The 55,225-nt window shown below is 66.7% G+C and carries 52 protein-coding genes and 1 tRNA gene (1 of these 53 running past the window's edge); 22 read left to right on the top strand and 31 right to left on the bottom strand.

From position 1 onward, the window contains the following. The 3 genes from HWN72_RS14350 to HWN72_RS14340 form a co-directional block, all read right to left on the bottom strand. Positions 1-474 carry the 5' portion of an aminotransferase class I/II-fold pyridoxal phosphate-dependent enzyme gene (locus tag HWN72_RS14350; protein WP_008827770.1) on the bottom strand. The gene continues 744 nt to the left of window position 1, outside the view, so the window shows 474 of its 1,218 coding nt (coding positions 1-474); the start codon lies at positions 472-474; its stop codon lies beyond the left edge, outside the window. 5 nt (positions 475-479) lie between these two features. After that, positions 480-719: an acyl carrier protein gene (locus HWN72_RS14345; protein ID WP_008827771.1), complete on the bottom strand. Its 240-nt coding sequence runs from the start codon at positions 717-719 to the stop codon at positions 480-482. A gap of 88 nt (positions 720-807) precedes the next feature. Further along, positions 808-1,170, bottom strand: coding sequence for a response regulator (locus tag HWN72_RS14340; RefSeq protein WP_008827772.1), 363 nt, complete (start codon positions 1,168-1,170; stop codon positions 808-810). A 51-nt stretch (positions 1,171-1,221) separates the two neighbouring features. On the opposite strand from HWN72_RS14340, the gene HWN72_RS14335 reads away from it, so the two are divergent. Genes HWN72_RS14335 through HWN72_RS14315 form a run of 5 tightly spaced genes read left to right on the top strand, consistent with a single transcriptional unit; the run spans position 1,222 to position 4,497 of the window. After that, positions 1,222-1,506, top strand: coding sequence for a DUF3572 domain-containing protein (locus HWN72_RS14335; protein ID WP_289357446.1), 285 nt, complete (start codon positions 1,222-1,224; stop codon positions 1,504-1,506). Continuing rightward, complete coding sequence (locus HWN72_RS14330) at positions 1,503-2,165, top strand: hypothetical protein (protein WP_008827774.1); 663 nt, start codon at positions 1,503-1,505, stop codon at positions 2,163-2,165. The genes HWN72_RS14335 and HWN72_RS14330 overlap by 4 nt, the downstream gene beginning before the upstream one ends. Beyond that, complete coding sequence (locus HWN72_RS14325; protein WP_008827775.1) at positions 2,152-2,616, top strand: RidA family protein; 465 nt, start codon at positions 2,152-2,154, stop codon at positions 2,614-2,616. The genes HWN72_RS14330 and HWN72_RS14325 overlap by 14 nt, the downstream gene beginning before the upstream one ends. Further along, positions 2,597-3,364 (top strand): glycerophosphodiester phosphodiesterase family protein, encoded by a 768-nt coding sequence (locus HWN72_RS14320; protein ID WP_008827776.1) that lies wholly within the window; start codon positions 2,597-2,599, stop codon positions 3,362-3,364. Before HWN72_RS14325 ends, HWN72_RS14320 begins: the two co-directional genes overlap by 20 nt. Further along, positions 3,361-4,497 (top strand): GNAT family N-acetyltransferase, encoded by a 1,137-nt coding sequence (locus tag HWN72_RS14315; protein ID WP_008827777.1) that lies wholly within the window; start codon positions 3,361-3,363, stop codon positions 4,495-4,497. Before HWN72_RS14320 ends, HWN72_RS14315 begins: the two co-directional genes overlap by 4 nt. A 1-nt stretch (position 4,498) precedes the next feature. Here HWN72_RS14315 and HWN72_RS14310 read toward each other — a convergent pair whose 3' ends face one another. Then, entirely contained in the window at positions 4,499-4,834 is a 336-nt protein-coding gene (locus HWN72_RS14310) for a hypothetical protein (protein WP_008827778.1), read from the bottom strand. Positions 4,835-5,159: 325 nt separating this feature from the next. Here HWN72_RS14310 and dksA point away from each other — a divergent pair, with 325 nt between their 5' ends. From dksA to HWN72_RS14285, 5 genes are all read left to right on the top strand, one after another. After that, complete coding sequence (dksA, locus tag HWN72_RS14305) at positions 5,160-5,618, top strand: RNA polymerase-binding protein DksA (protein ID WP_036526871.1); 459 nt, start codon at positions 5,160-5,162, stop codon at positions 5,616-5,618. 196 nt (positions 5,619-5,814) lie between these two features. Continuing rightward, the gene (locus HWN72_RS14300; protein WP_008827780.1) at positions 5,815-6,189 is read left to right on the top strand and encodes a PilZ domain-containing protein; all 375 of its coding nucleotides are present in this window, start codon (positions 5,815-5,817) and stop codon (positions 6,187-6,189) included. Positions 6,190-6,254: 65 nt separating this feature from the next. Then, complete coding sequence (locus HWN72_RS14295) at positions 6,255-7,787, top strand: ABC transporter substrate-binding protein (RefSeq protein WP_008827781.1); 1,533 nt, start codon at positions 6,255-6,257, stop codon at positions 7,785-7,787. 72 nt (positions 7,788-7,859) lie between these two features. Beyond that, positions 7,860-8,249, top strand: coding sequence for a DUF4112 domain-containing protein (locus tag HWN72_RS14290; RefSeq protein WP_008827782.1), 390 nt, complete (start codon positions 7,860-7,862; stop codon positions 8,247-8,249). Between the two features lie 24 nt (positions 8,250-8,273). Continuing rightward, positions 8,274-8,471 carry a hypothetical protein gene (locus HWN72_RS14285; RefSeq protein WP_008827783.1) on the top strand — a complete coding sequence of 66 codons (198 nt, stop codon included), beginning with the start codon at positions 8,274-8,276 and terminating at the stop codon, positions 8,469-8,471. Here the strand turns inward: HWN72_RS14285 and arfB are convergent, their stop codons facing one another. From arfB to pabB, 4 genes are all read right to left on the bottom strand, one after another. Continuing rightward, positions 8,472-8,888 (bottom strand): alternative ribosome rescue aminoacyl-tRNA hydrolase ArfB, encoded by a 417-nt coding sequence (gene arfB / locus HWN72_RS14280; protein WP_008827784.1) that lies wholly within the window; start codon positions 8,886-8,888, stop codon positions 8,472-8,474. Continuing rightward, the gene (locus tag HWN72_RS14275; RefSeq protein WP_202196461.1) at positions 8,885-9,586 is read right to left on the bottom strand and encodes an RluA family pseudouridine synthase; all 702 of its coding nucleotides are present in this window, start codon (positions 9,584-9,586) and stop codon (positions 8,885-8,887) included. Before HWN72_RS14275 ends, arfB begins: the two co-directional genes overlap by 4 nt. Before the next feature lie 145 nt (positions 9,587-9,731). Next, positions 9,732-10,898, bottom strand: coding sequence for a pyridoxal phosphate-dependent aminotransferase (locus HWN72_RS14270; RefSeq protein ID WP_008827786.1), 1,167 nt, complete (start codon positions 10,896-10,898; stop codon positions 9,732-9,734). A gap of 152 nt (positions 10,899-11,050) precedes the next feature. Continuing rightward, positions 11,051-12,847 (bottom strand): aminodeoxychorismate synthase component I, encoded by a 1,797-nt coding sequence (gene pabB, locus HWN72_RS14265; RefSeq protein ID WP_008827787.1) that lies wholly within the window; start codon positions 12,845-12,847, stop codon positions 11,051-11,053. Positions 12,848-13,027: 180 nt separating this feature from the next. On the opposite strand from pabB, the gene HWN72_RS14260 reads away from it, so the two are divergent. Both HWN72_RS14260 and HWN72_RS14255 read left to right on the top strand, forming a co-directional pair. Next, positions 13,028-14,626, top strand: coding sequence for a helicase HerA-like domain-containing protein (locus HWN72_RS14260; protein ID WP_211150504.1), 1,599 nt, complete (start codon positions 13,028-13,030; stop codon positions 14,624-14,626). A gap of 131 nt (positions 14,627-14,757) precedes the next feature. Continuing rightward, positions 14,758-17,358: a M1 family metallopeptidase gene (locus tag HWN72_RS14255; RefSeq protein ID WP_008827789.1), complete on the top strand. Its 2,601-nt coding sequence runs from the start codon at positions 14,758-14,760 to the stop codon at positions 17,356-17,358. Positions 17,359-17,384: 26 nt separating this feature from the next. Here HWN72_RS14255 and HWN72_RS14250 read toward each other — a convergent pair whose 3' ends face one another. From HWN72_RS14250 to HWN72_RS14230, 5 genes are all read right to left on the bottom strand, one after another. Further along, positions 17,385-18,836, bottom strand: coding sequence for a HAMP domain-containing sensor histidine kinase (locus HWN72_RS14250; RefSeq protein WP_008827790.1), 1,452 nt, complete (start codon positions 18,834-18,836; stop codon positions 17,385-17,387). After that, positions 18,836-19,579: a response regulator gene (locus tag HWN72_RS14245; RefSeq protein WP_008827791.1), complete on the bottom strand. Its 744-nt coding sequence runs from the start codon at positions 19,577-19,579 to the stop codon at positions 18,836-18,838. The genes HWN72_RS14250 and HWN72_RS14245 overlap by 1 nt, the downstream gene beginning before the upstream one ends. A 32-nt stretch (positions 19,580-19,611) precedes the next feature. Beyond that, complete coding sequence (locus HWN72_RS14240; protein WP_008827792.1) at positions 19,612-20,349, bottom strand: EF-hand domain-containing protein; 738 nt, start codon at positions 20,347-20,349, stop codon at positions 19,612-19,614. A gap of 209 nt (positions 20,350-20,558) precedes the next feature. Next, the gene (locus HWN72_RS14235) at positions 20,559-20,954 is read right to left on the bottom strand and encodes a cupin domain-containing protein (protein WP_008827793.1); all 396 of its coding nucleotides are present in this window, start codon (positions 20,952-20,954) and stop codon (positions 20,559-20,561) included. A 1-nt stretch (position 20,955) separates the two neighbouring features. Continuing rightward, on the bottom strand, positions 20,956-22,776 hold the full coding sequence (locus HWN72_RS14230) for an aminopeptidase P family protein (protein ID WP_211150503.1): 1,821 nt from the start codon (positions 22,774-22,776) through the stop codon (positions 20,956-20,958). Between the two features lie 50 nt (positions 22,777-22,826). Between HWN72_RS14230 and HWN72_RS14225 the strand changes: the two genes are divergently transcribed. Continuing rightward, positions 22,827-24,896 carry a S9 family peptidase gene (locus HWN72_RS14225; RefSeq protein WP_375154522.1) on the top strand — a complete coding sequence of 690 codons (2,070 nt, stop codon included), beginning with the start codon at positions 22,827-22,829 and terminating at the stop codon, positions 24,894-24,896. After that, a complete protein-coding gene (locus tag HWN72_RS14220; RefSeq protein ID WP_008832754.1) occupies positions 24,896-25,282 on the top strand; it encodes a thioesterase family protein in 387 nt (128 codons plus the stop codon). The genes HWN72_RS14225 and HWN72_RS14220 overlap by 1 nt, the downstream gene beginning before the upstream one ends. 94 nt (positions 25,283-25,376) lie before the next feature. On the opposite strand, the gene HWN72_RS14215 is transcribed toward HWN72_RS14220, so the two are convergent. From HWN72_RS14215 to HWN72_RS14195, 5 genes are all read right to left on the bottom strand, one after another. Next, positions 25,377-27,134 carry a cation:proton antiporter gene (locus HWN72_RS14215; RefSeq protein WP_008832753.1) on the bottom strand — a complete coding sequence of 586 codons (1,758 nt, stop codon included), beginning with the start codon at positions 27,132-27,134 and terminating at the stop codon, positions 25,377-25,379. A 310-nt stretch (positions 27,135-27,444) separates the two neighbouring features. Further along, the gene (locus tag HWN72_RS14210) at positions 27,445-27,870 is read right to left on the bottom strand and encodes a hypothetical protein (protein ID WP_008832752.1); all 426 of its coding nucleotides are present in this window, start codon (positions 27,868-27,870) and stop codon (positions 27,445-27,447) included. Then, positions 27,867-30,266 carry a DNA translocase FtsK gene (locus HWN72_RS14205; protein ID WP_008832751.1) on the bottom strand — a complete coding sequence of 800 codons (2,400 nt, stop codon included), beginning with the start codon at positions 30,264-30,266 and terminating at the stop codon, positions 27,867-27,869. The genes HWN72_RS14210 and HWN72_RS14205 overlap by 4 nt, the downstream gene beginning before the upstream one ends. Positions 30,267-30,506: 240 nt before the next feature. Beyond that, a complete protein-coding gene (locus HWN72_RS14200) occupies positions 30,507-32,351 on the bottom strand; it encodes an NAD(P)/FAD-dependent oxidoreductase (RefSeq protein WP_211150501.1) in 1,845 nt (614 codons plus the stop codon). A gap of 81 nt (positions 32,352-32,432) precedes the next feature. Beyond that, a complete protein-coding gene (locus HWN72_RS14195) occupies positions 32,433-33,359 on the bottom strand; it encodes an SDR family NAD(P)-dependent oxidoreductase (protein WP_008831454.1) in 927 nt (308 codons plus the stop codon). A gap of 272 nt (positions 33,360-33,631) precedes the next feature. Between HWN72_RS14195 and HWN72_RS14190 the strand changes: the two genes are divergently transcribed. The 6 genes from HWN72_RS14190 to HWN72_RS14165 all read left to right on the top strand — a co-directional run bounded on the left by HWN72_RS14190 (position 33,632) and on the right by HWN72_RS14165 (position 39,939). Further along, positions 33,632-35,224 carry an SMP-30/gluconolactonase/LRE family protein gene (locus HWN72_RS14190; protein ID WP_211150500.1) on the top strand — a complete coding sequence of 531 codons (1,593 nt, stop codon included), beginning with the start codon at positions 33,632-33,634 and terminating at the stop codon, positions 35,222-35,224. A gap of 12 nt (positions 35,225-35,236) precedes the next feature. Further along, on the top strand, positions 35,237-35,650 hold the full coding sequence (locus HWN72_RS14185; protein WP_008830810.1) for an EthD domain-containing protein: 414 nt from the start codon (positions 35,237-35,239) through the stop codon (positions 35,648-35,650). A 135-nt stretch (positions 35,651-35,785) separates the two neighbouring features. Beyond that, positions 35,786-37,033: an MFS transporter gene (locus HWN72_RS14180; RefSeq protein ID WP_008830809.1), complete on the top strand. Its 1,248-nt coding sequence runs from the start codon at positions 35,786-35,788 to the stop codon at positions 37,031-37,033. Positions 37,034-37,115: 82 nt separating this feature from the next. Beyond that, entirely contained in the window at positions 37,116-38,474 is a 1,359-nt protein-coding gene (locus tag HWN72_RS14175) for an SRPBCC family protein (RefSeq protein WP_008830808.1), read from the top strand. A 125-nt stretch (positions 38,475-38,599) separates the two neighbouring features. After that, on the top strand, positions 38,600-39,544 hold the full coding sequence (locus HWN72_RS14170) for a glyoxalase (RefSeq protein ID WP_211150499.1): 945 nt from the start codon (positions 38,600-38,602) through the stop codon (positions 39,542-39,544). A 17-nt stretch (positions 39,545-39,561) separates the two neighbouring features. Further along, positions 39,562-39,939: a Rap1a/Tai family immunity protein gene (locus HWN72_RS14165; RefSeq protein ID WP_008830806.1), complete on the top strand. Its 378-nt coding sequence runs from the start codon at positions 39,562-39,564 to the stop codon at positions 39,937-39,939. A gap of 32 nt (positions 39,940-39,971) precedes the next feature. Here the strand turns inward: HWN72_RS14165 and HWN72_RS14160 are convergent, their stop codons facing one another. The 6 genes from HWN72_RS14160 to HWN72_RS14135 form a co-directional block, all read right to left on the bottom strand. Next, positions 39,972-40,682 (bottom strand): hypothetical protein, encoded by a 711-nt coding sequence (locus HWN72_RS14160; protein WP_036526907.1) that lies wholly within the window; start codon positions 40,680-40,682, stop codon positions 39,972-39,974. A 61-nt stretch (positions 40,683-40,743) separates the two neighbouring features. After that, positions 40,744-41,046, bottom strand: coding sequence for a hypothetical protein (locus tag HWN72_RS14155; protein WP_008830804.1), 303 nt, complete (start codon positions 41,044-41,046; stop codon positions 40,744-40,746). A 112-nt stretch (positions 41,047-41,158) separates the two neighbouring features. After that, positions 41,159-43,531 carry a PQQ-binding-like beta-propeller repeat protein gene (locus HWN72_RS14150; RefSeq protein ID WP_036526908.1) on the bottom strand — a complete coding sequence of 791 codons (2,373 nt, stop codon included), beginning with the start codon at positions 43,529-43,531 and terminating at the stop codon, positions 41,159-41,161. Between the two features lie 274 nt (positions 43,532-43,805). Next, positions 43,806-44,033 carry a DUF2171 domain-containing protein gene (locus HWN72_RS14145; protein WP_008830802.1) on the bottom strand — a complete coding sequence of 76 codons (228 nt, stop codon included), beginning with the start codon at positions 44,031-44,033 and terminating at the stop codon, positions 43,806-43,808. A gap of 106 nt (positions 44,034-44,139) precedes the next feature. Further along, positions 44,140-44,379, bottom strand: a complete 240-nt coding sequence (locus HWN72_RS14140; RefSeq protein WP_008830801.1) for a DUF2171 domain-containing protein — start codon at positions 44,377-44,379, stop codon at positions 44,140-44,142. Between the two features lie 118 nt (positions 44,380-44,497). Then, positions 44,498-45,451 carry a complex I NDUFA9 subunit family protein gene (locus tag HWN72_RS14135; RefSeq protein WP_211150498.1) on the bottom strand — a complete coding sequence of 318 codons (954 nt, stop codon included), beginning with the start codon at positions 45,449-45,451 and terminating at the stop codon, positions 44,498-44,500. Positions 45,452-45,702: 251 nt separating this feature from the next. Here HWN72_RS14135 and HWN72_RS14130 point away from each other — a divergent pair. Next, positions 45,703-45,789, top strand: a tRNA-Leu gene (locus HWN72_RS14130). Positions 45,790-46,026: 237 nt separating this feature from the next. On the opposite strand, the gene recQ is transcribed toward HWN72_RS14130, so the two are convergent. Further along, entirely contained in the window at positions 46,027-47,910 is a 1,884-nt protein-coding gene (gene recQ / locus HWN72_RS14125) for a DNA helicase RecQ (RefSeq protein WP_211150497.1), read from the bottom strand. Between the two features lie 63 nt (positions 47,911-47,973). Further along, positions 47,974-48,564: an ADP-ribose pyrophosphatase gene (locus tag HWN72_RS14120; protein ID WP_211150496.1), complete on the bottom strand. Its 591-nt coding sequence runs from the start codon at positions 48,562-48,564 to the stop codon at positions 47,974-47,976. Positions 48,565-48,684: 120 nt separating this feature from the next. On the opposite strand from HWN72_RS14120, the gene HWN72_RS14115 reads away from it, so the two are divergent. Further along, positions 48,685-49,020: a hypothetical protein gene (locus HWN72_RS14115; RefSeq protein ID WP_309141572.1), complete on the top strand. Its 336-nt coding sequence runs from the start codon at positions 48,685-48,687 to the stop codon at positions 49,018-49,020. 42 nt (positions 49,021-49,062) lie between these two features. On the opposite strand, the gene metH is transcribed toward HWN72_RS14115, so the two are convergent. Genes metH through HWN72_RS14090 form a run of 5 tightly spaced genes read right to left on the bottom strand, consistent with a single transcriptional unit; the run spans position 49,063 to position 55,208 of the window. Beyond that, positions 49,063-51,699: a methionine synthase gene (gene metH / locus HWN72_RS14110; RefSeq protein WP_211150495.1), complete on the bottom strand. Its 2,637-nt coding sequence runs from the start codon at positions 51,697-51,699 to the stop codon at positions 49,063-49,065. A gap of 56 nt (positions 51,700-51,755) precedes the next feature. Further along, positions 51,756-52,274: a GNAT family N-acetyltransferase gene (locus HWN72_RS14105; protein WP_008833157.1), complete on the bottom strand. Its 519-nt coding sequence runs from the start codon at positions 52,272-52,274 to the stop codon at positions 51,756-51,758. Further along, positions 52,274-53,320, bottom strand: a complete 1,047-nt coding sequence (locus tag HWN72_RS14100; protein ID WP_211150494.1) for a homocysteine S-methyltransferase family protein — start codon at positions 53,318-53,320, stop codon at positions 52,274-52,276. The genes HWN72_RS14105 and HWN72_RS14100 overlap by 1 nt, the downstream gene beginning before the upstream one ends. Further along, positions 53,317-54,225, bottom strand: a complete 909-nt coding sequence (gene metF / locus HWN72_RS14095; protein WP_036526968.1) for a methylenetetrahydrofolate reductase [NAD(P)H] — start codon at positions 54,223-54,225, stop codon at positions 53,317-53,319. The genes HWN72_RS14100 and metF overlap by 4 nt, the downstream gene beginning before the upstream one ends. Continuing rightward, positions 54,225-55,208, bottom strand: coding sequence for a metalloregulator ArsR/SmtB family transcription factor (locus HWN72_RS14090; RefSeq protein ID WP_008833154.1), 984 nt, complete (start codon positions 55,206-55,208; stop codon positions 54,225-54,227). Before HWN72_RS14090 ends, metF begins: the two co-directional genes overlap by 1 nt. Positions 55,209-55,225: the final 17 nt, after the last annotated feature.

Here is a 55,225-nt window from a genome sequence, read left to right as displayed (position 1 = left end):
TTCGGCGTCGCCCATCTTGCAGCCGTCCCAGATCGAGGCGTGGCTGTCGATGTCGAGGACGATGTAATCGCCTTTGCCGGCGATGGTCGAGATGATCCCGAGGTTGGCCTGGTAGCCGGTCGAGAACACCATGGCGTGGTCCATGGCGTAGAAGTCGCAAAGCGCCTCTTCTACCGCCTTATGGCCTGCGTAGGTGCCGTTGAGTACCCGGCTGCCGGTCGTGCCGGAACCGAAGTCGTCGAGCGCCTGCTTGCCCGCCGCGATCACGTCGGGGTCGAAGGTCATGCCCATGTAGTTGTACGTGCCCAGCAGAATCGTCTCGCGCCCGTTGCACATGGCGACGGTGGGGGAGATGACACGCTCCATGACCAGCCCGAACGGATCGGTCACGCCGGTGGCGAGCAAGTCGCTGCGCATCTTGATGAGCGGGTCGAACTTGCTGAAAAGATCGGTGCTTTCAACGGTCTCGGTCATCGCGTTCAGCCCTTGAGCTTGACCACGGCATCGACGAGCTGGCCGTAGTTCTCGATCTCGGCCTGGGCATTCATCGAGATGATGATGTCGAACTCGTCCTCGATGGCGGCGACGAAGTCCATCACCGTCAGGCTGTCGAATTCCAGGTCGTCGGTGAAACGGGTGGCATCGGTCACTTCGACGCCCTTCTTGTTGAAGGGCTCGATCAGCGCGGCGATGCGGGCCGAAGTCTCTGCGCGGTCCATGGGTATCTAACTCCGAAAGCGTCGGGCGGCTCTCTGGCCGGGAATTGCGGCGCAAAAGCGGCGCGGGTGTAACATGTCAAGGGCGCGCTTACAGCAGCGCCCGTACCGCCTGCATGAACGGGCCGATCGAAACCGGCTTCGCCAGATAGCCTTCGGCGCCTGCCTCGCGGATGCGTTCCTCGTCGCCCTTGCCGGCGTAAGCGGTCACCGCGAGTACGGGAATCGTGCGCAGGACGGGGTCCTTCTTCGCCGCCTCGATCAGGTCCAGCCCCGAGACATTAGGGAGCTGGATGTCCATGATGACGAGATTCGGCACGAATTGCCGCGCCTTGTCGAGCGCATCGAGGCCATCGGCGCACGGCTCCACCGCGTAGCCCTGACTGCGGAGCACATCGCAAAACAGCTTCCGGTTGAGATCGTTGTCCTCGACAACGAGGATTCGCTTTGCCATTCGACGCCCTGATGACCATCTGGGGTAATATACCCCGTCTATTCCGTCCGAGTGAGACTGACAATTCTTCGAGAGCCCTCATCCCCATCCGATCCGCAGGCGCTGGCCCTGAACGCCCTCGGCTGGGTGCTGAGCGATCAGGACCGTGCCGAGCGTTTCCTGTCGCTCACCGGCCTGACGCCGGAGGAACTGCGCGCCTCGCTGGGTGAGCCCTCCACGCTGGGTGCGGTGATGGATTTCCTGTGCGCGCACGAGCCGGACCTGCTGGGCGCGGCCGACGCGCTGGGCGTTCAGCCCGAGACGCTGGTTGCCGCACAAAGGAAGCTGGGCGCATGACAAAACCGCTGCTCATCACCGACTGCGACGAAGTGCTGCTCCACATGATAAAGCACTTCCGCGACTGGCTGGCCGAGGAAGAAGGCGTCCATTTCGATATCGAGAACGGCGAGTTCTACAAGTCGATGCGCCGGATCGGCAGCGACACGCCGCTGGAACAGGCGGAGATGTGGACGCTGCTCAACGGCTTCTTCGATTCGCAGATGCACCGCCAGACGCCGATCGAAGGCGCCGTCGATGCGATCGCCGCGATCCGCGAGCACGCCGACGTGGTGGTCCTCACCAACCTCATGGATTTCCGCCGCGAGGCGCGCGAGGCGCAGCTGATCGAACACGGCATGCCGCTGCGCGTCTTCACCAATCAGGGACCGAAAGGCCCGGCGCTCCAGGCGATCCTCGACGAGTACCAGCCCAGCCGTGCGGTCTTCATCGACGACCTGTCGCAGCATCATGGCTCGGTCTTCGAGGTTTCCCCCCATGTTCGCCGACTGCACTTGTGCGGTGAACCGAAGATCGCCCCCAACATCAAGTGCGCTCTCCAGCTCGGCCACGCCCACGCGCGGATCGATGACTGGAAGACCGCGCTCCCCTGGCTGCTGACCAATCTTACGGCCCCCAGCCTGACCCGCGAAGAAGAGGAATTCCATGAGCAAGATTGATGACCGTCTCGCCGAACTCGGCCTGACCCTGCCTGCGGCGGCGGCCCCGGTTGCCGCGTACGTTGCCGTGGTCGAGGCGGGTGGCCTGGCCCACGTTTCCGGCCAGTTGCCTTTCGTCGATGGCAAGCTCGTCACCGGCCGTCTGGGCGAGGATGTCTCCATCGAGGCGGGCACCGAAGCAGCACAGGCCTGCGGCGTGATGATCCTGGCGCAGCTGAAAGCCGCGCTCGGCTCGCTCGACCGGGTGGAGCGGATCGTCAAGCTGGGCGGTTTCGTCAATTCCACCGGCGATTTCACCGACCAGCCCAAGGTCATCAACGGCGCCTCCGAGCTGATGGTCGCGGTGTTCGGCGATGCCGGCAAGCATGCGCGCAGCGCGGTCGGCGTGCCGGTGCTGCCGCTGGGCGCCGCCGTCGAAGTGGACGCCATCGTTGCCGTTCGCCCTGCTTGATCGCTGGCGTGCGCCTGCACCCGATCCGCGCAAGGTCGCGTGGATCGGGGCGCAGGACTATGCCCATCGGGGGCTACACGGCAGCGGCGTGCCGGAAAACTCGCGCGCGGCCTTCGCCAGGGCCATCGCGGCAGGCAACGGCATCGAACTGGACGTGCAGCGTTCCGGCGATGGGCAACCGGTCGTCTTCCATGACGATACGCTCGATCGCCTGACCGGCGAGAGCGGCCCCACCGAGCGCCGCAGCGCGGCGCAGCTGGGCACCATAACTTTGACGGGCACGGCAGAGACCATCCCGACCCTGCGGCAGGTTCTGGCGCAAGTCGGCGGCAAGGTCCCGGTGCTCATCGAGATCAAGTCCGACCGCAAGGTTCGCATGGCCGCGCTGTGCCTGGCGGTGCGCCGGGTGCTGGAGGGTTATACCGGCAACCACGCGGTCATGAGCTTCGACCCGCGCGTATCGCGCTGGTACTGGCGCCATTCGCCGCACACGGTGCGCGGCCTCATCGTTTCCGAGGGCGAGGACCGGGCGCTGCCCGGCAAGATCCGCCGCCGCCTGTCGCTGTGGCATGCCCGGCCCGATTTCCTCGCCTACGACGTGCGCGATCTGCCGAGCCGCTTCGCTGCCGCGCAGCGAGGCCGGGGCCTCCCCGTCGCGACCTGGACCGTGCGCGAGCCCGAGCACGACGAGCGCGCCGCCGCTTACGCCGACGCGGCCATTTTTGAGATTCGCGAAGGGGACGCGTGAGCGAGGGCGCCTTCACCGCCCGTCTGCTCGGCGCCGTGGGTGATCTGCCCGCCGATCAGTGGGATGCGCTGACCGATGGGGCGAATCCCTTCGTCGCTCACGCCTTCCTCACTGCGATGGAGGAATCGGGCAGCGTCGGCGGCCGCAGCGGCTGGACGCCATTACCGCTGGTGATCGACGGTCCTGACGGCAGCCTCGCCGCCGCGCTTCCGGCCTACCTGAAGGAGCACTCGCAGGGCGAGTACGTCTTCGACCATGCCTGGGCCGATGCCTGGCACCGGGCCGGCGGCTCGTACTATCCCAAGCTGCAGATTGCGGTGCCTTTCACCCCGGCCACCGGCCCGCGCCTGCTGACACCGCATCCCGAACTCATGCTGCCGCTACTGCGCGCGGCGGAGACGCTGTGCCGTGACAATGGCCTCTCCTCCGCCCACGCGACCTTCATCGAACCGGCGCAGGTCCCCGTGTTCCAGAAGGCCGGATGGCTGCTGCGCGAGGACATTCAGTTTCATTGGGAGAATCGCGGCTACGCGACTTTCGACGATTTCCTCGGGCAACTGTCGTCCCGCAAGCGCAAGGACCTGCGCAAGGAGCGCGAGAAAGCGCAGGAGGGCGTCGAGATTCGCGCTCTGTCAGGCGATGAGATCACCGAGACGCACTGGGAAGCGTTCTGGGATTTCTACCAGGACACCGGCGCGCGCAAATGGGGCCGTCCCTATCTCACGCGTGAGGCGTTCAGCCTGCTGGGCGAGACGATGGCCGATCGCATCCTGATGGTGCTGGCCTTCATCGACGGGCAGCCCGTCGCCGGCGCGCTGAACTTCATCGGCGATGAGGCGCTGTACGGACGCTACTGGGGCGCCGTCGTCGACAAGCCGTTCCTGCACTTCGAACTGTGCTACTATCAGGCGATCGATGCCGCGATCCGGCTGGGCCTGGGCCGTGTCGAAGCGGGCGCGCAGGGCGGGCACAAGCTGGCGCGAGGATACGAGCCGGTGCGCACGATCTCGGCGCACTACATCGTCCATGATGGTCTGCGGGCCGCGATTGCCGACTATCTCGAGCAGGAGCGGGCAGGGATCGCCATCGACCAGCTCCGGCTAGGCGGGCATTCGCCCTTCCGCAAGGCCTAGCTCAGGCAGCCTTGCGGACCGTCGCGCCCAGCCACTGGCGCGCGCGGCGCTGGGCTTCGGCGATTTCACGGGCTGTCATGTCGTCGGCGACTTCAGCGCGGCAGACGGTGGCTTCCTCGTGCCCGCCCACGGCGGCGAGGTTGAACCACTTGTGCGCTTCGATGAGGTCGCAAGGGGCGCCGTGGCTGCCGGTCGAGAATGCGACACCGAGATCGAAATAAGCCGAAGCATCGCCCTGCGCGGCGGCGGACAGCGCCTCGGCGATGACCATGTCGCCTGCGAAGTCGTTCGCGGCGGCCGGCGTGGCGAGATCCTGGTTAATCCAGACAGTTTCCATCGTAATCCCCGTGCCTTCAAAAAGGGTTGTGACCGCGTGGACCTCAATCGTTTGCAAATGGCCCCTGCGTTCGATTTGGCCAATCTGTCCGACGGCGATCAAGAAATGGTTAACGGCGACTGCGAGCAGGTCCCGCCTGCGGATTAACTTTGTGTCACCCGGAGACGGCGTTAAGAATTTTGTGGATCGCCACGGATATACGCTTGTGCGGTCAAGAGTGCGGAATTATAGGCCGCCTCAACTGCGGATCGTTGTACGGTTACCGGAAAAAATTCGGGGCTGCAGGGCGTTGGCGATCTGTGGAAGCACTGCGGAGTTTCTCTGGATGGCAACGGCCCTAGCTGACGAAATTGATGTACTCGCCAAGGCAAAGCGTGCAATTGGCGGCGCCTACATTTCCGAACCTGACGAAGAATACATGAATGAGGCACAGCAGGATTATTTCCGGCGGCTGCTTCTGGCATGGAAAAAGTCGATCCTCGATGCGGCAGCAGGCACGCTGCAGCAGTTGCAGGACGGCCCGATTCGCGAACCCGACCTCAACGATCGTGCCTCGAGCGAGACCGACTGGGGTATCGAACTGCGCACCCGCGACCGCCAGCGCAAGCTGATCGCCAAGATCGATTCGGCCATGCGCCGCATCGAGGAAGGCGAATACGGCTACTGCGAGGTCACCGGCGAGCCGATCGGCCTCGGTCGTCTCGAAGCGCGTCCGATCGCGACCATGACCGTCGAGGCGCAGGAAGCGCACGAGCGCCGCGAAAAAGTCTCGCGCGACGACTGATTGGATCGCGGCACCGGCCCGGTGCCGCGATTCCGACAAACAAGGTCAAGACCCGGCTCCGACTCTGTCCGGAGCCGGGACATTAAGCCTTTGTTTGCCAATGGCGGCTAGGAATACGGGCCAAAGCACGGTAGTTTGCCGCGCATTGGCGGCACGATCGTGACGTGCATTTTGAAACGCCCCGGACGAAGATCGCATGAACCAAGGTGAAAATCGGCAGATTGCGCGCGACAGCCTGTTCCTCATGGCTGACCTTCGCGTGGACGGTCTCGACGGCGATTTCCGGATCAAGGTGCGCAACCTCTCGGCCGGCGGCATGATGGGCGAAGGCAACGTGCGCGTCGTGCGCGGTACCGTCGTCTCGGTCAACATCCGCAATATCGGCTGGGTCGAAGGCTCGGTCGCCTGGGTGCAGGAAAGCCGCTTCGGCGTCGCTTTCCGCGAGGACATCGATCCGCGCCTCGCCCGCGCGCAGGCCGGCCAGGCCGGGCAGGTCGAGCATATGACCCCCGATTACTTGCGCAACTACCAGGCCCCGACGACCGACGCGACGCTCCTGCGCAAGATCTGAGAGGGAAAGCGGAAAAATCCCGCGCGCCGGTTGCGAGGCGCGGGAAATCGGCTACTCCCTGTTCCATGCTGTCCAAGCGCCAAGCCTCGCGGGTGCTGGCCGTTGCGGCCGCCTTCACGCTCGCCTCCTGCAGCGGCTACGATAACTCGGCGCTGGGCGTCGCAGTGGTCGGGCAGCCCGGCGATCCCTTCTCCGAAAGTTCCGATCTCTCGGCCGGAGCCGTACTGGTCCGCGCCTCGACGGTGGAGGGGCTGGTCGCCTTCGACGATGCGGGGCGGGTGATCCCGGCGCTCGCGGATCGCTGGATCGTCACCGACGACGGACAGAGCTACATCTTCCGTCTGCGCGACGGCAACTGGGCCACCGGCGAGCCGATCACTGCCGATTCGGCGCGCCGGGCGATCAATGCCGCGCTCAAGGCGCTCGATGACGGGCCTTTGGCGCATGATCTGTCAGGCATAGACGAAGTACGCGCGATGACCGGGCGCGTGATCGAGATCCGCCTCGCGCGGCCGACGCCCTATCTGCTCCAGCTGCTGGCGCAGCCGGAACTGGGCCTCTACCGCAAGGGCCGGGGCACCGGCCCGATGAGTGTGACGCGCGCGGGCAGCATGGCGACGCTCAGCGCGATCGATCCGGCGAAGCTGGGGATGCCGCCGATCGACAAGTGGGCGGAGCGCACGCGGCAGATCCACTTGCGCGCGCTGCCGGGCGCGCAGGCGGTGGCGGCTTTCAACGACGGCAGCGTCGATCTCGTGCTCGGCGGACGCATCCAGGATTTCCTGCAGACCCGCTCGGTCGGCATCCTGCGCGGGACGATCCAGCTCGATCCGGTGGTCGGCCTGTTCGGGCTGCAGGTGATGAACGACAAGGGCTTCCTGTCCGAGCCCGCCAACCGCGAGGCGCTGGCCATGGCGGTCGACCGGGAGGGACTGATCTCGCCCTTCGGCGTCGGCGGCTGGGCCGCGACCACGCGCATCGTCACGCCCAGCCTCGATGGCGATCTCGGCACCATCGGCGAACGCTGGGGCGAGCAGACTCTCGAACAGCGCCGCGCTGTCGCCGCTGCACGCGTGAGGGCGTGGCAACCGCCGGCGGAACAGCATTCCGCATCGGTGGCCGCATCGGTGGCCGCATCGGTGCCCGCATCGGGGACGCCTCGCCTTCGCCTGAGCCTCTGGCTGCCCGAAGGCGTGGGCGCCACCGTCCTGTTCAATCGGCTCGCAGGGGATTTCGCGGCGATCGGGGTCGGGCTGGACCGGGCGAAAGACGTGGACAGGGCCGACCTCGCGCTGATCGACGACGTCGCCCGTTATCCGCGCGCGGCGTGGTATCTCAACCGCCTGTCCTGTCATGCGCGCCGCGGGCTCTGCTCGCAGGAGGCCGATGCGCGGGTGGCCGAGGCCGGGGCGGCTTCCACCCCCGCAGAGCGCGCCGCGCTGCTGACCGAGGCCGAGGCCGAACTGACCGGCGCCAACGTCTTCATTCCCTTCGGCACGCCGATCCGCTGGTCGCTGGTTCGCGGAAGTGTGGACGGGTTCTCGGCGAACCCCTGGGGCTGGCATCCCTTGATGCCGCTGGCCTGGCTTCCCAAATAGCAGTCTGCGGCACCCGAGGCCGCTGTTCGACAAGAGGCGGGTAGACACGTGGTTACGCAATCGGCACGGCGCATGGACTTCGAGGTTCCGCTCGGCAACGATCCCGTTTCGATCCGCCGCCGGGTAGAGGCGCTGGAACGCGTGCTGGAGCGTGCCTTCGTCGTACCGGGCATCCGCCGGGAGGTCGGCCTTGACGCCGTGATCGGACTGGTGCCGGTCGCAGGTGACCTGATCGCGGCCGCCATGGGCCTCTACATCGTGTGGGAGGCGCGTAATCTCGGCATGTCGAAATGGCAGCTGGCGCGCATGACCGCCAATGTCGGGTTCGATACGCTGGTCGGTGCGATCCCCGTGGCGGGCGACCTGTTCGACTTCCTGTTCCGCTCGAACAGCCGCAACCTCAAGATCATCCGCAAGCATCTCGACAAGCATCATCCGCATACCCGGGTTATCGACGCCTGACCTCTTCGCGGCTATGAGCGGGGCATGAAAACCGCCTGCCTCGCCATGGCCGTGCTTGCACTGGCCGCCTGCTCGAAGTCCGACACCGCGCCCGGTCCGGGCGGCGTGACGATGGGCGAGGCCCGCGCGCTCGACGAGGCGGCAGCGATGCTGGATGAGCGGCGGCCGCCTGCGGAGGCCGTCGCTCCTGCCGAGGCGCAGGCTAGCGAGGCTGCGCAGTAATCAATCGAAGCTGACTTTGCCGCGCCCGGCCTTGACCGAGCCGCGCAGCTTCTTGCCTTTCAGGCGCTGCTCCTTGCCGACGCGGTTGAGGCGGCTCTTGGCGCGTTTTTCGGGCAGCTTGTGTGCTTCGGTGAGCATTTCGGCCAACCGCTCGCGCGCGTCGGCGCGGTTGGCTTCCTGCGTGCGGAAGCGGCGCGCGGTGAAGACCAGTTCGCCGCGAGCGGTCATGCGGCTGCCGGCCAGTTCCTTCAGCCGCGCGAAGACCGGCGGGATCAATCGCAGCGCATAGACGTCGAGGCGCAGTTGCACCGCCGTCGCCACTTTGTTGACGTTCTGGCCGCCTGGACCGGCGGAGGCGATGAAGCTCTCGCTCGCCAGCGCCTGCGCGCGGCCTATCGTGGCCTCAAGATCGCTCATTCATCGGGAGATTCGGGCACGGGTTCGGACGGGGCTTCGGACGCGATGTCCGCAAAGCCGAAGGCGGCGAAGTCGGCGGGCAGGGGGGCTACGGCGACGATCGGCGCCTTCTCGCCGCCGCGCGGCACCGTCAGGCCTGACGCGTGAAGCATGGTGCGCGGGGCGCCGCTCTTGGTGCCGTAGACCGGATCGCCCAGCAGCGGGAAGCCGAGGCCCGAGGCGGCATGGACGCGGATCTGGTGGGTGCGGCCGGTTTCCGGGCGGAATTCGACGAGGGTGAGGCCGTTGCGGGTATCCAGCTTGCGCCAGTGGGTGACGGCGGGCTTGCCCTTGCGCGCGGGGATCATGCGCCAGCCATCCTTCGCGGTGCTGACCTTGGAGAGGTTGAGCGCGATCGTGCCCTCGTCTTCGGCGATTTCGCCCGCGACGATGCCGAGGTAACGCTTTTCGACCGTGCGCTCCTCGAAAGCGGCGGAGAAACGCTTGAGCGCCTTGGGGTTGCGCGCCAGCAGCAGGCAGCCCGAGGTGTCCTGGTCGAGGCGGTGGACCGGCGCGGGTTCGCGGTGAAAGCCGAGCTTGAGTTCGTCGAGCCGGTCTTCCAGGCACTGGCCGCCCGCGCGGGGACGGTCGAGCGGAAGGCCCGCAGGCTTGTCGATGACGAGCGCTTCGCCGTCTTCGAAGAGGATTTCGAGTTGCATCATCGTTTCTTTCGTCTTGAGCGGTACTTGCCCACCCCGTCCGGCTAGGCCCTTCGGACCAAGCCTCCCGACCCTCCCGCAAGCGAGAGGGTGATATTCTCGTCTCCCCTCCCGCTTGCGGGAGGGGTTGGGGGTGGGCCTTACCTCAACCCACCGCTTCGGCAATCCGCCTGCAGGCCTCTATCAGCTTCGCCTCGTCCGCCGCGAAGCTGATGCGGAAGCCGCCGTTGCCGCCGAAGGCCGAGGCCGGCACGATCGCAACGCCGTGGTCCAGCAGGTGCAGCGCCAGCTTGGCGTCGTCACCGAAGCGCTCCATCAGCGGCGCGGCATCGACCATGCAGTAGAAGGCGCCGTCGGGCACCGGCGTCGAGAGGCCGGGGATCGCGTTGATCGCCGAGACCACCAGATCGCGCCGGGCGCGGAAGCGTTCGCACCACTGGCCGAGGAAATCCTGCGGCCCCTCGAACGCGGCGACGGCGGCGGCCTGGCTGATCGAGCAGGGATTGCCCGAGGAGTGCGACTGCAGTCGCTCCATCGCCTTGATCAGCCACTCCGGCCCGGCGGCGACGCCGATGCGGAAACCCGTCATCGCGTGGCTCTTGGAGACGCCCGAGACGGTCAGGATGCGATCGGCAAGGTCCGGGCACAGGTTCGCCAGCGTGGCATGCGGCCCGCCTGTATAGTTGATCGGCGCGTAGATATCGTCCGACAGGACCAGCACGCGCGGATGATGGCGCAGCACTTCGCCGATGCCGAGCAGCGTTTCCGCAGGCAGGCAGGCGCCGGTCGGGTTGCCGGGGCTGTTGAGCAGCACCCACAAGGTATTCGGCCCGATCTGCGCTTCGAGGTCGGCCGGGGTGAAGCGGAAGTTGTCCTTGGCGTGGGTGTGCAGCGGCACCACCTTTCCGCCCGCGAAGCGCACGATTTCCGGGTAGCTGACCCACCATGGAGCAGGGACGATCACCTCGTCGCCCTCGCTGATCGTGGCGAGCATGGCGTGGAAGATCGCCTGCTTGCCGCCCGCACTGACGGTCACCTGCGACACGGGAACCTCGATCCCGAGGTCGCGCGCGAAGTGCAGCGCGGCGGCCTGCTTGAGCCGCGAGGTGCCGCCGACCGGCGTGTATTTCGTCTGGCCGCCGTCGAGCGCGGCCTTGGCGGCCTCCAGCACATGCGGCGGAGTGGCGAAGTCGGGCTCACCCACGGAGAGCGAGATAATGTCGCGCCCCGCTTCGCGAAGCTGGGTGGCGCGGTCGGTCATCGCCGTGGTCTGTGACGGGGCGATGCGGGAAAGGGCGGTGGACAGGTGCATTGTGGGGCGTCTCTTAGAACAGGAGCCGAGGATCGCAAAGCATCGTCCGGCGGGGGCTTCGACAAGCTCAGCCTGAGCGGAATTTAAAGACCTGCTCTCAAAACCGCTCAGGATGAGCTTGTCGAAGCCCCATCAGGCCGAACATCTACCATTTACAGCAGCCGCGCCGGGATCAGCCCGCGCAGGGCATTGCCGATGAAGAACCCACCCGCCAGATCGTCCAGCGTCAGCTGCGCTTCCACCGCGCGGCCCGAATCCAGCAATGAGCGGCGCAGCACGCCCGGCAGCAGGCCCAGCGTCGCGGGCGGGGTCAGCAGCATGCCGCCGCGCTCGACGAACAGGTTGGTGAAGCAACCCTCGGTGACGAGGCCGTCGTCGCGCAGCAGGATCGCCTCGTCCGCGCCGTTCGCGCGCGCCACTTCGAGGCCCTTGTCGTAGAAGCCGCGATCGGTGGTCTTGTGGGCGAGCCGCCAGTCGCCGCTGTCGACCGGCAGGCGCAGTACCGCGACGGTGGCGGGCTCCGTCAGAGGAGCGGGCAACTCGGACAGTTCGAGCGAGAATGCCCCGGTCCGGCCGACCACAAGGCGCAGCTTCGATGCGGCTTCCGCCTCGAAACACAGCGCCTGGATGGCGTTGCGCACCGCATGCCGGTCGAAGCCGAAGCCCAGCGTCGCGGCGCTCGCAGCTATGCGTTCAAGGTGCGGCTCAAGCAGCGCGATGCCGTCTTCGGGCGTGAAGCGCATCGTCTCGATCAGATCGAAGCTGGCAGGCGACACCACTTCTCCGGCAACCTGCACTTGCGACTCTCGCACGAAACCCCCTTTGACCAGACATTCCCGCCATTCGGGAAGCGCTTGCGAATCCGCGACCACGGCGGACCCGACCCCTAGGACAGCGCGACCGTCACGGTCGAGACGCAGAGTGCGGATTGCCACATTGAAAGCCGCATCGCCAGAGGGTTCGAGATAACCGATAGAACCGCAGTAAAGCCCGCGCGGTGTCCGCTCGGCTTCGGCGATCAGTTCCATGGCGCGGATCTTGGGCGCTCCGGTGATCGAGCCGCAGGGGAACAGGGCACGCAAAAGGTCGAGTCCGCCGCGCCCCTCGGGAAGCGTGGCACGCACTGTCGAGACCATCTGGTGGACGGTGGGGTAGCTCTCGATCGCGAAAGGGTTTTCCACCCGGACGCTGCCCGGCTCGGCCACGCGCGACAGATCGTTGCGCATGAGGTCGAGGATCATCAGGTTCTCGGCGCGGTCCTTGGTGCTGGCGGCAAGATCGGCGGCCAGCGCGGCATCGCCGGCGGCATCGCGGCCGCGCGGGCGGGTGCCTTTCATCGGGCGCACTTCCGCCTCGCGGCCCGAAAGGCTGAAGAACAGCTCCGGCGAGAAGCTGAGGTGCCAGCGCGCGCCGTCGTGGATGACCGCGCCGTAACCGGCCGCCGCGCGCGGGCCCAGCGCGGCGTAGAGCGCCAGCGGGTCGCCGCTCCACGGGCCTGCAAGCGGCAGTGTGAGGTTCGCCTGGTAGATGTCGCCCGCTTGAATCGCGCCGTGGATAGCGGCGAAGGCCCGTTCGTAGCTGCCGAGATCGACTTGCGGCTCCAGCGGCCCGATGGCGGGGCGTTCCGGCCCGGCACGGGCGGCCAGCCAGAGCGGGACCTGGGAGGGAGAAAGCGTCTCGTATCCGTCGAAGGCGCCGAACCACAGCAGAGGGGCGCCAGTTTCCCGCAAGCGCCCGGCGAGGCGCGGTTCCAGCGCCAGTCCGGCCTCGTAGGTCATGTAGCCCGCCAAATGCAGGCCCTGCCGCGAGAGGGCCTGCAGACGCTCCAGCGCGGGCAGCACCTCGTCACCGCGCATCGCCACTACGGTTTCGCGGGCGCCGCGGTAAAGCCGGGCATCGGCGGCGTCTTCGCTGCGGGCGTCATCGAGGAGGACGAAAGGGTCGGTCATGGGATCGGGCGGGCCTTTAGCGGGAGTTTGCCGCTGTGCCCACCCCGCTGCGACTAACTACGCCTGCGGCTTCGTAAGTCTCGCTCCCCTCCCGCAAGCGGGAGGGGTTGGGGGTGGGCCCTTCCGCAGCACCGATTGCCACGCTACACCCATGGTGCGACAGGGCTTGGAGACGACGGGATGAACGAGATTTTCCTCGGACTAGGCGGCGATGGAGAGCGGCAGGTGCTGCGCCTCGGCCGCGCCAACCGCCACGGCCTGATCGCGGGCGCGACCGGCACCGGCAAGACGGTGACCCTGCAGACCATTGCCGAGCAGTTCTCCGCCGCCGGGGTGCCGGTGTTCATGGCCGACGTGAAGGGCGACCTCTCGGGCGTGTGCATGGCCGGGAGCCCGCAGTTCAAGAACGCCGCCATCCTGGAATCGCGGGCTAAGGAGATCGGCATCGCCGACTATGCCTACGCCGACAACCCCGCGGTCTTCTGGGATATCTACGGCGAGCAGGGCCATCCGGTGCGCACTACGATCTCCGAGATGGGACCGCTGCTGCTGGCCCGGCTGATGGACCTCAACGAAACGCAGGAGGGCGTGCTCAACATCGTCTTTCGCTATGCCGACGAACAGGGCCTGCTGCTGCTGGACCTCGAAGATCTGCAGGCGATGCTGACGTACGTGGGGCAGAACGCCGCCGATCTGGGCCTCAAGTACGGCAACGTGTCCAAGGCGAGCGTCGGCACCATCCAGCGCCAGCTCCTCGCGCTCGACAGCCAGGGGGCGGCGCAGTTCTTCGGTGAGCCCGCGCTGGAGATCGCCGATTTCATCAAGTGCGACGATCAGGGGCGCGGCTACATCAACGTGCTTGCCGCCGACAAGCTGATGCGCAGCCCGAAGCTCTATGCCACGTTCCTGCTCTGGCTGCTGTCCGAACTGTTCGAGGTGCTGCCCGAGGTCGGCGATCCGGAGAAGCCCAAGCTGGTGTTCTTCTTCGACGAGGCGCACCTGCTGTTCGACGATGCGCCCAAGGCGCTGCAGGACAAGGTCGAGCAGGTCGTTCGCCTCGTCCGTTCCAAGGGCGTGGGCGTCTACTTCGTGACGCAGAACCCGATCGACATTCCCGAGGAGATCGCCGGGCAGCTCGGCAACCGCGTCCAGCATGCGCTGCGCGCCTTCACCCCGCGTGACAAGCGCGCGATCAAGGCGGCGGCCGAGACCTTCCGCATCAATCCTGCGCTCGACGTCGAGGCGGCGATCACCGAGCTGAAGGTGGGTGAGGCGCTGGTCTCCACGCTGGACGACGAGGGCGCGCCTACGATGGTGCAGCGCACGCTGGTGGCGCCGCCGCGCTCGCGGCTGGGGCCGATCACCGACAAGGAGCGTGCGATCGTCCAGTCGATCAGCCCCTTCGAGGGCAAGTACGACACCCGCGTCGACCGCGAGAGCGCGGAGGAAGTGCTCGCCGCCAAGGCCGCCGACGCCGCCGCCACTGCGCAGGAGGTGGAGGAGAAAGGCCGCGACGAGGTCGCCAAGCAGGAGCGCAGGAGCCCCGGCCTGTGGGACGGCATCGGCGGCAAGGTCGCCAAGGCCGCCGCCGGGGCTGCGGCCGCCAGCGCCGGGTCGATCCTCGCGCAGACGATGCAGGGCAAGAAGAGCCGCGCCAGCCCCAAGGCCTCGGCCGCCAGCGCCGCTGCCGGGACGGTGGGTGATGCGCTGGGCAAGGCGATCGGCTTCCCCGGACTTGGCAGGTTCGCGCGCAATCTCATCGGCGGATTGATGCGATAGTGCGAAGGCTCGTCGTCCCGGACTTGATCCGGGACAGGTGGCGATCCTTGGGCAGAAGCGCGTTGCACGCGCTGGCCGGCGGTCGGGTCACGGCCAGCGGTCCCGGATCAAGTCCGGGACGACGTATCGTGATGCTGCTTGCCCTTCTGTTCGGCAGCATGACCGTAGCCGCGCAGGCGCAATCGGTCCCGCTCGGGCGGCTCGACGACACTGCCAAACCTGCGGCCTACCGGCTGGACCTCACCATCGATCCGTCCCGTCCGCGCTTTTCCGGGCATGTCGAGATCGACGTCGTGCTCGCCGCGCCGGCCTCTTCCATCGTGCTGCACGGGCGCGGGCTCGACGTGTCGCGCGTCATGGCGCGGGCAAAGGGCCGGTCGGTTGCCGGGCGCTGGCAGCAGATCGACCCCATCGGCGTCGCGCGAATCGCATTCCCGGAAGACCTGCCCGCCGGGCCGGTCACGCTGGCCTTCGATTACGACGCCCCGTTTGCCGACGGACCTGCCGGACTTTTCCGCGAGCAGGTCGAAGGCGCATGGCATGTCTGGTCCCATTTCGAGGCGATCGATGCCCGCGCCGCGTTCCCCGGCTTCGACCAGCCCGGCTTCAAGACGCCCTTCACCCTCACCCTGCGCACGCCCAAGGGCCTGAGCGCGATCGGCAACGCGCCCGAAGCCGGGCCGCCGGTCATCGAGAACGGGCTGGAGGTGCACCGCTTCGCGCCTACCGCACCGCTGCCGACATACCTCGCCGCGATGATGGTCGGCCCTTTCGCTTCGCTGGCGGGGGAGGCGAAGTCTTTGCCCCTGCGCATCGTCTCGACCCGCCAGAACGCCGACAGGCTGGCTTTCGCGCTTGACGGTACGCGCCGCATCACCGGGTTGCTGGAGGATTATTTCGGCACGCCCTTTCCCTTCCCCAAGCTGGACCAGATCACCACGCCGGTCCTGCCCGGCGCCATGGAGAACGCGGGCGCGGCGCTCTATCGCGACGACCTGCTGGTGGTGGATGCCGGGGCGCCGGTCACCCGCCAGCGCGCCTTCGGCACGATCGTGGCGCACGAACTCGGCCATCAGTGGTTCGGCGATCTCGTCACTCCGGCATGGTGGGACGACTTGTGGCTGAACGAGAGCTTCGCCAACTGGATCGGCTACCGCATCGGTGACGCCTGGCGCCCGGACCTCGGCATCGCCCGAGATGCGCTGGGCACCGGATTCGAGGCGATGGAAACCGACGCACTCCTCGTCGGTCGGCCGGTGCACCAGTCCATCGACGACAGCCGCCGGATCGAAACCGCCTTCGATGCGATCACGTACGGCAAGGGCGGCCACGTCGTTGGCATGGTCGCGGCATGGCTCGGCGACGAGCGGTTCCGCGAGGGTGTGCGCCGGTATATCGCCGCGCATGCGGGGGGCACCGCCACCAGCGAGGACTTCTTCGCCGCGCTCGCCGAAGTCGCGGGCAATCCCAAGCTGGTGCCGGCGATGCGCAGCTTCGTCGAGCAGCAGGGCGTGCCGCTCCTTGCCATGCGGCGCGACGGGGACCGGGTCATGGTCACGCAGTTGCGCTACACCACGGCGGGCGTCGCGCCGCCCGAAACGCGCTGGACGATCCCGCTGTGCCTGCGACGCCGGGATGGCAAAGGGGGAGAAGCGCGCCGCTGCTTCATCATGGACCAGCACACGCAGAGCTTCATGCTGCCCGGAGAGGGGCCGGTGTTCCCCAACGCGGGCGGCACCGGCTACTACCGCTTCGAGCTGACCGCCGGCCACTGGCAGGAACTGATCGCCGGGGCCGACCGCCTGCCGGGCGGCGAGGCACTGGCGCTGGTCGATTCGCTCTGGGCTTCGATCCGCGCGGGGCGCGGCACCATCGGCGAGATGGCGCGGCTGGAGCGCAGGCTCATCCGGCACCCCGATCCTCATGCCGCCGACGCCGCCGACAAGGCGCTGGCGAAGCTGGTGCGCGAGAACATCGTCGGCGCACCGGGACGGCGGGGGTTCCGGCTCCTGCGCGAGAAGCTCTACGGGCCGCTTCTGAAGGAGTATGGCTTCGACCCGCGCGCCGGCGTTTATGCGCATGAGGGAGCAGCACGCGCGCAGCGGCGGGTGCAGGTGGTCAATGCGCTCGTCGGCACCAGCGCCGGGCGGCAGCTGCGAAAGCAGCTGGGCGCGGCTGCCGTGGCTTACCTGGCGGGTGATGGGGCTGCGCTTGACCCCGCGTGGTTCGACCATGCGTTCGATCTGTACCTTTACGACCGCGATGGAGCGGCGGTGCGCACGCTGGTGGACAAGGCGCTGGCTTCGGAGGACCCGGTATTTCGCCCGGCAGCGCTTGGCGCGGCGGCGCGCACGGGCTTTCCGGCGATGGCGGCGTGGCTGCTTTCGCTCGACGATCCGCGCCTGCGCGAGAGCGAGCGGCGCGATCTGCTCGACGGTATCATGGCGCGCAGTGCCAGCCGCGAATATGGCTACGCCTGGGCGCTGTCCCACGTCGGGGCCTTGCTCGGCGGGGCGGATGGGCAGGCGGTTTCGACGCGCCTGCCGCAGATGCTCGGACGGTTCTGCTCGGTGGCCTGGGCGGACCGGATCGCGCGGGACTTCAAGGCGGCGTTCGCGGCGACGCCGGGGGCGCTCGAACTGGACCGCGCGGTCGAGCGGGTGCGCAACTGCGGGCTGCTCGACGACATGATGGGGGCCCAGATCGACGCGGAATTCGCGACGTTGCGGTAAGGTTCCTGCCCGAGCCGGGGAGGCACTCAGCTCAGCGGCAGCTCCAGTCTCACCGTCAGCCCTTCGATCTCGCCGGTGGGCGAAAGCCGGTTTGCCAGCACCAGAGCGCCGCCGTGCTGGTCGGCGATGGCCCGCGCCAGAGCCAGACCGAGGCCCGCCCCGCCGGTCGCCTTGTTGCGCGAAGGGTCGCCCCGCACGAAAGGATTGGTCATCGCCTCGATCTCGTCGTCGGGGATGCCGGGGCCGTCGTCCTCGATGCGGATCACCGCATGGTCTCCGTCCTTCTCCAGCCCCACCCTGGCACCGCCGCCGTAGCGCAGCGCGTTGTCGATGAGATTGCGCAAGGCGCGCCGCAGCCAGGTCGAGCGCAGTTCGAGGACGGTGCGCTGGGTGTCGCCGAGATCGACCGGCTCACCCATGTCCTCGTATTCCTCGACGACCGAGGCCACGAGCGCGGAAAGTTCGGTACGCTCGCGCGGGTCGCTTGGGCGGCCGACGCGGGCGAGCGAGAGGATGTCGTCGAGGGTGCGCACGATGTCCTCGATCGTCGCGGCCATGCGGCCGCGCTCGGTATCGTCCTCGACCGATTCGATGCGGACGCGCAGGGCCGCGAGCGGGGTCTTGAGGTCGTGGCCGATGGCGCCCAGCATCACGTCCTTCTCATCCAGCATGGCGACGATGCGCGCTTCCATCGCGTTGTGCGCGACGATCAGGCGCTGCATGTCGTCCGGCCCGCTGGGATCGAGCTGGCCGGCCGAGCCGGGGCTGACGGCGAATTGCTCGACCCGGCGGGTGAGCGCGGCCAGCGGCCTGGTGATACGCCGCAGGATGAGCGCGACGGCGCCGACGAGCACGAGGTAGATGATCACGGTCTGCACGATCAGCGGGCGGATCATGACGTTGAAGGCGCGCGGGCTGCGCACGCGGGCGACCATCCAGCTGGTCTTGCCTGGCTGCTTGACGCCGACCACCAGCAAGTGATCGTCCATCATCTCGCTGACTTCCGGCCCTTCGAGCCGACCATGCGCGGCGCGTTTGTAGGTATGAGTGCGGGCGAACGCATCCCGGCCGACGGTGCGGTGGACGACCACGATCTGCGAAGCGGGAAAGTCCTGTTCGGCCAGCGTGTGCTGCAGCCGCTCTTCCATGTCGGCGTCACGCTTTTCGCCGGTGCGCAGCGGGGAGCCCTCGCTGAGTTCCAGCGGGAAGCCGCGCAGGGGCGGCCCACCGAAAGGCGCGCGATCCCGGTCCCGATCGTTGCCGCGCAGCATCCGTCCAAGGGCACCGCGTCCGCGCGTCTCGGCAATGAGCTTGAAGGCGACGGCATTGCTCATGCCGGCCTCGTAGCCCTCGCGCTGGGCGCGGTAGACGAGCAGGGCGCCGATGCCCTGCACCAGCAGCAGCGCCGCCGCCACCGCGAGCAGCATCTGGCCCATCAGGCTGCGGGGCCTGATCACGGAAGGGATCGCAAGGCGCATCAGTCCTCTATCGGTACGCGGCGCACGTCCGCCGCCAGCATGTAGCCGCCGCCCCAGACCGTCTGGATAAGCTGGGCGTTGCGGCTGTCCTGCTCGATCTTGCGGCGCAGGCGGCTGACCTGGTTGTCCACCGCGCGGTCGAACAGGTGCGCCTCGCGGCCCTGCACCATGTCGAGCAGGCGGTCGCGGTTGAGCACTTGCCGGGGGTGTTCGAGGAAGGCCATCAGCAGCCGGTATTCCACCGAGGAAATGGCGACGACCGCGCCTTCGGCATCGATCAGGCGGCGCTTGAGCGGATCGAGCCGCCAGCCCTCGAATTCGAAGGCCTCGTTCTCGACCGGGGCGGGCGCGGCGCGCGAGGCGCGGCGCAGGACGCTGCGCACGCGGGCGACCAGTTCGCGCGGCTCGAAGGGCTTCACGACATAGTCGTCGGCGCCGATCTCCAGCCCGACGATGCGGTCGGTCGCCTCACCGCGCGCGGTGAGGAAGATCACCGGCACGTCCTGCGCCTCGACCAAATGGCGGCAGAGCGACAGGCCGTCCTCGCCGGGCATCATGATGTCCAGCAGGACGAGGTCGAATTTGGCGTCCCGCAGGCGCGAGCGGGCCTCGGCCGCGCTCGACGCCTGGACGACGGCGAACCCCTGCCGCGACAGGTAGTCGCCCAGGGGTTCGCGAAGGGAAGCCTCGTCGTCGACGAGCAGCAGCTTGGCCGGAGAAGGAGCAGGCGCGGTATCGTTCATCTCTAAATCCATGGCGTTACCGCGCCTTCCTGTCAGTTCGCAGCCTTCTTGTCAGCCTTCTTGGTCTCCCAGCGGGCCTTGCGCTCGTCCATGTGCGCCTTGCGGGCGGCTGCGCGCTCTTCCTTGGTCACCTTGCCGTCGTGGTTGGTGTCCTGCGCATCGAAGCGCTTGAGGGCAGCGGCAATGAACTCGGCCTGAGTGACGGCGCCGTCGTTGTTGGCGTCGGCCTGCTTCTCCATCATCATGCCGCCGCGATGGCCACCACGACCCATCTTGCCGTGCGTACCCCTATGTATTCCGGGGCGCATGCCGTCATGCTCGCCGCCGGGAGGGGGCGGGGGAGAAGCGCCGTCTTCGCCAGCCGGAGGCGGGGGCGGCGGGCCGTCCTTGCCGTCAGGACCGGGGCCGCCGGGGCCACGCCCTTCGGGACCGCGATCGGCCATGAACTCGGCCTTGGAGATCGAGCCGTCTCCGTTGGTATCGAGCTTCGCGAACATTGTCTCACGCATCTGCTGGTGCATCAGTTCGCGGTCGGCCTTGTCGAGCTTGCCGTCCTTGTTGGCGTCCAGCCTGGCGAAGAGTTCGGTCGCGCGGGCCTGGGCCTCGGCGCGGGCGATCACGCCGTCGCCGTCGGCGTCCATCCTGGGACGCTCCATACGGGGCTTCTGGGCTGCGGGTGCGTTGTTGGCAGGGGCCTGGGCGCAGGCCACGCCGCCGATCGTCAGTGCAGCAGCCGAAAGGCCGAGCAGCAGGGTCTTCATCGAGGTCATGTGTCTTGTCCCGTAACAATTGGATGAGAGCCACAGGACAGCAAGGGAAGGGAGGGGGAAGAACTGTCCTGCGGCTCTCTATGATCCTGTCTAAACGCCGGTTGTCGCGCAGTTGTGCCGGGACATGCGTTTATTGTCGTCAATTGTCACAAGTAGAGCGGGCGTTCATCTGCAAGCTATCCCTCCCCGCGCTTGTCTTGGAGGAGGATTTAGCGCGGGCGGCCCCGTGTGCCCATTCCCGCCGTCACGAACAGCGCGCTCGCGGGTTGCGAGACGTCGGCGGTGTGCCACACGCCCGCCGGGTTCACGATGTACTGCCCCGCCTGCAAGGTCTCGGAATGGAGGCGGCCATCGGGGTATTCCTGGATCAGCGTGATCTCTCCGGACAGGCATACGACGAGTTCGTCGCCCTCCGGGTGCATCTCCCACGAATCCCAGCTGCTCGAGAAATCGTACATGCTGACGAGGCGGCCCTCCCTCCCATCGGCTGCGGTGCGCTCCCCATAGGCCGCGTACCAGTCCATCCCGGTGAAGGCAGGCTGGTCCGCGACCTTCGCGCCAAGGCCGAGGTGGACCGGAAAGGTGCGAAGGTCGCGCGCCGTCATGTCAGAGCGGCTCGCACTGGGCGTGCAGCCACGTCAGCGCGTCTCCTTCCAGCTGCGGCGCGACGATCTCCAGCACCCGCGCGTGATAGTCGTTCCACCACGCGACTTCGGCCGGAGATAGCAGCGATGTGTCCACCAGGCGCCGCTCGATCGGTACGTGGGTGAGCGTCTCGAAGCCGTAGTATTCGCCGTCCGAGCCCGCGATCTCGCGCTTTTCGACGAGGATCAGGTTCTCGATGCGGATGCCGTATTCGCCGGTCTTGTAGTAGCCCGGCTCGTTCGAGAGGAACATGCCCGGCAGCAGCGGCTGGTCGGTGCCCGCTTGCCCACCCGAGGACTTGGCGATGCGCTGCGGCCCTTCGTGAACGGCAAGGAAGCTGCCGACGCCGTGGCCGGTGCCGTGGGCATAGTCGAGCCCCACCTGCCACAGCGCATGGCGCGCCAGCACGTCGAGCTGGCTGCCCGCCGTGCCCTTGGGGAAGACCGCAAGGGCCAGCGCGATGTGGCCCTTGAGCACGCGGGTGAAGCGGTCCTTCACTTCGGCGAAGGGCGCATCAGGCCCGACCCAGACGGTGCGGGTGATGTCGGTGGTACCGTCGAGGTACTGCCCACCCGAGTCCACGAGGTAGACCGAGTTGGGTTCGAGCGTGAGGCTGGTCTCTTCCGACACGCGGTAGTGCGGGCTCGCTCCGTTAGGACCGGCGCCGGAGATCGTGTCGAACGACAGGTCGCGCAAGCTGGGATCGAGCGCGCGGAAGTCCTGCAACTTCGCGGCGGCTGACAGTTCGGTGACCTCGCCCTTGGGCGCCTCGACCGCGAGCCAGTGCAGGAAGCGCGTCACGGCGGCGGCGTCGCGACCTTGCGCGGCGCGGTGGCCCGCCTGCTCGACAGGGTTCTTGACGGCCTTGGGCAGCACGGTGGGATCGCGTTCCTCCACCAGCGTGGCACCGACGCCGCGAAGTTCCTCGAAGATGGCGCTGACGGCGCGCTCGGGGTCGACGGCGACCCGCTTGCCCGCCAGTTCGCGCAGGCCCTGGGTGAAGGCGGCGCGCTCGCGCACGGTCACCGCGTTGCCAAGGTGGCGGCGGACCTCGTCGGTCACTTTCTCCCCGGCGATGAACAGGTCGGCGGTGCCGTCCTGCCGCGCGATGACGTAGGACAGCGCGACGGGAGTGCGGTCCACGTCAGCGCCGCGGATGTTGAGCAGCCAGGCGATCGAATCGAGTGCGGTGATCACCGTCGCGTCGAGGTTCCGGGTCGCGAGCCATTCGGAAACGGCGGCGCGCTTGGCCTCGCTCGCCTCGCCGGTGAACGTGTCCGGGTGGACCACGGCGGGAGCGGCCGAAGGGGCGGGCTGGTCTTGCCACACGGCATCGATCGGGTTGCCCTCGACCGCGATCAGCGCGCCGCCCTTGGCCGCGAGCGTGGCTTCCACCGCCTGCGCCCACTTCGAGCCGTGAAGCCATGCGTCGTAGCCGATCCGCGCGCCCTTGGGCGCATGCTCGGCGAGCCATGCAGGAACGCTGGTCGCAGGCACGCTTTCGTAGGCATAGAGCCTGCCATCGACCTGATCGCGCACCTGCAGGGTATAGCGTCCGTCCACGAACATGGCAGCGGCAGGCGAGCGGCCTGCGTCGGTCAGCACAACGGCGGTTCCGGCCGAGCCGCCGAAGCCGGTCAGCCATTCGAGCCGCTGGGCATACGCGCCGACGTACTCGCTCATGTGCTCGTCGGAGATAGGGATCACGAAGCCATCGAGGCCGCGCGCCTTCAGTTCCTTGCGGAGCGCATCGAGGCGGGCTTCGTGGGTATTCATCAGCATGTCATGGGTTCCGGCTTGCGGGGGGTATTGAGCAATCATAGATGGTGCGCATGGCAGATTCCACCCCGACCCTCATCGGTCCCCCGCAGGCGGCGAAGAAGCCGCATTCCTTCACCCATCACGGCGTCACCGTCAGCGACGACTACGCCTGGCTGCGCGATCCCGGCTATCCCGAGGTGAAGGACAAGGAGGTCCTCGACCATCTCGAGGCGGAGAACCGCTGGTTCGAATCGAAGATGGACCAGCACAAGGGCCGCATCGACGCGCTGTTCAAGGAAATGCGCGGCCGCATCAAGGAAGCCGATTCGTCGGTCCCGCAGAAGGATGGCGACTGGCTCTACTGGATCGAGTTCGAGGAAGGCGCCGAATACAAGAAATGGTGGCGCAAACCCGTCGCGGGCGGCGAGCCCGAACTGATGCTCGACGAAGTGGCGCTCGCCGAGGGCAAGGACTACTTCCGCCTCGGCGCGATCTCGACGACGACGGACGGGCGGCTGCTCGCTTACGCGTATGACGACAACGGCTCGGAACGCTTCACCGCGCGGATCAAGGACCTGACCACCGGCGAACTGCTGCCGGACGAGATCCCCGGCACGCTGTCCTCGCTGGTCTGGGTGGCGAAGGACAAGGGCCTCGTCTACTCGCTGGCGAACGAGCAATGGCGTACCGACAATGCCCGCCTGCACTGGCTGGGCCAGCCGGTGGAAGACGACGTCGAACTGTTTCACGAGGATGACGAGGGTTTCCGCGTCGGCTCCTCGCTCTCCTCGAACGAGAAGTGGCTGCTGATCGGCACCAGCGACCATGAGACCAGCGAATGCCGCATGGTCCTCGCCGACGATCCGCTCGGCGAGCAAATCCTGGTGAAGCCGCGCGCCAAGGGCGTGGAGTATGATGTCGATGAGCGCGGCGACGTGCTCTACATCCACACCAACGACACGCACGAGAACTTCCGCCTCGCCACCGCGCCGCTGGCGAACCCCGGCGAGTGGACGACGCTGATCGAGGGCACGGACGAGTTTTACCTGACGGGCTTCGATCTGTTCCGCGATTTCTACGTGATCGAGGGGCGCCGCGCCGGTCTCGACCAGATCGAGCTGCGCTACTACGACGATCCGGCGCGGATCGAGCCGATCGCCTTCCCCGAGGCGAGCTACTCGGCGGGGCTCTCCAACAACCCCGAATGGCACATGGAGAAGCTGCGGCTGACGTACGAGTCGATGGTCGCGCCGTCCTCGGTGATGGATTACGACGTCGCGGCGCGCACGCTGGAGACGCTCAAGGTCCAGGAAATTCCTTCGGGCTACGACGCTTCGCTCTATGCCACCGAGCGGCTGGAGATACCTGCGCGCGACGGCACCGCGATCCCCGTTTCCATCGTCTATCGCAAGGACCGGACGGGAGCCGGGCCGCTGCACCTCTATGGCTACGGCGCTTACGGTATCGCCATCGATCCTGGCTTCTCGACCTCGCGCCTCAGCCTGGTCGATCGCGGGTTCGCTTACGCCATCGCGCATATCCGCGGCGGCGACGACCTTGGCCGCGCGTGGTACAAGGCGGGCAAGCTGGAGCGGCGCGAGAATACCTTCAACGACTTCGTGGACGTGGCAAAGAGCCTGATCGAGCGCGGCTTCACCGAGGCGGGCCGGATCAGCATCTCCGGCGGCTCGGCGGGCGGCGAACTGATGGGCGCGGTCATCAACTCCGACCCCGAGCTGTTCGGCGCGGTGGTGGCGCACGTGCCCTTCGTGGATGTGCTGAGCACCATGCTCGACGACACCCTGCCGCTGACGCCGGGCGAGTGGCCTGAATGGGGCAACCCGATCGAGGACAAGGCCGCCTTCGATCTGATCCTGAGCTACAGCCCCTACGATCAGGTCAAGCGCCAGGCCTACCCGCCGCTGATGGTGACGGCTGGCCTCAACGACCCGCGCGTGACCTACTGGGAGCCCGCCAAGTGGGTGGCCAAGCTGCGCGAACTGAAGACCGACGGCAACGAGCTGATCCTGAAGACCAACATGGGCGCGGGCCACGGCGGCAAGTCGGGCCGGTTCGAGAGCCTGAAGGAAACGGCGGAGGAGTTCGCCTTCATCCTGTGGCAGCTCGGGGTCGAAGGCTGATGTTCACCCTCACCTTCACCGCGCTGCCGGAGCACATCGATGTGATGGGCCATGTCAACAATGCGGTGTGGGTGCAGTGGATGGAGGCGATGGCGGGCGCGCACTGGGCCGCCGTCGCTCCCCCTGAGCATCAGGAAAAGTACGCGTGGCTCGTCACCCGCCACGAGATCGACTACCGCGGCAACATCTGCGAGGGTGAGAGCGTGACGGGTGAGACCTTTATTCCCGAAGGACCGAGCGGCGCGCGGTTCGACCGGCGGGTGGATTTCCGTAACGCGGCGGGCAAGGTGATCGTCTCGGCCCGCACGACATGGGCGATGATCGACATTGCCTCAGGCCGGCTGATGCGTGTGCCACCGGAAGTGGCGGCGCCTTTCGTGGGCTGACCACCTTTCGTCACCCGCGAGCGCAGCGAAGCAATCCAGGGCGGCTTGATACTGCTCTGGATTGCTTCGCTGCGCTTGCAATGACGACACCTAGCTACCGCCGGTCCCTCGGCCGCTGCGTGATGATGTGCTCCCGCGCGGCGCGCACGTCGCCGCCTTCGTACTGCACGGTCAGGCGCTCCTTGTCGCTCTTGCGGTACATCTGTTCGGCGCGGTCGATGTCGCCGAGCGCCACGTCGAGCCCCTTGAGCGCCTTGCGCGCCAGCACCACCGCCGATTCCATCACCTCGCGCGCCATCGAGGCGATCGGCGCGTCCTTCAGTCGCACCAGCGCGCGGCGGTCGAACACGCGGGCGTGAACTTGCGCATTGGGGAAAGCCTGGTGGACGGCCTGCAGGAACGGCTCGGTCAACTGGTCGCCGTCGATGCAGAAGACGATCAGTTCGGCCTCTGCCGCGCCCGCCTGGCGCAGCATGTCGATGCGAGTGCCGTCGCCGAACCAGACTTGCGCGCCGAAGTCCCGCGCGATGTCGATCATCTCGATGTCGGTGTCGATCATCGTCACCGGAATGTCGGCGGCGATCAGCATCTGCGCCACTGTCTGCCCGAAGCGGCCATAGCCCACGACGATCGCGTTGGCGCCGTCCTCGTGCGGGCCCTCGCGGACTTCCTTCTTGCCCTCGGGCCTCTCGCGGATGCCGCGCGTCGCCATCATCAGGAACGGCGTGGTGACCATCGAGAGAGTGACGATGGCGCTGAACAGACTGGTCGCCTGCGCATCCACCAGCATCGCATTGCTGGCCTGCGCAAACAGGACGAAGGCGAATTCACCCCCTTGGCTCAGCAGCAGGCCTAGCGCCAGCGCGCTGCGCCATTCCATGCGGAAGGCGAGACCGAGCAGGAAGATGATCCCGCCCTTCACCGCGATCAGCGCCAGTGCCATCGCCATGACGAACAAGGGGCGTTCGGCGATGGCGGAGAGGTCCAGCATCATGCCCACCGACATGAAGAACAGCCCCAGCAGGATCGCGCGGAACGGTTCGACGTCGGCCTCGAGTTCGTGGCGATAGGGCGAATCTGCCAGCATGACGCCGGCGATGAAGGCGCCAAGCGCGGTCGAAAGGCCGAGCGCCTGCATCAAGGCGCCCGAGGCCATGACCGTGAACAGCGCGGCGAAGACGAACATCTCGCGCTCGCCGAGGTTGCCGATCAGGCCGAACAGCGGCCGGATGACGAAGCGCCCCGCGAGGATCAGGCCGACGATGGCCGCGACCGTCTCCAGCCCCAGCACCCATCCCGGCGGGCCGGAATGCAGCGCCGGATTGCGGTTCATCGCGGCGATGATGGTGATGAGCGGGATGATCGACAGGTCCTGGAACAGCAGGATCGCGAAGGATCGCTCCCCGAACGGGGTGTGCAGGCGCCCGGCGCTCTGCAGCATCGGCAGCACCTGCGCGGTGGACGACAGCCCCAGCGGCAGACCCAGCGCCAGCGAGGCCTGCAGGCTGAAGCCGGTGAAGAAGTAGATGACAGCCGAAACCGCCAACCCGCACAGCACGACTTGCAGCAAGCCGAGCCCGAAAATCTCGTGCCGCATCTTCCACAGGCGCGCTGGCGCGAGTTCGAGGCCGACGATGAACAGCAGCAGGGTGATGCCGAGTTCGGCGATCCCCATCTTGCTCTCCGGGTCGCCGACGAGGTTCAGGACGTAGGGGCCGAGCACCGCTCCGGTGGTGAGAAAACCCAGCGTCGCACCGATTCCCAGCCGCCGGAACAGCAGCACGAAGCCGAGCGCGGTTCCCAGCAGGAAAAATCCGTCGCGCAGCAGGAATGCCTGGGCATGTTCTTCCATCGGGGCCTTTCGAGGGTATTGCGTGGGGGAGGCGCGACTGTCTTAGCGGCGGGGTACGCCGGGGCCAACCATACAATGGTGGGGATGTTGTCGCATCAGGTAGGTGCCGTCGGCGGGGGCTTCGACAAGCTCAGCCTGAGCGGGATCTGGAGTACGATGCGATTTGATCAAACCAATCCCTCGTCATTGCGAGCGCAGCGAAGCAATGACGAAGCAGAGAAAGTCTCAATCTTTGGAAAGCATGCTCTGAAATCCGCTCAGGCTGAGCTTGTCGAAGCCCCCGCCCTCCAGAACCACGCCTGCGCCGCAGTTACCGCGGCAATATCCCCTGGCACACGTAGCGGATGACCAGGCCGTCCTCGTTGTCCCAGCGCACCCGCTGCGTCGCGCCCGGCGTCGCCGAGCCGCCAAGCGGCGCGCCGCCCGGATTGAGCACCTGCCATTGCTCCACCCGCGTGGTTCCTGCGGTGCAGTTCACGCTGCGCAGCATGAACTGCATGGTGCCGCGCGGCATCTGGCCTTGTGCCCTGGTCAGTACGTCCAGTTCGCGGAAGGTGCGGCCGAGACCGCCCGCCCTCATGCTCGCCGTGTCGATGCGGACGCTGCGGCCCACGGCGGTCTCGACCTCCTGCTTGAACACGCGCACCCAGTTGCCCGAGGTCGCGGTGAGCGTGGATGTCGCCGCGACGGAAACCAGGGGGGCACCGGCCAGCACCAGCGCGACGATGAGTGTCAAAGCGGGCTTCCGTTCTCATCGCGGTAGATGTCGCGGCGGCCGACGTGGTTGGCCGGGCCGACGTAGCCGTCCTGCTCCATGCGCTCGACCCATTTGGCGGCGGTGTTGTAGCCCACGCCCATCTGGCGCTGCAGCCACGAGACTGAGACCTTCTGGTTCTCGAACACCAGCTGGCAGACCTGCCGGTATTTGCGCTCGTCGGGCTGGTCCGAGGCCGTCGCGTCGAGATCGTCGAAGCCGAAGCTGCCTTCCTCGGGCTCGTTGGTGACGGCGTCCACGTAGTCCGGTTTGCCCTGCGAGCGCCAGTACGTGGCGACGTGCTCTACTTCTTCGTCCGAGACGAAGGGGCCGTGGACGCGCTTGATGGGGTCGGAGCTGGGCTTGTAGAGCATGTCGCCCTTGCCCAGCAGCTGCTCCGCGCCCTGTTCGCCAAGGATCGTGCGGCTGTCGATGCGGCTGGTCACGGCGAAGGACACGCGGGTCGGCAGGTTGGCCTTGATGACGCCGGTAATGACGTCGACCGATGGACGCTGCGTCGCCATGATCAGGTGGATGCCCGCCGCGCGGCTCTTCTGGGAGAGACGCTGGATGAGAACTTCGATTTCCTTGCCGACCGTGACCATGAGGTCGGCGAGTTCGTCGACAATCAGGACGATCTGCGGCAGCGCCTCATAGTCGAGCTGGCGGTCCTCGTAGAGTTCCTCGCCCGTCTCGGGGTCGAAGCCGATCTGGATGCGGCGGCCCAGCGGCTTGCCCTTGGCGGCGGCGGTGCGGACCTTCTCGTTGAAGCTGGCGAGGTTGCGGACCGAAATCTCGCTCATCTGGCGATAGCGGCGCTCCATTTCCTCGACCGCCCACTTGAGCGCGCGGATCGCCTTGGGCGGTTCGGTGACCACGGGCGAGAGCAGGTGCGGGATGTCGTCGTAGCTCTTGAGTTCGAGAACCTTGGGATCGACGAGGATCAGGCGGCACTGCGCAGGCGTCAGGCGGTACAGCAGCGACAGCAGGATGGCGTTGAGACCGACGGACTTGCCCGAACCCGTCGTACCGGCGACGAGCAGGTGCGGCATCGTCGCCAGATCGGCGACGACCGGCTCGCCGGCGATGTCCTTGCCCAGGATGATCGGCAGCATGCCCTTATGATGGGCGAAGGCCTCGGACGCGACCATCTCCTTGAAGGATACCATCTGGCGGTTGGCGTTGGGCAGTTCGATGCCCATGACCGTGCGGCCGGGGATCGAGGACACGCGCGCGGAGATTGCCGACATGTTGCGGGCGATGTCGTCCGCCAGACCGATGACGCGGCTGGCCTTGATACCGGGCGCCGGTTCCAGTTCGTACATGGTGACGACCGGGCCGGTGCGCACGGCGGTGATCTCTCCCTTGACGTTGAAGTCGTCGAGCACCGTTTCCAGCAGGCGCGCGTTGCGTTCCAGGCTGAGCTTGTCGATCTTGGGCTGCGAGTTCGGTGCCGGGTCGGCCAGCAGGTCGAGGCTAGGCAACTCGTATTTGTCGAACATGTCCTTCTGGCGGCTGTCCGAACCGAACTGCGCGGGGATCGGCGCGGCCTTGGGGGCGCTGATCTCGGGCGCCTTGCGGGCAGGCGCAGAGGCGGCTGCGGGCATCTCAGCGGCGCGCAGCGGGGCTTCGGCCTTCTCCGGCTGTTCTGCGCGCTCGGCCCTGAGTTGCTTCTCCTTGCCCGGCTTGAACGGCAGGTCTTCGGCGGACGGGAGGCTGATCGGGAGGCGGCCGATGCGGCCCGGCAAAGTCAGCAGGCGCGCCCAGTCGAAGGCGAAGACGCGGCCCGCCAGCACGAGGCCGAGGCCAAGGCAGATCACGGCCAGAGCGAACTTGATCCCGCCATGCGCCGCCTCGGGCGCGAGGCCCGCCAGTGCGGTGATCGCCTTGGCGCCCAGCAGCCCGGAAATGCCGCCCATCGAGGCGGGCAGGGTTCCGCCCGGCTTGGTGAACCACAGCGAGAGAACCGTGGCGATCAGCAGCATCGACAGCGCCAGCACCCCGACCGGCACCCACCAGCGCTGGTCGGTATGCTCGACCTCGCCGTCGTCCTCCTCGACCAGCAACCACAACTTGCGGCCGAAGACGTAGAGCAGCGGCACGAACAGCGCGGAAACCGGCCCGAACAGGAACAGCGCGCGCTCGGCGGTCCAGGCGCCGGTCACACCCATCCAGTTCTGCACGTCGCCGCCCGCGGCGGTGGAGGTGGAGGGGTCGGTCTGGTGGTAGCTCACCAGCGCGAGGGCGAGGAACACCATGCCCGCAAAGAGCACCAGCGCGCCGGACAGCTCTCCGGCACGGCGCAGCGAGCGCTTGAGTACGGCGCGCCAGTCCGGCTTGGCGATACGCCGACCGGGCGCGATGGGGCGGGTGGCCATTAAAATTTCCCTCGGGGTTTCCGGGGGCGATTATGCGTTCGCGGGGGACTCCGCGTCAAGAATGGACCGGGAACAGGGCTGTGGAGGCCGGTGAGCCGCATCGTCGTCCCGGACTTGATCCGGGACCGGTGGCTGTCTTTAGGCGTGAGCCATCAGCCGGGCACGCCGACGTGAGGTGGGCGGTTCATGGCCAGCGGTCCCGGATCAAGTCCGGGACGACGGGATCAACCGCCTCTCGGATCAATTCACCGGCTCACGCGCCTCGAACGCCACGCCCGGCAGGTCGGGCGACAGGCGCCAGTCGGCCAGCATGTCGCGCCAGGCATCCCAGCCGGGCAGATAGCCCTTGAACAAGGCCCACTTCAGTTCCTTGTCGCCCTCGTTGTTGAAGTAGCTGGGCGTACACCCTTGCTGGAACTCGGACATGTCGACCTCGTTGGCGCGGCAGTGCGCGACGTAGCCGGCGACGCCCTCGGCGGTGGCGCAGAACTTGTCGGCACCGCGCCGCACGGTCTCACCGATCATGAAGGCCAGGTGTTCGGCCTGCCGCCCGAACTGCTCGGTGGTGCTGGAGTTGGTCGCACCCTGGATGTAGCCCATGTAGAACATGCCGGGGAACTTGTCGGTGGTGACGCCGTGGAGGGTGGCGGGGCCGTTCTCCCAGTGGTCGTAGATCGACAGGCCGTTCTCGCCCTCGACGGTGGCGATGCCCCAGCGGCGTTTCAGGTCCGACGTCACCTCGAAGCCGGAGGCGAAGATCATCAGGTCGACTTCGTACTCCACGCCGTCGGCGACAAAGCCCTTTTCGGTCATGCGCTCCACGCCCTGCGTGGCGGAAACGTCGATCAGCTTGACGTTGGGCTGGTTGAAGGTGGGGTAGTAGTCGTTGTTTGACAGTGGCCGCTTGCACATGAAGCGGAACCACGGCTTGAGGATTTCGGCGGTTTCCTTGTCTTCGACGATCGCATCGACGCGGCGGCGCAGGCGTTCCATGACCTGATAGTCCACCACGTCGCGCCGGGCCATGATCTCGCCGATATCGAGTTGCGGGAAGCCGTCCGCTTCCAGTTCGAGGTTCAGGTTGCGGCTGATCTCGGTCCAGATGTCGCAGATCTGGTCGGGCTCGCCGGGCAGGAAGAACGCTTGCGCGCCCCGATGGAAGTTCGCCATGCGCTCCTGCTGCCAGCCGGGCTGGAGCGAGGCTGCCCAGTCGGGATCGGTCGGCGGATTGGGCCGCTCGTCGATGTTGGAAGGCGTGCGCTGGAGCACGTAGAGTTGCTTTGCATACTTGCCCAAGTACGGCACCGCCTGGACCGAGGTGGCGCCGGTGCCGACGATGGCGACGCGCTTGTCACGCAGCTTTTCCAGCTCGGGTGCGGTCCACGATCCGCCGCTGTAGTCGTGCTCCCAGCGGCTGGTGTGGAACATCTTGCCCTTGAAGTCGTGGATGCCGGGGATGCCGGGCAGCTTGGGCATGTTCATCACGCCGCCTGCCATGACCACGAAACGCGCGCGGATGTCGTCGCCGCGATTGGTCCTGACGTGCCAGCGTTTGATGGATTCGTCCCAGACGATCCCTTCCACCAGCGTGTGGAACAGCGCCTTGTCAGCCAGCTCGAAATCCTCGGCCATCTTCTGGCAATAGGCCTGGATTTCCCAGCCGTCGGAGAACTTCTTCGACGGCATGTAGCCCGTCTCTTCGAGCAACGGCAGGTAGCAGTAGGCGTCGTTGTCGCACTGCACGCCGGGATAGCGGTTCCAGTACCACACGCCGCCGAAACCGCCCGCATGGTCGATGTTGCGCACGTTGGTCACGCCCTGCTTGCGCAAGTGATAGCCCGCAAGGATGCCCGAGAACCCCGCGCCCAGGATCGCCACGTCGATGTCCTCGACCAGCGGCGCGCGCTCGGCAACGGGCGTGAAGGGATCATGGGCATAGTTGTCCGAGAAGTCCCCGGTCGGGCGCACGTACTGCTCGCCGCCCTCGCGGCGCAGGCGCTTGTCACGCTCGGCGAGGTACTTCGCCTTGAGCGCCGGAATGTCGAGTTCGTCCGGCGCGGGCACGTCGGTTTTAAGGCAGGTCATGTCCAATCCCACTTCGTTCGAGGGCGCTGATCTGTGAGTGGCGGTGGCTCGCACGGCAGTATAAGTCAACAGTGGTGTTGATTATTGCGCCTCGGCGATTTCGGAACGCGCCATGGCGAAGCTGTAGCCGAGGTGTTCGATGTATCCGTGCAGGCCGAGATCGAGCAGGCCGTCCTTGTCGTGCCATGACTCGGTCGCGCTGCCGACGTCCTCGATCGTCCAGTGCGGGCGGTAGGTGCCGACGGTCTCAGCGATGAACATGCGCGAGATGCGACCCGCCATCGAAGACACCATCTCCCCCGAAACCGAGCAGCTTTCATGGCACAGCCAGCCCACCACCGGGGCGACCAGTTCCGGTCCCATCGGCGGATACTGCGAGATGTCGAGGCCGTCGGCCATGCGGGTGACGGCGCCGGGAGCGATGATGTTGCACTTCACCCCGTGCGCCTCGCCCTCCAGCGCGGCGATGTTGTTGAGGCCGATCATGCCCGACTTCGAAACGCCGTAGTTGACGCAGTTGACGTTGCCGTAGGCGCCGCCGATCGAGCTGGTCAGCACGATGCGCCCGTAGCCCGCGTCGCACATCGGTCCGAACGCCGCCTGCACGACGTGGAAGGCGCCGAGCAGGTGGACGTCCACCACCGCGCGGAAGTCCTCGTAGGGGATGTCGCGGATCGATCCGTAGCGCACGTTGCCCGCATTGTGGATCAGCACGTCGATGCGGCCCCAGGTGTCGAGCGCGGCCTGGACGATGGCGCGGCCGCCTTCCGGCGTAGCGACGGTATCGGCGTTGGCGATCGCCTCGCCGCCCGCCGCGACGATCTCATCCACCACGCTTTGCGCGACGCTTGTATCCGGTCCATCCCCGCGTATCGCTCCGCCCAGATCGTTGACGACGACCTTGCAGCCGCGCTCGGCGAGCAGCAGGGCATAGGAGCGGCCGAGGCCACGGCCACCGCCAGTGACTACCGCGACGCGGCCGTCGAAACGCAGTTCAAGGGTAGGCATGGGGACTGTCCTCTCTCGGGGCGAGCGCGTCCGCCGGGAAAACCGGCGGCGTTCGGGGCTCGGCGTTCCAGTCGGGGCGCGTCTCAATGGGTTATTCGGTCTGGTGGACGAATATCTGCACGCAGCCACGCTTGGCAACGACGGGCACGTCGCTCAGGCGATGCTGTGTCTGAAGCCTGACGGAGACAGGCACATCGCGTTGCGCGCATTCGCGCCCGCCTATACCCTCCGGCCAAAGATCTGGCGACGCGCCGGAGGAGAGGGATGTATACATGCTGGAAGCCGCCGGCCGTAATGCCAATGCGATAACCGCGAAGCCTGGCGAGGGCTGGGGCCTGCACCGCATGACCCCGGCAAGCCGCCTCAACGGCGCCAACGGTATCCGCACCGGTGCCGATGGGCGCATCTACGTGGCGCAAGTGGCGGGCAGCAAGGTCAGCGCGATCGACGTCGACAGCGGCGCGATCGAGACGATCAGTGCCAATGGTGGCGGCATCGTCGGCCCGGACGACCTCGCCTTCGACGAGGCGGGCAACCTGTATTGCACCGAGATCACCGAAGGCCGCGTCTCGATGATGACGCCCTCGGGGCAATACCGGGTGATCCACGGCGAAATGCCGGTGGCGAACCCGATCACGTACCATCAGGGCCGCCTGATCGCGGGCGAACTGCGCATTGGCGGGCGCATCATGGAACTCGACCGCGACGGCGGCGCACCGCGCGTCATCTTCGAGGGGGTGCCGATGGCCAACGCCTTCGAGGTGGGCCCGGACGGCAAGCTCTACTTCCCGGCTCAGGGCGCGAACGAGATCTGGCGCATCGGCCTCGACGGCGGCGAGCCGGAGGTCGTGGCGAGGGACCTCGGCGTGCCGGACTCGGTGAAGTTCCACCCCGACGGCTCCATCATCTCCACGCAGGTCTATTCGGGGCAAGTGCTCAAGATCGACCCGCGCACCGGCGCCAAGACGGTGCTGGCCGACATCGGGCCGGGGCTCGACAACGTGGCCTTCGTGAACGGGCGCACGTTCGTCAGCCACATCAACGGCTCGATCACCGAGATCACCGCGCCGGGGCAGACTCGGCCGCTGGTGGAAAAGGGGCTGCAGTGGCCGCTCGGCCTCGCGGTCGATGCCAACGGGCACGTTTTGGTGGCGGACGGCGGGTTCACCTACCTGCTGCGCCCCGGCGAGCCGTTGCAACTGGCGGGCATGCTGTTCTCGCCCGGCTTCCCCGGCTGGGTGCGCGACGTTGCGGCGAGCGGCCCCGACGAATGGATCGTCACCACCGCCAACGGCGACGTCGCCCGCTGGAACCCGGCGGCGGCGACCAGCGAGGTGCTGACGAGCGGCCACGACCTGCTGATGGGCGTTGCCGTCACCCCCGGCGGCGTCGTCTTCGCCGAGTTCGGCACCGGCAAGGTCCATGCGATCGAGGGCGGCAACGTCGCCGAACTGGCCAGCGGCCTCGACCGGCCGATGGGCGTCGCGGTGTCCGGCGACAGCACCGTCTACGTCGCCGAAAGCGGCGCGGGCCGCGTGGTGAAGCTGGTCGGCGGGCGCAAGGAAGTGGTGCTCGACGGTCTCGCCCGGCCCGAGGGGCTGGCCATCGCGGGCGGCACGCTGTTTGTCGCCGATCCGGGCGGGAATGCGCTTGTCGCCAGTGATCTGGCGGGCGGCGCGCGCGAGGTCGTCGCCAGTGACTTGCCGATGGGCGGGCCGGGCGGGTTGCAGCCGGTACAGCTTGGCGGCGTGGGCGACATGTGCGGGCCGATGAACACATTTACCGGCGTCGCCGTGGCGCCCGACGGCACCGTCTACCTCTCCGCCGATGCCGAGGGCAGCGTCCTCGCCCTTCGCCGTCTCTAAGGGGGCCTTCCGATGCTCAAGCAGATCTGCTTCTTCCGCAAACGCTCGGACATGACCATGGACGAATTCATGGACTACTACGAGAACCAGCACTCGCAGCTGGCGAAGAAGTCCGGCGCCAAGCCCGCGATCCCCAATGCGGTGCGCTATGTGCGGCGCTATCTGGTGCCGGAGAAGAACCCCATCACCGGGCAAATCCACGATCCGGGCTACGACTGCATCATGGAAATCTGGTGGAACAGCCGCGAGGATTTCGAGCGCTCGCAGGCGATCATCGCCTCGCCCGAACGCCTGCCGATGACCAGGGCGGATGAGGAAAAGCTCTTCGCCAGCCACGACAACCCAGTCGTGACCTGCATCGAGTACGATTCGCCGATGGGTCCGAACGGCGAGGCGACGCATGTGGACTTGCGCTATGAGGGGTGACCCCGCTCGTCGTCCCGGACTTGATCCAGGACCGGTGGCTGTCTTTAGCCGCGCGCCATCGGCAAGGCGCCCCCACGCGAGGCTGCGCCTCACGACCGGCCCGCGGTCCCGGGTCGAGCCCCGGACGACGTGAGCATGCACGCCCCCACATCTCCAACCGCTCGCGACGAATGGCGCGCGCATCCGCTGCTGCCGGTGGCGGCGGGACTGGGCTATGCCACCAGCGTCATCCACATCTACGGCATCGGCCCGTTCTACGGCCCTGTCGCGACCGAGTTCGGCTGGAGCCGCACCGAAGTCACCTTCGGCCTGACGCTGGCGACGCTGGTGCAGGCGGTGGGCGGCGTGTTCGTCGGCCTCGCGGTCGACCGCTTCGGCCCGCGCCGGTTCGGGGTGATCGGGCTGGCGCTGCTGGGCATCGCCTTCGCCCTGCTAGGCACCGCCGACGGATCGCTGCTCAACTGGTATCTGCTATGGGGTCTGGTCGCGCTGGCGGCACTGCCGGTCCAGGCATCGGTATGGACGAGCGCTGTTGCCTCGCGATTCACGGTATCGCGTGGGATGGCCTTTGCGGTGACCTTGTGTGGAGCCTCCATCGCCGCAGGGGTGTTCCCGCCAATGGCGACATGGCTGATCAGCGCGCTCGGCTGGCGCGGGGCCTTCCCGGTGCAGGCGGCGATCTGGCTGGGCGTTGCGTTTCCTGTGATCTTCGTTTTCTTCCACGGCCGCTATGACAAAGGCCGCAAGCAGAAGGCACAGGACGCTGCGGCTCGCCCCGCAGACCTGCCCGGCGCCAGCTTGCGCGATGGGATGACCTCCAGCGTCTACCACCGCCTGTTCATCGCCTGTCTGCTGTTCACCTTCACCGTGATCGCGCTGGTGGTTCACTTCACCGCGATTCTCGGCGATGCCGGGGCAAGCCCGATGATGGCCGCCGCGATCGCCTCGTTCGTAGGCTGGTTCTCGCTGGCCGGGCGGCTGGGGACCGGAGCGCTGCTCGACCGGCTCCCCGCCTCGCTGGTGGGCGCGGCGGTGTTTATGCTGCCGGTCCTAGGCTGCCTGCTGCTCCTGCTCGGCGGCGGATCGCTGTGGGCGATGGGTGCGGCCTCGGCGCTGATCGGGCTGACGCTGGGGGCGGAGATCGACGTTGTCGTCTACCTGCTCACCCGGCATTTCGGGCTGCGCAACTTCGGCGGGCTCTATGGCGGGCTGCTGGCGGCGCTGTCGATCGGCACGGCCACCGGGCCGCTCGCCGCCGCGCAGTTCTACGACCGGACCGGCAGTTACGCGGGCTTCCTGTGGCTGGCGCTCGCCTTCATGGCCGCGAGCAGCGTGGCGATCGGCACGCTGCCAAGGGGCAAGGCCGCCTATGCCGCACATTGAAGGAACGCCCGGGCGGTTTGCCCCGTCATGCCGATAATGAGATAACGGCCGCAAACCCGAACAAGCAGGAACGAGGATATCCATGGGCGAAATCGGCAAGATCGTTCAGGCGCCCGAGGAACTGGTCGCGCCGGTCAACGTGCCCGCCGAGGCTTACGTCTCCCCCGAATACGCGCGTGCCGAAGTGGACAAGCTGTGGCGCAAGGTCTGGCTGCAGGCCGGGCGGGTGGAGGACATCCCCGAGGTGGGCGACTTCATCACCTTCGATATCGTCCACGACTCGGTCGTCATCGTGCGTGCTTCGGCGGACGACATTCACGCCTTCCACAACGTCTGCCCGCACAGGGGCCGCAGGCTGGTCGATACGCCCCCCGGCCAACGCAACGCGCGCGGCAATCGCAAAACGTTGATCTGCGGCTATCATGGCTGGACCTTCGGCCTCGACGGCGCAAACTCCTATGTCGAGCATCAGGACGACTGGCAGGGACATCTTTGCGCGGGCCGCGCCGATCTGGGCAAAGTGCGGGTGGAGACGTGGGGCGGCTGGCTGTGGATCACGCTCGACCCCGAGGCGATGCCGCTGGCGGAATACCTTAGTCCGGCCGCGACGATGCTCGATCCTTACGGCCTCCAGAACATGCGCCCGCGCTGGCGCAAGTGGGTGGTGTTCGAATGCAACTGGAAGGTGGCGATGGAGGCCTTCTGCGAGACTTACCACGTCTCCACCACACATCCCGAATTCATGGAGTTTGGCCAGTTCCGGGGCTGGGCGCGCAATCAGGGCCTGCATTCCAACATCGGCTACGAGGCGCCGAAAGGTCAAGAGGAGGACTCCGGCAAGCTGCGCCTCGGTGCCGGCGAAGACCCGCGCCTGACCACGGCGGATATGCAGAACTTCACCTGGGCCAATGCCAATACCAACACCACGATGACGCTGGTGGGCGTGGCCAACCGGCTCCGGGACGAGCTGCCCGAAGGCACCCCAGCGGCGGAGGTTTCCAAATACTGGATCCAGACCGCCAAGGCCGAGGACGCGGCGCGCGGCGTCGTCTGGGCGCAGGTCGATCCGCTCCATACCGCACAGGCGGGGACGGCCTGGCAGATTTTCCCGAACTTCCAGATCGGCCATGCGGTCAACAACATGCTGTGCTACCAGGCGCGGCCCTATGGCACCGATCCGGACAAGTGCATTTTCGAGGCGGCCGTTTACGAACTCTGGCCTGAGGGGCAGGCCCCGCAGACCGACTGGGAATACACCGAGCCCGCCGACTGGCCGCCGGTGTTGCAGCAGGACTTTGCCAACATGGCGGCGGTGCAGCAGGGGATGAAGAACGTCGGCTTCCGGGGGGCGCAGCCCAATCCCTACATGGAACGCTCGGTCGCCTCGCTGCACATGAACCTTGCGAAGTTCATGGGGACAGGCGCGCCCAAGACGTACTGAGGTGTAACCCGAGCGGGCTTCGACAAACTCAGGGTGAGCGGGGGTAATCTAAAGCCCTCAACCCGCTCAGGCTGAGCTTGTCGAAGCCCGTGCGCGCGAGACGCGGCAAAGGGAGGAAACAGGCCATGCAATTCCCTCTCGTCCACGTCAGCTGGGCGTTGGCCGATAACGCGCAGCGCCCGGCTTGCGACGCCTTCTTCCGCGAGGTGTTCGGCGCGCAGACCGCCTACGAGATTCGCGTCACGCCCGAGACGGAAAAGCTGGGCCTCGACCGGGAGGAATCGCTGCTGATGATCGGCGATACCATGGTCATCCCGATCGCGCCCGCGGGCCGGGGCGCCGAAAAGGGCAACCCGCTGGGCGACATGCTGCGCCGCTCGGCCGCGCCGGGCCGCTGGATCGGGCTGGCGCTCAAGGTCGGTGATCTGGCGCACGCGGACGCCTGGTTCGCCGCGCGCGGTTTCAAGCGGTTCTACGATCCGGGAATGGAAGCGCACTATTTCCTCGTGCCCAAGGGGCAGATGCTGGGGATGCGGCTGGAAATCGTGAAGCAGGACATGCCGAACGATCCGCGCCGTGATCCGGCATGGTTTCCGGCGAAGGACGATCCGCTCGGTATCGAGGGCCTGCAGGCGGTGGGCGTAAGCACGCCCTCGCTGGCCGAGGCGCGAGCGCTATTCGCGGACAGGCTGGAGTGGCAGGACCTTGGCACGCGCGATCTTCCCGAAGCGCGCTGCGCAGCCTTTACCATCGGTGACACCGTGCTGGAAGCGCTGGAAGGCGCGCCGGGCTCGGCTGCTGCCCGTCACGCGGCGGAGGTGCAGGGTGTCTGCCACCTGGTCTTCAAGCTGCGCGATGCGGCGGCAGCGGCCGATCGGCTGCGGGTGCAGGGACTGCCGCTGATTGGCGACGTGGAAGACCGTTTCGCCATTCACCCCGACGCCGCGCACGGGCGCCTGATCTGGCTGACCGGGGTCACGCCGCCGGGCTACCCCCCCGCCCGGCTCTCGGCTCGGAACGGGTATCGCCGAGCCGCGTTGATGGTCGCGGGCGGCGATGGGCCGTCATGATGCGGAGATGCAGGACGATGAAGTCCGGAAAGTCAGTCTGCCTGATGACGGCGGCGGTGCTGGGTGCGGGATTGATGCCGGTTTCGGCCGAAGCCAGCTTCTATTCCGGCGAGGAGCTTCTCAAAGTCTGCACCGCGCAGCGCGGCAGCGCGGCCTATGTCGAGAACACCTACGAATGCATCGCCTACATCACGGGTAGCGTCGATGCCTTCAACACGTATCGTCGCACCATCAGCATGAAGAGCTGCATCCCCGAGGATGTGACGATCGCCCAGCTTCGCAGGGTGACGGTGGCTTATCTGCAGGATAATCCGGGCAAGCGCGAGGAGGCCGGATCGGCACTGGTCTTCGCCGCGACGCGTCAGGCTTGGCCCTGTGCCAAAAAGGCAAGGTAGCGGGCGCGCCAATCAATTTGCTTCGTCCGGGATCAGCCCCCAGTATTCGCGAAGGACTGCAGGCGGATGCGCGGGAACACCTCTTCCAGCGGCTTCACGTCGGGGGTGACGTAAACGTAGCCGCCTTTCTTGCGAAATAGCGGGCTGATCGTCTTCGTGTAGAACGCGATCGGCACGTTGATGCAGCCGAAGGTGATGCGGTTGTCATCGCTGGTGGGAGAGAGCATCCGTTCGCGGCGCTTTTCCTTGGGCTTGCCGGGGCGGGGAATGGGATGAAGCGCCACCGAGGTGGCGTAATCCACCCACAGGACCCGCGTGTTGCCCGCCGCCACGCCGAACCGGGCAAGAAACCTCCCGGCAGGCGTCGTCTTTTCGGCGGGACCGATTTCCGACAGGTTCTTGCTGCCGATGCCCGGACTCGCATCGTCTCCCGGCGCTATGCCGAGGAGGACGGGAACCTGCCCGAGCTTCTTGCCCTTCGCGTCGAACAGCAGCAGCGCTGCCGCCTTCTTGTCGACGATCGCGTAGGGCAGGGCGTTGTTATCTCCCGACGCGGCGATCCAGTCGGCGACGCGGGTGGCGTCTTGCGGCTGGATCGCCGGGCTCGGTTCGGCAGTTTCTTGCGTCTGCGATGTCTTCGGCCCCGCGGACCGGGAAACCTGTGCCGCCCACGCAGGAGCGGAGCCTGTCAGCGCCGCCCCGGTCAGAAATAGTCCGGCGAGCGCCCTGGAAACCGTGTTCATCGCTGTCAAAGTACTCGAATCAAGCCGGGAAGATCAGGCCATAAAGCTCGGGCAGTCGGCGTCAGTTGCGGGCGCGCTTGCGCTGGGCTTCGGCCATGCGCTGTTCGACGCTGTCGACGCGGGCGCCGAGCTGGTCGATGCGCTGGCTGTTCTGCTGGGCCTGGCCGGATGCGGCCTGCGCTTCGGAGCGGGCGGCCTGCGCGGTGGCGTCGGTCTGCTGCAGCTTGCTGTCGAGCGCATCGACGCGCTGGTTCACGACCGCGACCTGTTCGCGCACGAAACCCTTGGTGGCGCAGCCGCCGAGGCCCATGGAACCGGCCAGGATGACCACGGCCGGAGCGATTTTCTTGAAGGTGGGCGACATTGTTTTTCTCCTAACGGTCAACAGACCGGAATCGTCCAAGCCCAGCCTTCGGGGTTCGACAATTCGATTCTGGCCGGTCGTGCTTCCGCTCCGATGAACGGAAATCCGTAGGTTAGCGAACGCCTGAGACGGGAAAAGTTCCAAAAGGACCATTGGAATTTTCGCCGACGAGCTCTCCGTCCCGCACCGTTACATCGTATTTCACGGTGATCGGCATGGGCATCGAGGCACGTCCCTGGAACTTGGCGCGGCCGTCCCTGATCCCCCCGGCGACATCGACAGTGCCTTGTTCCGCCGAGACTTTCCCGGTCACGACGCTGCCTTTGACGATGAGGTCCATGACCGCCTTCTGCGGGCCGATCGGCGACTGGATGATCACGTTCCAGCGCCCTGCGAAGTCCTGCGGTTTTGCATTGCTGATTTTCGCGGCCTTCGCCTTTTCGAGCAGCGCCTTTCGTTCGGCCGGAGCGGCCTGGGCGCGGGCGCGCAGATAGAATCGCAGGGTTTCCAGTTCCGCGTCGGTGAACTCCGGGAAGGGCGGCATGCCGTTCAGCTTGAGCCCGCCTTCCTTGACGATCGTGCGGAAGGTCGCCGCGTCGGTGATGACCGGCGAATAGCGCAAGTCCGGCGCCGCTCCGCCCGCAACCGCATTCCATCCGTGGCATACGATGCACGAACGGGTGCCGAACAGCATCGCCCCAGCCTGTGCCCGCGCGAGGTCTGGACTGAAGTCGAGATCGGAAACCGGCTCCAGCGGCGGCACCGCGAAAGGCGGGATCGTGTCCTTGCCGTCCAGCGCGAACGTCAGCACGCGGCGCGGCAGGCGGTAGTCGGTGCGATAGGCGGCATTGCCCAGCGTCTGCATGCCTGCGCCTTGCCCGCCCGCGCCGGTGAGCACGGTGACGTACTGCCGTCCGTTCACGCGGTAGGAGATCGGTGCGCCGATGATCGGGCTCTCGGTCTTGTACGACCATAGTGCCTTGCCGGTCTTCGCATCGCGGGCGATGAACTTGCCGTCGATCTGGCCCTGCCACACCAGCCCGCCGGCCGAGGCCATGACCCCGCCCGGCCAGGTTCCGGGCAGGTCGATCCGCCATGCCTCGGTCTGCGTGACCGGGTTCCATGCCTTGAGGTAGCTGCGGTGGCCGCCGGGCAGTTCGACTTCAGGGATGAGCGTAACGCCCATGCCTGCGGCGAGTTCGCCGCCGCCCTTCTGGCCGTCGCCGATCAGGGCGGGCATGTCCATCACCGGCACGTAGACGAGGCCGGTCTGCGGGCTGTAGGCCTGCGGCTGCCAGGAATGCGCGCCGGTCGGCCCCGGCCACATCTCGAACAGCCCGGGCTTGCCGTTGTAACGGATGCCGGGATTTTCGACAGGACGTCCGGTCTTCGCATCGATGCGCTCGGCCCAAGTGACCTTGGCGATCTTCTGCGCGGAGATGAACTGGCCGGTCGCGCGGTCGATCACGTAGAAGAAGCCATTCTTGGGCGCCTGCATCAGCACCTTGCGATCCTTGCCGTCGATCGACAGCGTGGCGAGCGTCATGTCGGACGTCGCCGTGCAGTCCCACTGCTCCGCCGGGCATAGCTGGTAGTGCCACTTATATTCGCCGGTATCGACGTTCACCGCCACCACAGAGGCGAGGAACAGGTTGTCTCCGCCGCCGGGGCTGCGCAGCTTCTGGTTGTAGGGAAAGCCGTTGCCGACGCCGAGATAGACCAGCCGCAGCTGCGCATCATAGGCGAAGGCGTTCCACGCCGTTCCGCCGCCACCGCGCCGGGTGCCGTCGGGGTTCTTCCACCCGCCCGGCCATGTCCCCCGCATGACCTCTTCTGCCTTGCGGTTGGCGGGCGTCACCTCGTCGCCGGGCGTGGTGTAGAAGCGCCACGACAGCTTGCCGGTCTTCGCGTCGTAGGCGCTGACGAAGCCGCGCGCCGGGCTGATGTCGCCGCCGCCGAAGCCGGTAATCACCTTGCCGCCGAATACGCGCGGCGGACCATTGGCATTGCGCGGGGCATTGTCGGGGAAGTCCATCGTCTTCCAGGTCTCCCGGCCGGTCTTCGCATCGAGCGAGACCACATAGCCGTCCGTCGTGACGAGGAAGACATGTCCCGCATCATAGGCGATGCCCTTGCTGCCCCACGACATCTGCAGCGCCGTCTTCGCCCGCTCGCGCGTGCCGCCGTCGTATTCCCACAGCTGTTTGCCAGTGACGGCGTCGAGTGCGCGGATGTGCGAATGGCCGGTGGTGATGAAGACCTTCCCCTCCGCCATCAGCGGCGTCGTGGGCGTGTAGCCCGGCTCGAGGTCGAAGTGCCAGGCCAGCTTCAGGCCGGAGACATTGCCGGTATCGATCTCCTCGAGCGGCGAATAATGCGTCTCGGTTCCCGTCCGACCCCAACTCGGCCATTCGTCCGGGTCAACGACGGTCTGTTCCTCTATCGGCTGGGCGGGGCGATTGCATGAAGACAGCGCAAATAGCATCGACGTCAACGCCAGTGGTATAGCGATCTTTCCCAGGCCAGAAACCACGACGTCCTCCCCTCGCTTCCGTTTTTCTTGATGTCCCGACTATCAGCCGCGCCGGAAGCTGGGAAGAGATGCTATTCACCATGGATCATAACGGGCAAGGTATCGCCGAGGGGATGTGCCGCGCCGGATTGTCCGAATAGGAAAACCCCGGCCTTCCGTCAGGAAAGCCGGGGTCTCGCAAGGCAGTGCGCGAGGGGGTACGCACTGCCGGCTCGGTGGTCTTGGATCAGTTGGCGCCGACGCCCATCGGGATCGGCGTACCTTGCTTGAGGTAAACGCGATTATCCTCGATCTTGTCGACGTTCTCGAACGCGATGTAGTGATGTGCACCATCGGAACTGTCCGAACGGGTCAGCTTGATCTGGTCGTCCTTCACCTCGTCGATAGTCCCGACGTGCTGACCGGTGCTGGTCGTAACTTCCATGTGCTCACGCACGCGCAGCTTCTCGAACATGGTGTATCTCCATCATCTCGGGGGGTATGATGAGGAAACGGCGCAAGCTGGAAAGTCGTTCCGGTCGTTCGTCCCGGCCCGGAAACGGCTCGTCAATTCGGGTCGTTCAGGGGGTGGCACCGAGGCCGAAGGTGGCGTCGCCCCGGTCGGACAGGAGCACCGCGTCGGCGCTTATCCCGTCGATCTGCGTGATCGCGACGAAATCGTGAGAGCCGCCCTCCAGCATCAGTTCCTCGCCTTCCAGCGCGGCGACGGTACCTATGACGACCCCGTCCGCTGCGATCACCTTCATGCCTTTGCGGATCGTGCCCTGCTGCGTCGTCCAGGCGGTGTCGGTGGTAGTCATGGCGCGTGCTCCTCTCGCTGCGGGGCGGGGGTCGCCCCGGAGGCATAGACACAAAACCCCGCCTGCCGGAGGGTTCCGGCCGGCAGGGTCTTGGCGAGCGCGAATCGAAGCTCGTTGGTCAGGCGTTCGCAGCCTTGGCGCCGAAGCGGCCGTGCTTGCGGAAGCGCACCATCCAGCGGTCGAGGAACAGGCCGAGAGGCCGCGGCGTGACGCCGAGCCCGCCGATGCCCGGAGCCGAGCCGCTTGCCACGCTGCCGGCCAGGAGCAGCTTGAACTGGTCGGTGGTGATCGGGGCGCCGGGCAGCCAGCCGGTCGCCGCCGCTATGAGGCCGGACACTGCATCCGGCAACTGGGCGAACGCTCGCGAGCGGCCCTGTGCCTTGGCGATACGCTCGTTAAGTTCGAGCATGGTGACGACTTCCGGCCCGGCGAGCTCGAACGTCTTGCCCTGTGCGTCAGCGCGGCCCAGCGCATTGGCGATTGCCACGGCCACGTCATCGACGAAAACGGGCTGCAGCTTCGCCTCCGGGGCGAAGACCGGCAGGGCGGGCAACCGCGAGATCAGTTCTCCGAACATGTTGACGAAATTATCGTCCGGCCCGAACATCAGCGAGGGGCGCACGATCGTCGCGGTTGGGAATGCGGCCAGCACGGCGGCTTCGCCTTCGGCCTTGGTGCGGGCATATGCGACTTCCGACCCGGCATCCGCGCCTATTGCCGAGACATGCACAAAGGCGGCAGCGCCCGCAGCCTTGGCTGCAGCTGCGATGTCGCCCGTGCCCTTGCCCTGCAGGGCATCGAGGTTCCCCGCAAAAGCACCCACGAGGTTCACCACCGCATCCGACCCGGCAAGTACGGCGGCAACCGTGTCGGCCTTGGTCACATCGACGCCGGCGAACTGCACCTGGCCCAGGTTGCCCAGCGGCTTGATGGCGAAGGCCTTCTTGGGGTGACGGCTGGCGATACGCAGCCGCGCGCCGCGCGCGAGCAGTTCCTGCGCGAGGTGGCGGCCGACGAAGCCGCTGCCCCCCAGAATGGTGACGATCTTGCCGGAGAGAGGGTCGGTGGTCATGGTCTGGCTCGGTCCTTCAGGTCGCGCTGCGCTCGACGTGTCCCGCGCTGCAGCACATGCATCTGCGCCCCTGCCACAAGCCCGGGAACGGGGCAACCGGGCAGTTGCCCCGAGCCGTCCGGCGGCCGCTGCGAATATACAAATTCCCGAAATGAAAAATGTTGCATCGGATGGTGTTGACAAGACTTCGACGGCCCCTTAGAGGCGCCCTCCTACCCAGCGGGGACGGCGCTTCGCCCCCTCGCTAAAGTGCCCAGATGGCGGAATTGGTAGACGCACCAGCTTCAGGTGCTGGCGCTCGCAAGGGCGTGGAGGTTCGAGTCCTCTTCTGGGCACCATTCACCTTTTCAAAGGTGATAGCAAGTATTCGAAAGCCCCGGGAAACCGGGGCTTTTTGCTTTTCCGGCGATCGCGGGTTGCGCCTCGAAGAATCTCCGTCGTGACCGCATCGACGCGTTTCTAAGGCCTTCGTTCGGCCAGCTTCCGCCTTGAACGGATCCAGCGCCCACTTCGCCAAACCGATATGCTTTCGGACGGGAAGGTCGATCCTGGCGGAATCGAAGAATTCCACGGGGTCAGGAGTGGCGCCGGATCACCTCGACGAACGCGTTGCCATAGGCTTCCAGCTTGCGTGTTCCGACGCCCCCCACCAAGCCGAGTTCCGCCAGTGAGGATGGGCGTGAGCCGGCCATTTCGCGCAAGGTCGAATCGTGGAAGATGACGTAGGGCGGGACGCCTGCCTCCTTTGCCAACTCGCGGCGCAACTCGCGCAGCGCCTCGAACAAGGGGTCGCCGACGGGATTGGCTCCGGCGTCTCCCCCGCGCGAGCGGCGTTTGCGGTCCTGTCTGGGCGGCACGACGATCGCTACTGCAGCCTCCCCCTTCAGGATCGCGCGAGCGTCTCCTCCCAGCGCAAGACCGCCGTGCTCGGTCGCGGTCAGGCTGCCACGCGCCTGCAGAGCGCGGGCAAGCGCTTTCAGCAGCGGCTTTTCGTCTTCGGTGAGGATGCCGAACACCGACAGCCTGTCATGCCCGCGCTGCAGCACGCGGTCATCGGAAACGCCGGTCAGCACCTTTTCCAGATGACCCAGGCCATAAGACTGCCCAGTGCGATAGACGGCCGATAGCAGCTTGCGCGCGACATCGGTGACATCGACCACGCCGACCGGCTGGAGGCAGTTGTCGCAGTTGCCGCAAGTCTGCGCCGGGGTTTCGCCGAAGTGACGCAGCAACACGGCGCGGCGGCATTCGGCGGTTTCGACCAGACCGGCCAGCGAATCGAGGCGCTGGCGTTCGCTTTGCTGGCGGTGAGGCTCGATCTCGGACAGGCGCTGGCGCGCTCGCGCGAAGTCGTCGGCGCCCCAGAACATGACGGCCACCGAAGGATCGCCATCGCGCCCGGCGCGGCCGGTTTCCTGGTAGTAGCCCTCGATCGACTTGGGGATGCCCGCATGGGCGACGAAGCGCACGTCGGGCTTGTCGATGCCCATGCCGAAGGCGACCGTGGCGACCATCACCATGTCCTCGCTCGCCACGAATGCGGCCTGGTTGCGCGCGCGGACTTCGGGCGGGAGGCCTGCGTGATAGGGCAGCACGCGGCGGCCGGTGTCGCGGGCAAGGCTCTCGGCCAGCTGCTCTACGCGTGCGCGGGTGGGGGCGTAGATAATCCCCGGTCCGGGATTCTCCTCGACCACCGCCTTGAGCTGACGGCCTACGCTCTCGCGCGGGCGAATGGCATAACGGATGTTCGGCCGGTCGAACCCGGCGACGATCAGCCCCTCGTCGGGAATACCGAGTTGCGCGAGGATATCGCTGCGGGTGTGGTTGTCCGCAGTCGCCGTCAGCGCCAGCCGCGGGACTTGCGGGAACGCATCGAGCAAAGGGCGCAGCAGGCGGTAATCGGGACGGAAATCGTGGCCCCATTCGGAGACGCAGTGCGCCTCGTCGATCGCAAAGAGACCGACCCGGGCCGACAGCAGCAGTTCGCGGAAGTGCGGCTGGCTGGCGCGTTCCGGGGCGATGTAGAGCAGGTCCAACTCGCCGGCGCGAAAGGCGTCCATGGTCGCCCCGCGATCGGTGTCGGCGCTGGTCAGGGTGGCGGCGCGGATGCCGTTGGCGCGGGCGGAGCGCAACTGGTCGTGCATCAGCGCGATCAGCGGCGAGACGACCACGCACGTGCCCTGCAGCAGCACGGCGGGCAACTGGTAGGTCAACGACTTGCCCGCACCGGTGGGCATGATCGCCAGCGTCGACTGGCCGTGGATGACGCGATCGACCACCAAATCCTGTACGCCGCGAAAGCCCGAGAAGCCGAAGACGTCGTGCAGCGCTTTCGACACCGCCTCGCCGGAGGGTGGCGGCGCGGGCGTCCAGTCGACCTCGGGTGCATAAGGGTCGATCATGTCGGCGTCGGGTTCGCCGTAGAAGGTCGTCTCGAAAGGCCAGTCGTCGTCGTTCACGGTGCGCGTTATGGCAGATCAGGACGGCGAGGGGAAACCATCGGCAGGCAAGTTTCCGGTAATTTAACGACGATCGGCCCACAATTGCGGGTGCTTCAGCAGCAAAGCCTGCGCGAGGATCAGCGTCTTTGCGTCTGACAGTTCTCCGCAGAGCGCCATGTCGCGCAAGGCGTCGAGCCCGATCTCGTGGACGGTGATGTTCTCATCCTCGTCGTGCGCACCGCCGCCCGCAGCGATGCGGTCTTCGTGTGCATACTGCGCGAGATAGAGCTGTACTCGCTCGGTCGAGGCGGGGCACAGCGACCACATGTTGGTCACCGGTTCGAGATCGGAAATGCGCAGGCCGCCTTCTTCGAAGGCTTCTTCGACGATGCGGGCCTCTGGCGAAGTGCCGTCGAGGTTACCGGCAATGGCCTCCAGCAGTGGCGGTTCGCCCGCATCGAGCACGCCCGCGCGCGGCTGGTCGATCAGCATGCACACCCGGCGCACCGGATCGTATGGCAGCACCGCCACGGCCGAGCCATTGTCAAGCAAATGGCGCTCCACCACGGCACCGTCGGGCATTTCCACTTCGAGGCGATAGAACTTGTACCATCCGTCGTAGACGAGCGTTCGACTGATGATGCGGGAAGAAATGGTGCGTGCTGCGGTCATGGGATCAGGGTGGTGGCGCAGTGTTCATGTTGCAAGTGCGAATAAGCCTTTTGGGCAGTTGTGGCATATCCCTAGCCGGGCGGTAGCGATGGCTTTGCCGGGAGCCTGATAATTCTCCGGGTGCTGCAAACGATTGAATGTGAATCGGCCCAAGGGGTGGGAGGCAGCCGTCAGAATCGGGAAGAGACAAAGATGGGTTGCCATGCACACGACGCGTCCGCGAAAAACGAGGATTACCGGCTGTCCTGGTTGAGCGAGATCGAGTTCGCCGAAAAGGCGCATGTGCTCAAGATGCTGGCGCGCGAAGTAGGGCAGGATCATGCGGCGGCAATCGACGAGTTGGCTTGCCGGGGGCTCGACGCTGCCCTGGCGGTGCTCACAGTAGCCGTGGGCGAGAACGTGGCCGATGCCTACCTGCGCCACCGCGCGCTGTGGCGGGCGGGGCAGGCGGGCTGAAAGTGGCGCCGTCCCGCAGCAAGTCGGGGACGGCGCATCGCTTTAATCCAGATTGGGCCGCAGCCAGCGTTCGGCGGTAGGAAGATCCACATCGCGGCGCACGGCGTAGTCCTCCAACTGGTCGCGGCCGATACGGGCGACGCCGAAGTACTGGCTTTCCGGGTGCGCGAAGTAGAAGCCCGAAACCGCCGCCGTCGGCAGCATCGCCTGGCTTTCGGTCAGGACGATGCCGGCGTTGTCCTGCGCCTTGAGCAGATCGAACAGGATGGGCTTGAGCGAATGGTCCGGGCAGGCGGGATAGCCCGGCGCCGGGCGAATGCCGCGATATTCCTCGCGGATCAGTGCTTCGTTGGTGAACTGCTCGTCCGGCGCATAGCCCCACAGGGTCGTACGGACATGGGCGTGGAGGCGTTCGGCGAAGGCTTCGGCGAAGCGATCGGCCAGGGCCTTGAGCAGGATGTCCGAGTAGTCATCGTGGGCGGCCTTGAAGCGTTCCAGATGCGGCTCGATGCCGTGGATGCCCACCGCGAAACCGCCGAGCCAGTCGCCCGCTGGATCGATGAAGTCCGACAGGCAGAAGTTTGCGCGGCCGCGCGACTTCTTGAACTGCTGGCGCAGCATGGGCAGGCGGGTTGCCCCGGAATCGCCGGCATCGAGGAGAACGTCGTCACCGTCCGAGCGGGCTGGCCAGAAGGCGCAGACGCCGCGCGCAGTCAGCCATTTCTCGTCGATGATCTTTGCTAGCATCGCCTGCGCATCGGCAAAGAGGCTGGTGGCGCTTTCGCCGACGACCTCGTCTGTCAGGATTGCGGGGTAATTGCCCGCCAGTTCCCAGGCGCGGAAGAACGGGGTCCAGTCGAAGGTCTCGACCAGATCCTTGAGGTCCCATTCCTCGAAGACATGCAGACCCGGCTGCGCGGGCGCGGCGGGTTTCTGGGTGAAGTCGGTCGGGAAGGCGTTGGCGCGCGCCTCGGCGAGCGGCAGCAGGTCGCTCTGGCCCTTGTTGGCGCGGGCCTCGCGCACCTTCTCGTAGTCGATCGCGACCGAGGACTTGAAGCCCTCCGCCTGCGTGTCGGACAAGAGCTGCGAGGCGACGCCCACCGCGCGGCTGGCGTCGAGCACGTGGACCACGGTGCCGGTATAGGCCGGGTCGATGCGCAGCGCTGTGTGGACCTTGGACGTCGTCGCGCCGCCGATCAGCAGCGGGATGTTCATCTCGGCGCGCTGCATTTCCTCGGCCACGGTCACCATCTCGTCCAATGAGGGGGTGATGAGGCCGGACAGGCCGATGATGTCGGCCTCGTTCTCGTTCGCCGATTCGAGGATCTTCGACCACGGCACCATGACGCCAAGGTCGATCACTTCGTAGCCGTTGCACTGGAGCACGACGCCGACGATGTTCTTGCCGATATCATGCACGTCACCCTTGACGGTGGCCATGATGATGCGGCCCTTCGCCTTGGACTTGGCGTCCTTCTCCGCCTCGATGAAGGGGATGAGGTGCGCGACCGCCTTCTTCATCACGCGCGCGGATTTCACGACTTGCGGGAGGAACATCTTGCCGCTGCCGAACAAGTCGCCGACCACGTTCATGCCGCCCATCAGCGGGCCTTCGATCACCTCGATCGGGCGGCCACCGGCAGCGGCGATCGCGGCGCGGGCCTCCTCGGTGTCTTCCACCACGTAGGCGTCGATGCCGCGCACCAGGGCGTGTTCGATGCGCTTGGTGACGTCCCAGCCGCGCCATTCCTCGGCGGCCTTTTCGGCGACGGTGTCCTTGCCCTTGTAGCTCTCGGCCAGTTCGATGAGGCGTTCGGTGGAGGTCTTGCCGTCCTCGCCCACGCCGGGGCGGCGCATCATGATGACGTCTTCGCAGGCCTCGCGCAGCGCCGGGTCGATCTGGTCGTAGACGTCGAGCTGCCCCGCGTTGACGATCGCCATGTCCAGGCCCGCCGGGATCGCGTGGTACAGGAATATCGAGTGCATCGCGCGGCGCACCGTCTCGTTGCCGCGGAAGCTGAACGAGAGGTTCGACAGGCCCCCCGAGAAGTGGACGTGCGGGCAGCGCTCGCGGATTTCCGCCACCGCCTCGATGAAGTCGAGCCCGTAGCGGTCATGCTCCTCGATGCCGGTGGCGACGGCGAAGACGTTGGGGTCGAAGATGATGTCCTCGGGCGGGAAACCGATGCCGACGAGCAGCTTGTAGGCGCGCTCGCAGATTTCGATCTTGCGCTCCTTGGTGTCGGCCTGCCCGGTCTCGTCGAAGGCCATGACGACCACGGCGGCGCCATAGGCCATGCACTTGCGCGCATGTTCCAGGAACTGCTCCTCGCCTTCCTTCATCGAGATCGAATTGACGATCGGCTTGCCCGACACGCACTTCAGGCCCGCCTCGATCACGTCCCACTTGGAGCTGTCGACCATCACCGGCACGCGGGCGATGTCCGGCTCGGCGGCGATCAGCTTGAGGTAGGTGGTCATCGCCTCGACGGCGTCGAGCAGGCCCTCGTCCATGTTGACGTCGATGACCTGCGCGCCGTTCTCCACCTGCTGGCGGGCGACTTCGATGGCGGCGGGATAGTCGCCGGCCATGACCAGCTTCTTGAACTTCGCGGAGCCGGTGACGTTGGTGCGCTCGCCGATGTTGACGAAACGGGAGCCGGAAGGGGTGGCGGTCATGGGTGTTGTTCTCGGTTCAGGAGGTGCGTTTGATCGGTGGGCAAAGCGGCATGGCGCTACAGCACCCGCGCCAGCACGAAGTCGTCGTAAGTCTTGCCGCCGACGTCGAACCGGCGGGTGCCGATCGTCTCGAAGCCGTGCTTGGCATAGAAGGAGAATGCGCGGTGGTTGTCGTCCTTGACGCCCAGAAGCAGCCGCGAACGGCCTGCCGACTCCGCGACGACCGCCTGCATCAACGAACTGGCGATCGTCGATCCCTGAAAGCGCGAGAGGATGTAGATGCGCTTCAGCTCGATGTCCCCTTGCTGCGCATGCTCGATCTCGGGCTCGCACAGCAGCGCATAGCCCACCGGCGCGCCGCCGGGCTCAATCTCCGCCAGCCAGGCCTTCGCGCCCTTGGCGAAATAGGCGCGGTAGGTCTCGGCCGAATGCTGCTTCGCGCAGTGCGCGACGAGACCCGCGCCGTCGATCACGCCTGCGAAGCTCTCGAGGAAGGTCGCCGCACCCACTAGAGCGAGCGCGTCGGCATCGTCCGGCCCGGCCGGACGCAGGCGCCAGATCGGCAGCGAATCCATCAGCCGGCCATCGTGAAGGGTTCGAGGCCCGCCAGGCGCGTCACCGGCTGCAGTTCGGGCAGATGGCGCGGCGCCATGCCGGTCACCTTGTCGGCGATGGCCTTGATGTGCGCCGGGGTCGAACCGCAGCAGCCGCCCAGCACGTTGACCTGACCCGCGATCGCCCACTCGCCGACGAAGCCCGCCGTGGTGTCCGGCATTTCGTCGTAGGCGCCCAGTTCGTTGGGCAGGCCTGCATTGGGGTAGATCATGATGAGCGTGTCGGCGATTTCCGACAGCGTCTTCACGTGCGGTCGCAGCTGCGTCGCGCCGAACGAGCAGTTGAGGCCGATGGTGACGGGTTTCGCATGACGAACCGCGTGCCAGAACGCCTCGACCGTGTGGCCCGAGAGGTTGCGGCCCGACAAGTCGGTCAGCGTCATCGACAGCATGATCGGCACTTCGCGGGCGAGTTCCTGTTCGAGATAGCGCACCGCCATCACGCCTGCCTTGGCGTTGAGGGTATCGAACACCGTCTCGATCAGGATGAAGTCCGCGCCGCCTTCGATGAGGGCCGCGGCCTGTTCCTTGTAGACGTCGACCAGCGTGTCCCAGTCGATCTCGCGGTAGCCCGGATCGTTGACGTCAGGGCTGAGCGAGAGCGTCTTGTTGGTTGGTCCGATTGCGCCCGCCACGAAGCGCGGGCGGCCATCCTTCGCCTGATATTCGTCGGCGAGGCGGCGGGCCAGCTTTGCCGATTCAACGTTGATCTCGCGAACCAGATGCTCGGCGCCGTAGTCGGCCTGGCTGATGCGGTTGGCGGAGAAGGTGTTAGTCTCGGCAATGTCCGCGCCGGCTTCGAAGTAGGCACGGTGGATGGACTCCGGCACCTCGGGCTTTGTCAGCGCGAGGATGTCGTTGTTGCCCTTCTGGTCGTGGGACAGGCCCAGCGTGCCTGCGTAGTCGGCTTCCGAGAGCTTCCAGTTCTGAATCTCGGTGCCGAACGCGCCGTCGGTGATGAGGATGCGCTTGGCTGCCTCGGCGAGGAAGGTTTCACGGACGCTCATGCGACAAGTTCCTTGACGGGACGCAGGCCGAGAAGCTGGCAGATCGCGTAAGCCTGCTCGGCGCGGTTGAGGGTGTAGAAGTGGAAATCGCGGGACCCGCCTTCGTAGAGGCGCTTGCAGAGGTCCGCCGCCGCGACGGCGGCGACCAGCGCGCGCGGGCCGGGGCGATCGTCGAGCCCGTCGAACATCGTCTCGAGCCAGCCGGGGATCTCGGTGTTGCCGGACATGCGCCGGATCGCGGCGAAGCTGGTGACCGGCATGATGCCCGGCAGGATCGGTACGGTAATGCCTGCCGCCAGCGCCTTGTCCATGAAGCGGAAGTAGGCGTCGGTCGAGAAGAAGAACTGCGTGATCGCGCGGGTGGCGCCGGCGTCGATCTTGCGCTTCAGGTTGTCGAGGTCGGCCTCGGCGCTCACCGCTTCGGGGTGGACTTCGGGATAGGCCGCGACCGAGACTTCGAAATCGTGGCGCTTGCGGATGCCTTCGACCAGCTGCGCGGCGCTGGCATAGCCTTCGGGATGCGGCACGAAGCGGCCGCCGTCCGCCGGCGGCGGATCACCGCGCAGCGCGACGATGTGGCGCACGCCCGCTTCCCAGTACTGATCGACCACTTCGTCGATCTCGCCCTTGCTGGCGGCGACGCAAGTAAGGTGCGCGGCGGGAACCAGCGCGGTCTCCTTCACGATCCGTGAGACAGTGGCGTGGGTGCGCTCACGGGTGGAGCCGCCCGCGCCATAAGTTACCGACACGAAGGCCGGGTCGAGCGGGGCAAGCTGGGTGATTGCGTCCCACAGCTGCTCCTCCATCTTCTCCGACTTGGGCGGGAAGAATTCGAAGGAGACGGAAATGTCGCCGGGCAACCCTGCGAAAATCGGGGTTTCTGCGGCGCGTGGGGAAGCGGTCATCAAACGGTCTCTCGGTTTTCAGGGCGCGCGGTTACACCATCGCGCCGCGCAGTCCAGATTTTAACGGTGAGCGGGTCGCCCGGCAGAGCGACGGGCTCGGCCGGGGTAAGGCCCGCGGAAGCGAGATGGGCGAGCATCTGCTCGTCCGAAAAGCCGAGACGGGCGTGGGCATGGCGCTCGCGCATCTCCTCGCGCTCGTGCGCGGCAAGGTCGACGACGGCGATGCGCCCGCCCGGCCGCAGCACGCGCGCGGCCTCGGTCAGCACGACGGCGGGGTCCTGCGCGAAGTGCAGCACCTGATGGAACAGCACGGTGTCGAAGGCGTCGGGCGCGAAGGGCAGGGCGGTGAAGTCGCCCTGCACCAGATCGACCTTGTCGGCGGGCAGGTCCTGCAACCGGGCGCGGGCGATGCGCAGCATCTCAGGGCTCTTGTCGAGCGCCGTCACGCGCCCCGCGCGCGCGGACAGAAGCTGTGCCATGCGCCCGGTGCCGGTGCCGACGTCGAGCAGGCCGCCGATGGTTTCTTCTCCGAGCGCGCGAAGCAGCGCGGCTTCGACCGGTTCGTCGGCGCCGTGGAGACGGCGCAGCGTGTCCCATTCGGCGGCGTGGCGGGCGAAGTAGGCTTCGGCGCTCGCCTCGCGCCCAGCGCGGATGGCGGCGAGGTGGCGGCGGTCCTCGGCGCAGCGGGCGGCGAACTGGCTGTCGTCACGCTCGGCGACGTTGAGGAGATTCGCGGCCGCCGTGCCGAGCGATGATTCGCCTTGTTCGGAGACGGCGATTCTCAGGAAGACCCAGCTTCCTTCCTTGCGGCGCTCGGCCAATCCGGCGTCGCACAGAATCTTTATATGGCGCGAGACGCGCGGCTGGCTCTGGCCGAGGACTTGCGCAAGCTCTCCCACGGCAAGCTCCATATGCGCGAGCAGACGCAGCATACGCAGGCGCGTCGGCTCCGAAAGAGCGCGCAGAAGAGGGTCGATCCGCATGCCGGATCATATAAAGA

Source organism: Novosphingobium sp. HR1a (assembly GCF_015594425.1).
Taxonomy (GTDB): Bacteria; Pseudomonadota; Alphaproteobacteria; order Sphingomonadales; family Sphingomonadaceae; genus Novosphingobium; species Novosphingobium resinovorum_A.
The sequence above is the reverse complement of the archived record's forward strand: the minus strand, read 5'-3'. Positions and strand labels throughout refer to the sequence as shown.

Bases quoted from the DNA above. Each gene is read 5' to 3' on its own strand.
- HWN72_RS14310 (WP_008827778.1), bottom strand. From the start codon at position 4,834: ATGGAAACTGTCTGGATTAACCAGGATCTCGCCACGCCGGCCGCCGCG.
- HWN72_RS14195 (WP_008831454.1), bottom strand. From the start codon at position 33,359: ATGCCTACCCTTGAACTGCGTTTCGACGGCCGCGTCGCGGTAGTCACT.
- HWN72_RS14275 (WP_202196461.1), bottom strand. From the start codon at position 9,586: ATGCAACTCGAAATCCTCTTCGAAGACGGCGAAGCGCTCGTCATCGAC.
- HWN72_RS14120 (WP_211150496.1), bottom strand. From the start codon at position 48,564: ATGACCGCAGCACGCACCATTTCTTCCCGCATCATCAGTCGAACGCTC.
- HWN72_RS14340 (WP_008827772.1), bottom strand. From the start codon at position 1,170: ATGGCAAAGCGAATCCTCGTTGTCGAGGACAACGATCTCAACCGGAAG.
- HWN72_RS14300 (WP_008827780.1), top strand. From the start codon at position 5,815: ATGAACCAAGGTGAAAATCGGCAGATTGCGCGCGACAGCCTGTTCCTC.
- HWN72_RS14250 (WP_008827790.1), bottom strand. From the start codon at position 18,836: ATGCGCCTTGCGATCCCTTCCGTGATCAGGCCCCGCAGCCTGATGGGC.
- HWN72_RS14255 (WP_008827789.1), top strand. From the start codon at position 14,758: ATGCTGCTTGCCCTTCTGTTCGGCAGCATGACCGTAGCCGCGCAGGCG.
- HWN72_RS14295 (WP_008827781.1), top strand. From the start codon at position 6,255: ATGCTGTCCAAGCGCCAAGCCTCGCGGGTGCTGGCCGTTGCGGCCGCC.
- HWN72_RS14235 (WP_008827793.1), bottom strand. From the start codon at position 20,954: ATGACGGCGCGCGACCTTCGCACCTTTCCGGTCCACCTCGGCCTTGGC.
- HWN72_RS14200 (WP_211150501.1), bottom strand. From the start codon at position 32,351: ATGACCTGCCTTAAAACCGACGTGCCCGCGCCGGACGAACTCGACATT.
- HWN72_RS14220 (WP_008832754.1), top strand. From the start codon at position 24,896: ATGTTCACCCTCACCTTCACCGCGCTGCCGGAGCACATCGATGTGATG.
- arfB (WP_008827784.1), bottom strand. From the start codon at position 8,888: ATGAGCGATCTTGAGGCCACGATAGGCCGCGCGCAGGCGCTGGCGAGC.
- HWN72_RS14285 (WP_008827783.1), top strand. From the start codon at position 8,274: ATGAAAACCGCCTGCCTCGCCATGGCCGTGCTTGCACTGGCCGCCTGC.
- HWN72_RS14160 (WP_036526907.1), bottom strand. From the start codon at position 40,682: ATGAACACGGTTTCCAGGGCGCTCGCCGGACTATTTCTGACCGGGGCG.
- HWN72_RS14135 (WP_211150498.1), bottom strand. From the start codon at position 45,451: ATGACCACCGACCCTCTCTCCGGCAAGATCGTCACCATTCTGGGGGGC.
- HWN72_RS14290 (WP_008827782.1), top strand. From the start codon at position 7,860: ATGGACTTCGAGGTTCCGCTCGGCAACGATCCCGTTTCGATCCGCCGC.
- HWN72_RS14270 (WP_008827786.1), bottom strand. From the start codon at position 10,898: ATGCACCTGTCCACCGCCCTTTCCCGCATCGCCCCGTCACAGACCACG.
- HWN72_RS14215 (WP_008832753.1), bottom strand. From the start codon at position 27,134: ATGGAAGAACATGCCCAGGCATTCCTGCTGCGCGACGGATTTTTCCTG.
- HWN72_RS14225 (WP_375154522.1), top strand. From the start codon at position 22,827: ATGGCAGATTCCACCCCGACCCTCATCGGTCCCCCGCAGGCGGCGAAG.
- pabB (WP_008827787.1), bottom strand. From the start codon at position 12,847: ATGACCGACCCTTTCGTCCTCCTCGATGACGCCCGCAGCGAAGACGCC.
- HWN72_RS14330 (WP_008827774.1), top strand. From the start codon at position 1,503: ATGACAAAACCGCTGCTCATCACCGACTGCGACGAAGTGCTGCTCCAC.
- HWN72_RS14345 (WP_008827771.1), bottom strand. From the start codon at position 719: ATGGACCGCGCAGAGACTTCGGCCCGCATCGCCGCGCTGATCGAGCCC.
- HWN72_RS14260 (WP_211150504.1), top strand. From the start codon at position 13,028: ATGAACGAGATTTTCCTCGGACTAGGCGGCGATGGAGAGCGGCAGGTG.
- HWN72_RS14170 (WP_211150499.1), top strand. From the start codon at position 38,600: ATGCAATTCCCTCTCGTCCACGTCAGCTGGGCGTTGGCCGATAACGCG.
- HWN72_RS14180 (WP_008830809.1), top strand. From the start codon at position 35,786: ATGCACGCCCCCACATCTCCAACCGCTCGCGACGAATGGCGCGCGCAT.
- HWN72_RS14245 (WP_008827791.1), bottom strand. From the start codon at position 19,579: ATGAACGATACCGCGCCTGCTCCTTCTCCGGCCAAGCTGCTGCTCGTC.
- HWN72_RS14105 (WP_008833157.1), bottom strand. From the start codon at position 52,274: ATGGATTCGCTGCCGATCTGGCGCCTGCGTCCGGCCGGGCCGGACGAT.
- dksA (WP_036526871.1), top strand. From the start codon at position 5,160: ATGGCAACGGCCCTAGCTGACGAAATTGATGTACTCGCCAAGGCAAAG.
- HWN72_RS14140 (WP_008830801.1), bottom strand. From the start codon at position 44,379: ATGACTACCACCGACACCGCCTGGACGACGCAGCAGGGCACGATCCGC.
- HWN72_RS14205 (WP_008832751.1), bottom strand. From the start codon at position 30,266: ATGGCCACCCGCCCCATCGCGCCCGGTCGGCGTATCGCCAAGCCGGAC.
- HWN72_RS14145 (WP_008830802.1), bottom strand. From the start codon at position 44,033: ATGTTCGAGAAGCTGCGCGTGCGTGAGCACATGGAAGTTACGACCAGC.
- HWN72_RS14185 (WP_008830810.1), top strand. From the start codon at position 35,237: ATGCTCAAGCAGATCTGCTTCTTCCGCAAACGCTCGGACATGACCATG.
- HWN72_RS14175 (WP_008830808.1), top strand. From the start codon at position 37,116: ATGGGCGAAATCGGCAAGATCGTTCAGGCGCCCGAGGAACTGGTCGCG.
- HWN72_RS14155 (WP_008830804.1), bottom strand. From the start codon at position 41,046: ATGTCGCCCACCTTCAAGAAAATCGCTCCGGCCGTGGTCATCCTGGCC.
- HWN72_RS14230 (WP_211150503.1), bottom strand. From the start codon at position 22,776: ATGCTGATGAATACCCACGAAGCCCGCCTCGATGCGCTCCGCAAGGAA.
- HWN72_RS14240 (WP_008827792.1), bottom strand. From the start codon at position 20,349: ATGACCTCGATGAAGACCCTGCTGCTCGGCCTTTCGGCTGCTGCACTG.
- HWN72_RS14100 (WP_211150494.1), bottom strand. From the start codon at position 53,320: ATGAGCGTCCGTGAAACCTTCCTCGCCGAGGCAGCCAAGCGCATCCTC.
- HWN72_RS14325 (WP_008827775.1), top strand. From the start codon at position 2,152: ATGAGCAAGATTGATGACCGTCTCGCCGAACTCGGCCTGACCCTGCCT.
- HWN72_RS14190 (WP_211150500.1), top strand. From the start codon at position 33,632: ATGCTGGAAGCCGCCGGCCGTAATGCCAATGCGATAACCGCGAAGCCT.
- metF (WP_036526968.1), bottom strand. From the start codon at position 54,225: ATGACCGCTTCCCCACGCGCCGCAGAAACCCCGATTTTCGCAGGGTTG.
- HWN72_RS14150 (WP_036526908.1), bottom strand. From the start codon at position 43,531: ATGCTATTTGCGCTGTCTTCATGCAATCGCCCCGCCCAGCCGATAGAG.
- HWN72_RS14090 (WP_008833154.1), bottom strand. From the start codon at position 55,208: ATGCGGATCGACCCTCTTCTGCGCGCTCTTTCGGAGCCGACGCGCCTG.
- metH (WP_211150495.1), bottom strand. From the start codon at position 51,699: ATGACCGCCACCCCTTCCGGCTCCCGTTTCGTCAACATCGGCGAGCGC.
- HWN72_RS14165 (WP_008830806.1), top strand. From the start codon at position 39,562: ATGAAGTCCGGAAAGTCAGTCTGCCTGATGACGGCGGCGGTGCTGGGT.